General features: G+C 64.2%; 59 protein-coding genes and 1 tRNA gene (1 of these 60 cut by a window edge). 46 read left to right on the plus strand and 14 right to left on the minus strand.

The window, feature by feature from the left end:
* Positions 1–160 precede the first annotated feature (160 nt).
* Positions 161–1,117 carry an agmatinase gene (gene speB, locus D4754_RS19820; RefSeq protein WP_121067048.1) on the minus strand — a complete coding sequence of 319 codons (957 nt, stop codon included), beginning with the start codon at positions 1,115–1,117 and terminating at the stop codon, positions 161–163.
* 110 nt (positions 1,118–1,227) lie between these two features.
* Here speB and D4754_RS19825 point away from each other — a divergent pair, with 110 nt between their 5' ends.
* Positions 1,228–1,848, plus strand: a complete 621-nt coding sequence (locus D4754_RS19825) for a 2OG-Fe(II) oxygenase family protein (protein ID WP_121067051.1) — start codon at positions 1,228–1,230, stop codon at positions 1,846–1,848.
* A gap of 2 nt (positions 1,849–1,850) precedes the next feature.
* Here the strand turns inward: D4754_RS19825 and D4754_RS19830 are convergent, their stop codons facing one another.
* On the minus strand, positions 1,851–2,939 hold the full coding sequence (locus D4754_RS19830; RefSeq protein WP_121067054.1) for a transporter substrate-binding domain-containing protein: 1,089 nt from the start codon (positions 2,937–2,939) through the stop codon (positions 1,851–1,853).
* 440 nt (positions 2,940–3,379) lie between these two features.
* Here D4754_RS19830 and rpmC point away from each other — a divergent pair, with 440 nt between their 5' ends.
* From rpmC to rpmD, 11 genes are all read left to right on the plus strand, one after another.
* Entirely contained in the window at positions 3,380–3,580 is a 201-nt protein-coding gene (gene rpmC / locus D4754_RS19835) for a 50S ribosomal protein L29 (RefSeq protein ID WP_121067057.1), read from the plus strand.
* Positions 3,581–3,592: 12 nt separating this feature from the next.
* Entirely contained in the window at positions 3,593–3,823 is a 231-nt protein-coding gene (rpsQ, locus tag D4754_RS19840) for a 30S ribosomal protein S17 (RefSeq protein ID WP_121067061.1), read from the plus strand.
* 118 nt (positions 3,824–3,941) lie between these two features.
* Positions 3,942–4,310: a 50S ribosomal protein L14 gene (rplN, locus tag D4754_RS19845; protein ID WP_011567679.1), complete on the plus strand. Its 369-nt coding sequence runs from the start codon at positions 3,942–3,944 to the stop codon at positions 4,308–4,310.
* 1 nt (position 4,311) lies between these two features.
* On the plus strand, positions 4,312–4,623 hold the full coding sequence (gene rplX, locus D4754_RS19850; RefSeq protein WP_121067064.1) for a 50S ribosomal protein L24: 312 nt from the start codon (positions 4,312–4,314) through the stop codon (positions 4,621–4,623).
* Positions 4,616–5,179, plus strand: coding sequence for a 50S ribosomal protein L5 (gene rplE, locus D4754_RS19855; protein WP_121067067.1), 564 nt, complete (start codon positions 4,616–4,618; stop codon positions 5,177–5,179). The genes rplX and rplE overlap by 8 nt, the downstream gene beginning before the upstream one ends.
* Positions 5,180–5,198: 19 nt before the next feature.
* Complete coding sequence (rpsN, locus tag D4754_RS19860; protein ID WP_121067070.1) at positions 5,199–5,504, plus strand: 30S ribosomal protein S14; 306 nt, start codon at positions 5,199–5,201, stop codon at positions 5,502–5,504.
* A 13-nt stretch (positions 5,505–5,517) separates the two neighbouring features.
* Complete coding sequence (rpsH, locus tag D4754_RS19865; RefSeq protein ID WP_121067073.1) at positions 5,518–5,910, plus strand: 30S ribosomal protein S8; 393 nt, start codon at positions 5,518–5,520, stop codon at positions 5,908–5,910.
* A gap of 10 nt (positions 5,911–5,920) precedes the next feature.
* The gene (rplF, locus tag D4754_RS19870) at positions 5,921–6,454 is read left to right on the plus strand and encodes a 50S ribosomal protein L6 (protein WP_121067076.1); all 534 of its coding nucleotides are present in this window, start codon (positions 5,921–5,923) and stop codon (positions 6,452–6,454) included.
* 11 nt (positions 6,455–6,465) lie between these two features.
* Entirely contained in the window at positions 6,466–6,825 is a 360-nt protein-coding gene (gene rplR, locus D4754_RS19875) for a 50S ribosomal protein L18 (RefSeq protein ID WP_121067079.1), read from the plus strand.
* Between the two features lie 204 nt (positions 6,826–7,029).
* Positions 7,030–7,608 carry a 30S ribosomal protein S5 gene (gene rpsE / locus D4754_RS19880; protein WP_121067082.1) on the plus strand — a complete coding sequence of 193 codons (579 nt, stop codon included), beginning with the start codon at positions 7,030–7,032 and terminating at the stop codon, positions 7,606–7,608.
* Positions 7,609–7,620: 12 nt separating this feature from the next.
* Positions 7,621–7,809 (plus strand): 50S ribosomal protein L30, encoded by a 189-nt coding sequence (gene rpmD / locus D4754_RS19885; RefSeq protein WP_121067085.1) that lies wholly within the window; start codon positions 7,621–7,623, stop codon positions 7,807–7,809.
* 141 nt (positions 7,810–7,950) lie between these two features.
* On the opposite strand, the gene D4754_RS19890 is transcribed toward rpmD, so the two are convergent.
* Positions 7,951–8,337: a DUF302 domain-containing protein gene (locus D4754_RS19890; protein WP_121067088.1), complete on the minus strand. Its 387-nt coding sequence runs from the start codon at positions 8,335–8,337 to the stop codon at positions 7,951–7,953.
* 267 nt (positions 8,338–8,604) lie between these two features.
* Between D4754_RS19890 and rplO the strand changes: the two genes are divergently transcribed.
* The 17 genes from rplO to D4754_RS19975 all read left to right on the plus strand — a co-directional run bounded on the left by rplO (position 8,605) and on the right by D4754_RS19975 (position 24,630).
* Positions 8,605–9,078 carry a 50S ribosomal protein L15 gene (gene rplO, locus D4754_RS19895; RefSeq protein WP_121067091.1) on the plus strand — a complete coding sequence of 158 codons (474 nt, stop codon included), beginning with the start codon at positions 8,605–8,607 and terminating at the stop codon, positions 9,076–9,078.
* A gap of 108 nt (positions 9,079–9,186) precedes the next feature.
* Entirely contained in the window at positions 9,187–10,551 is a 1,365-nt protein-coding gene (gene secY / locus D4754_RS19900; protein WP_121067094.1) for a preprotein translocase subunit SecY, read from the plus strand.
* 36 nt (positions 10,552–10,587) lie between these two features.
* Positions 10,588–11,235 carry an adenylate kinase gene (locus D4754_RS19905; RefSeq protein WP_121067356.1) on the plus strand — a complete coding sequence of 216 codons (648 nt, stop codon included), beginning with the start codon at positions 10,588–10,590 and terminating at the stop codon, positions 11,233–11,235.
* 259 nt (positions 11,236–11,494) lie between these two features.
* On the plus strand, positions 11,495–11,863 hold the full coding sequence (gene rpsM, locus D4754_RS19910) for a 30S ribosomal protein S13 (RefSeq protein ID WP_121067097.1): 369 nt from the start codon (positions 11,495–11,497) through the stop codon (positions 11,861–11,863).
* 15 nt (positions 11,864–11,878) lie between these two features.
* Positions 11,879–12,271, plus strand: a complete 393-nt coding sequence (rpsK, locus tag D4754_RS19915) for a 30S ribosomal protein S11 (RefSeq protein ID WP_121067099.1) — start codon at positions 11,879–11,881, stop codon at positions 12,269–12,271.
* A gap of 116 nt (positions 12,272–12,387) precedes the next feature.
* On the plus strand, positions 12,388–13,404 hold the full coding sequence (locus D4754_RS19920) for a DNA-directed RNA polymerase subunit alpha (protein ID WP_121067359.1): 1,017 nt from the start codon (positions 12,388–12,390) through the stop codon (positions 13,402–13,404).
* A gap of 159 nt (positions 13,405–13,563) precedes the next feature.
* Positions 13,564–13,983: a 50S ribosomal protein L17 gene (gene rplQ, locus D4754_RS19925; protein WP_121067102.1), complete on the plus strand. Its 420-nt coding sequence runs from the start codon at positions 13,564–13,566 to the stop codon at positions 13,981–13,983.
* Between the two features lie 249 nt (positions 13,984–14,232).
* The gene (locus D4754_RS19930; RefSeq protein WP_121067105.1) at positions 14,233–15,621 is read left to right on the plus strand and encodes a trypsin-like peptidase domain-containing protein; all 1,389 of its coding nucleotides are present in this window, start codon (positions 14,233–14,235) and stop codon (positions 15,619–15,621) included.
* Between the two features lies 1 nt (position 15,622).
* Positions 15,623–16,951, plus strand: a complete 1,329-nt coding sequence (locus D4754_RS19935; RefSeq protein WP_121067108.1) for a replication-associated recombination protein A — start codon at positions 15,623–15,625, stop codon at positions 16,949–16,951.
* Positions 16,952–17,117: 166 nt separating this feature from the next.
* A complete protein-coding gene (crcB, locus tag D4754_RS19940) occupies positions 17,118–17,498 on the plus strand; it encodes a fluoride efflux transporter CrcB (RefSeq protein WP_121067111.1) in 381 nt (126 codons plus the stop codon).
* A complete protein-coding gene (locus D4754_RS19945) occupies positions 17,495–18,547 on the plus strand; it encodes an RluA family pseudouridine synthase (protein ID WP_121067114.1) in 1,053 nt (350 codons plus the stop codon). The genes crcB and D4754_RS19945 overlap by 4 nt, the downstream gene beginning before the upstream one ends.
* The gene (locus tag D4754_RS19950) at positions 18,544–19,224 is read left to right on the plus strand and encodes an HAD-IA family hydrolase (protein WP_240453952.1); all 681 of its coding nucleotides are present in this window, start codon (positions 18,544–18,546) and stop codon (positions 19,222–19,224) included. Before D4754_RS19945 ends, D4754_RS19950 begins: the two co-directional genes overlap by 4 nt.
* Positions 19,221–19,934 carry an ATP12 family chaperone protein gene (locus tag D4754_RS19955; protein WP_121067362.1) on the plus strand — a complete coding sequence of 238 codons (714 nt, stop codon included), beginning with the start codon at positions 19,221–19,223 and terminating at the stop codon, positions 19,932–19,934. Before D4754_RS19950 ends, D4754_RS19955 begins: the two co-directional genes overlap by 4 nt.
* A 217-nt stretch (positions 19,935–20,151) precedes the next feature.
* Entirely contained in the window at positions 20,152–21,168 is a 1,017-nt protein-coding gene (locus tag D4754_RS19960) for an amino acid ABC transporter substrate-binding protein (RefSeq protein WP_121067120.1), read from the plus strand.
* Positions 21,169–21,317: 149 nt separating this feature from the next.
* Positions 21,318–22,550: an amino acid ABC transporter permease gene (locus D4754_RS19965; protein WP_121067123.1), complete on the plus strand. Its 1,233-nt coding sequence runs from the start codon at positions 21,318–21,320 to the stop codon at positions 22,548–22,550.
* Between the two features lie 3 nt (positions 22,551–22,553).
* A complete protein-coding gene (locus tag D4754_RS19970; RefSeq protein ID WP_121067126.1) occupies positions 22,554–23,852 on the plus strand; it encodes an amino acid ABC transporter permease in 1,299 nt (432 codons plus the stop codon).
* A gap of 10 nt (positions 23,853–23,862) precedes the next feature.
* Positions 23,863–24,630: an amino acid ABC transporter ATP-binding protein gene (locus D4754_RS19975; RefSeq protein WP_121067130.1), complete on the plus strand. Its 768-nt coding sequence runs from the start codon at positions 23,863–23,865 to the stop codon at positions 24,628–24,630.
* A 91-nt stretch (positions 24,631–24,721) separates the two neighbouring features.
* Here D4754_RS19975 and D4754_RS19980 read toward each other — a convergent pair whose 3' ends face one another.
* From D4754_RS19980 to D4754_RS20015, 8 genes are all read right to left on the minus strand, one after another.
* Positions 24,722–25,219: a SixA phosphatase family protein gene (locus D4754_RS19980; RefSeq protein ID WP_163025997.1), complete on the minus strand. Its 498-nt coding sequence runs from the start codon at positions 25,217–25,219 to the stop codon at positions 24,722–24,724.
* Entirely contained in the window at positions 25,216–25,872 is a 657-nt protein-coding gene (locus D4754_RS19985; RefSeq protein WP_121067133.1) for a ferredoxin, read from the minus strand. Before D4754_RS19985 ends, D4754_RS19980 begins: the two co-directional genes overlap by 4 nt.
* 152 nt (positions 25,873–26,024) lie before the next feature.
* Positions 26,025–26,873 (minus strand): acetylglutamate kinase, encoded by an 849-nt coding sequence (gene argB / locus D4754_RS19990; protein ID WP_121067136.1) that lies wholly within the window; start codon positions 26,871–26,873, stop codon positions 26,025–26,027.
* 68 nt (positions 26,874–26,941) lie between these two features.
* Positions 26,942–27,595, minus strand: coding sequence for a ribosome biogenesis GTP-binding protein YihA/YsxC (gene yihA / locus D4754_RS19995; protein ID WP_121067139.1), 654 nt, complete (start codon positions 27,593–27,595; stop codon positions 26,942–26,944).
* 46 nt (positions 27,596–27,641) lie between these two features.
* Entirely contained in the window at positions 27,642–29,462 is a 1,821-nt protein-coding gene (gene yidC, locus D4754_RS20000) for a membrane protein insertase YidC (RefSeq protein WP_121067142.1), read from the minus strand.
* 238 nt (positions 29,463–29,700) lie between these two features.
* Positions 29,701–31,380, minus strand: coding sequence for a putative bifunctional diguanylate cyclase/phosphodiesterase (locus D4754_RS20005; protein WP_240453953.1), 1,680 nt, complete (start codon positions 31,378–31,380; stop codon positions 29,701–29,703).
* Between the two features lie 63 nt (positions 31,381–31,443).
* The gene (gene ttcA, locus D4754_RS20010; RefSeq protein WP_121067145.1) at positions 31,444–32,316 is read right to left on the minus strand and encodes a tRNA 2-thiocytidine(32) synthetase TtcA; all 873 of its coding nucleotides are present in this window, start codon (positions 32,314–32,316) and stop codon (positions 31,444–31,446) included.
* Between the two features lie 216 nt (positions 32,317–32,532).
* Positions 32,533–33,522, minus strand: coding sequence for a DMT family transporter (locus tag D4754_RS20015; protein WP_121067148.1), 990 nt, complete (start codon positions 33,520–33,522; stop codon positions 32,533–32,535).
* A 162-nt stretch (positions 33,523–33,684) separates the two neighbouring features.
* On the opposite strand from D4754_RS20015, the gene D4754_RS20020 reads away from it, so the two are divergent.
* The 8 genes from D4754_RS20020 to uvrC all read left to right on the plus strand — a co-directional run bounded on the left by D4754_RS20020 (position 33,685) and on the right by uvrC (position 40,982).
* Positions 33,685–34,143: an SRPBCC family protein gene (locus D4754_RS20020; RefSeq protein WP_121067151.1), complete on the plus strand. Its 459-nt coding sequence runs from the start codon at positions 33,685–33,687 to the stop codon at positions 34,141–34,143.
* An 84-nt stretch (positions 34,144–34,227) separates the two neighbouring features.
* Entirely contained in the window at positions 34,228–35,169 is a 942-nt protein-coding gene (locus D4754_RS20025) for an ABC transporter ATP-binding protein (RefSeq protein ID WP_121067154.1), read from the plus strand.
* Positions 35,166–35,927 (plus strand): ABC transporter permease, encoded by a 762-nt coding sequence (locus D4754_RS20030; protein ID WP_121067158.1) that lies wholly within the window; start codon positions 35,166–35,168, stop codon positions 35,925–35,927. Before D4754_RS20025 ends, D4754_RS20030 begins: the two co-directional genes overlap by 4 nt.
* Positions 35,928–36,029: 102 nt before the next feature.
* Positions 36,030–36,827 carry a S49 family peptidase gene (locus D4754_RS20035; RefSeq protein WP_121067161.1) on the plus strand — a complete coding sequence of 266 codons (798 nt, stop codon included), beginning with the start codon at positions 36,030–36,032 and terminating at the stop codon, positions 36,825–36,827.
* Positions 36,808–37,005 carry a hypothetical protein gene (locus D4754_RS20040; RefSeq protein WP_121067164.1) on the plus strand — a complete coding sequence of 66 codons (198 nt, stop codon included), beginning with the start codon at positions 36,808–36,810 and terminating at the stop codon, positions 37,003–37,005. Before D4754_RS20035 ends, D4754_RS20040 begins: the two co-directional genes overlap by 20 nt.
* The gene (locus D4754_RS20045) at positions 37,002–37,955 is read left to right on the plus strand and encodes a calcium/sodium antiporter (protein ID WP_121067167.1); all 954 of its coding nucleotides are present in this window, start codon (positions 37,002–37,004) and stop codon (positions 37,953–37,955) included. Before D4754_RS20040 ends, D4754_RS20045 begins: the two co-directional genes overlap by 4 nt.
* Before the next feature lie 26 nt (positions 37,956–37,981).
* On the plus strand, positions 37,982–38,782 hold the full coding sequence (locus D4754_RS20050; protein ID WP_121067171.1) for an SDR family oxidoreductase: 801 nt from the start codon (positions 37,982–37,984) through the stop codon (positions 38,780–38,782).
* Between the two features lie 292 nt (positions 38,783–39,074).
* Entirely contained in the window at positions 39,075–40,982 is a 1,908-nt protein-coding gene (gene uvrC / locus D4754_RS20055) for an excinuclease ABC subunit UvrC (protein ID WP_121067174.1), read from the plus strand.
* A 149-nt stretch (positions 40,983–41,131) separates the two neighbouring features.
* Here the strand turns inward: uvrC and putA are convergent, their stop codons facing one another.
* The gene (gene putA / locus D4754_RS20060; RefSeq protein WP_121067177.1) at positions 41,132–44,533 is read right to left on the minus strand and encodes a bifunctional proline dehydrogenase/L-glutamate gamma-semialdehyde dehydrogenase PutA; all 3,402 of its coding nucleotides are present in this window, start codon (positions 44,531–44,533) and stop codon (positions 41,132–41,134) included.
* Between the two features lie 211 nt (positions 44,534–44,744).
* Here putA and D4754_RS20065 point away from each other — a divergent pair, with 211 nt between their 5' ends.
* The 3 genes from D4754_RS20065 to D4754_RS20075 all read left to right on the plus strand — a co-directional run bounded on the left by D4754_RS20065 (position 44,745) and on the right by D4754_RS20075 (position 46,652).
* A complete protein-coding gene (locus D4754_RS20065) occupies positions 44,745–45,353 on the plus strand; it encodes a tetratricopeptide repeat protein (protein ID WP_121067180.1) in 609 nt (202 codons plus the stop codon).
* 219 nt (positions 45,354–45,572) lie between these two features.
* Positions 45,573–45,658, plus strand: a tRNA-Leu gene (locus tag D4754_RS20070).
* A 157-nt stretch (positions 45,659–45,815) separates the two neighbouring features.
* Positions 45,816–46,652 (plus strand): 3-oxoadipate:acetyl-CoA acetyltransferase, encoded by an 837-nt coding sequence (locus D4754_RS20075; protein ID WP_121067183.1) that lies wholly within the window; start codon positions 45,816–45,818, stop codon positions 46,650–46,652.
* A gap of 163 nt (positions 46,653–46,815) precedes the next feature.
* Here the strand turns inward: D4754_RS20075 and D4754_RS20080 are convergent, their stop codons facing one another.
* Complete coding sequence (locus tag D4754_RS20080) at positions 46,816–47,250, minus strand: DUF1489 family protein (RefSeq protein WP_121067186.1); 435 nt, start codon at positions 47,248–47,250, stop codon at positions 46,816–46,818.
* Between the two features lie 145 nt (positions 47,251–47,395).
* Between D4754_RS20080 and D4754_RS20085 the strand changes: the two genes are divergently transcribed.
* The 4 genes from D4754_RS20085 (at position 47,396) to D4754_RS20100 (ending at position 52,621) form a co-directional block, all read left to right on the plus strand.
* Complete coding sequence (locus tag D4754_RS20085) at positions 47,396–49,678, plus strand: adenosylcobalamin-dependent ribonucleoside-diphosphate reductase (protein WP_121067189.1); 2,283 nt, start codon at positions 47,396–47,398, stop codon at positions 49,676–49,678.
* 153 nt (positions 49,679–49,831) lie between these two features.
* Positions 49,832–50,599 carry a transporter gene (locus D4754_RS20090; RefSeq protein WP_205589679.1) on the plus strand — a complete coding sequence of 256 codons (768 nt, stop codon included), beginning with the start codon at positions 49,832–49,834 and terminating at the stop codon, positions 50,597–50,599.
* Between the two features lie 193 nt (positions 50,600–50,792).
* Positions 50,793–52,190: an MATE family efflux transporter gene (locus D4754_RS20095; protein ID WP_121067195.1), complete on the plus strand. Its 1,398-nt coding sequence runs from the start codon at positions 50,793–50,795 to the stop codon at positions 52,188–52,190.
* Positions 52,187–52,621 (plus strand): glyoxalase superfamily protein, encoded by a 435-nt coding sequence (locus D4754_RS20100; RefSeq protein WP_121067198.1) that lies wholly within the window; start codon positions 52,187–52,189, stop codon positions 52,619–52,621. Before D4754_RS20095 ends, D4754_RS20100 begins: the two co-directional genes overlap by 4 nt.
* Here D4754_RS20100 and D4754_RS20105 read toward each other — a convergent pair.
* Entirely contained in the window at positions 52,618–53,103 is a 486-nt protein-coding gene (locus D4754_RS20105; RefSeq protein WP_121067371.1) for a MarR family winged helix-turn-helix transcriptional regulator, read from the minus strand. The two genes, D4754_RS20100 and D4754_RS20105, sit on opposite strands and share 4 nt — an antisense overlap.
* Positions 53,104–53,258: 155 nt before the next feature.
* Here D4754_RS20105 and hmgA point away from each other — a divergent pair, with 155 nt between their 5' ends.
* Positions 53,259–54,614, plus strand: a complete 1,356-nt coding sequence (gene hmgA, locus D4754_RS20110; RefSeq protein ID WP_121067201.1) for a homogentisate 1,2-dioxygenase — start codon at positions 53,259–53,261, stop codon at positions 54,612–54,614.
* A gap of 75 nt (positions 54,615–54,689) precedes the next feature.
* Positions 54,690–55,036 carry the start of an MBL fold metallo-hydrolase gene (locus D4754_RS20115; protein WP_121067204.1) on the plus strand. 604 nt of this gene lie beyond the right edge of the window, so only the first 347 of its 951 coding nucleotides appear in the window; it begins with the start codon at positions 54,690–54,692; the stop codon falls past the right edge of the window.

Consider the following 55,036-nt stretch of genomic DNA (forward strand, 5'->3'; position numbering starts at 1 on the left):
ATAACCAACGCAGCGCACGCTGCGCGCCGTGCAGTCGGCGGCGCAGAACCCGTCAGGCCAGAACCGCAGCGCCGGTCAGACCCCAAACCCAGCCGACCACGCACCGCAGAAATACAACCTCAATCGTCCCAGTAATCTGAGACCCACGGCGCCGGAAGGGCTATTTCGCTTCGGCGACGGCTTCCGCCATGACGCACAGGATCTCGTACATCACCGTCGCACCGTGCATGGCAGTCAAACCGCTGACATCAAACGGCGGTGAGACCTCCACCACGTCCGCGCCGACGATGTTCAATCCTGACAATTCCCGGATCATGCGTTGCGCCTCGATCATCGTGATTCCGCCCGCTTCCGGCGTTCCGGTGCCCGGTGCGTAAACCGGATCGAGCGCGTCGATGTCGAAGGACACGTAGGTCGGCATGTCGCCAACGACTTCGCGGGCGTCTGCGATTGCGGCTGCCCAGCCCATGTCGGTGAATTCTTCCATCCGGATCACGCGCATGCCGGATTCATAGCTGAAATCCCACAAGGCCGGGTCGTTCATCGACCCCCGGATACCGATCTGGCAAACCCGTTTCGGATCCAGCAATCCCTCCAGCACCGCGTTTCGGAAGGGGGAGCCGTGGTGGAACTTCGATCCCATGTAATCGCCGCCCGTATCGGCGTGGGCGTCGATGTGGATCATGCCGACGGGGCCGTCGGCCGCCAGCGCCCGCAGGATGGGGAGCGTGATGGAATGATCGCCCCCCACGCTCAACGGCCGGGCGCCCGTCGCGTTCAGGCGTTCGTACCATTCCTGGATCTGGTGGTGGGCTTGCGTCAATTCGTAAGGTTCTTCCGCCCAGGCATCGCCCACATCCGCCACGCGGCAAAGTTCGAACGGGTTCACGCCGGTGGCCGGATTGAAGGTTCGGATCAGGGAGCTTTGGTTGCGCACCTCGCGCGGCCCGTGGCGCGCGCCCGGGCGATTGGTGACCCCGCCGTCGAAGGGCACACCGACCATCGCGATATCGACATTCGCCAGATCTTCCGCATAGGGCGCCCGCATGAACGTGGGCAGGCCCAGGTAGCGCGGGCGGAGCTGCGGGTCGGCATATTCGGGATATTTCTCGCTCATGGCGTGGTCTTTCCTGCGCGTGCCTGTTGCCGCCACCAGATACTGGGCTGCGGCAAAGATCAACGCCCGCGCCCTCTCGCCAGTGCGTCAAAGCTGCGCTATCAGGCGCCATGACCGATATCAGCTCTCTTTTTGTCACCCGCCTTTACCGCGCCGCGCTGTCGGATCTGGGCGATCCAGTCGATCCGACCGAACTTCAGGCATCGTGCTATTCCATCGCCGAGGATGACGAGGCGGGACAGGAATGGTGCGAGGCAAATGATTATGCCGGCTACACCTCCTATGCGTCGCTCACGGATCTGCCATGGCGGTTTCCGATCTTCGGCGATCTGGTGAAACTTCTCGACCGCCACGTCGCGACGTTCATCGAGGATCTGGATTTCGATCTGGATGGGCGCGAGGTGCGGCTGGAAGATATCTGGATTAACATCCTGCCCGAAGGCGGGATCCATACCTCGCACATCCATCCCCATTCGGTCATCAGCGGCACGACCTATGTTGCCGTGCCGGAAGGGGCGAGCGCCATTCGGTTCGAAGATCCGCGATCGGCAATGATGATGGCTTCACCCGTACGCCGCAAGGATGCGCGGCGGGAGCTGAAGACCTTCATCTACGAGATGCCGAAACCCGGTGATGTGCTGCTCTGGGAAAGCTGGTTGCGGCACGAGGTGCCGATGAACATGGCCGAGGAAGACAGGATCTCGATCAGCTTCAATTACAGCTGGGCTTGATCTCAGGGGCCCAGGTAGTAGGCTTGGATCTCGGCCCAGCGGTCGGTGGTCAGGAAGGACAGCAGCGCGCGGTTCAGGGTTTCGCGGGCTTCCGGCGCGCCTTCGGGCAGGACGATGCCGTAATCCTGTTCGGCAAATTGGATATCCGTCATCCGCACCGTGTGGAAGTTCTGCACGTTCCATGTCAGCACCGGCCGGTCGTGGACGAAGGCGTCGATATAGCCCTCACCCAACGCGATTAGCCCCTCTTCGACCGTGTCGAATTCAAGGGGGTTCACCCGCATGTCCCGAAGGGGTTCGCCGGAAGAGGCACCGGCAAGGCTGCCGACGCGGACACGGGTCAGGTCGGACGTATCGGTCACGGCGCTGTTGAAGGACGCGGCAGTCAGGCCGGCGGCCAGCTGGGCGGTGATCGCCGAGGTCAGAACAAGCGCAAGAAGCATCCAGAACATCGCCAGAAGCCGCCCCGCAAAAGTGATCGGGGACTTGTCGCCGTAGCCCACCGTCGTCATCGTCACCACGGCCCACCAGAACCCGGAAAAGATGCCCTTGCCGGCTTCGGGTTCGAACTGTTTTGCATTCCTGCGGCGTTCCAGCCGCCAGGCCAGTGCGCCGACCACGAACAAAAGCCCGCCAAGGGCGCCCAACGTGGACAGAAGGGTTGGGTTTGTCATCGCGACAAAAAGCGTGCGAAATCCGCCCCGGTGTGATTCCGCGACGGCCACGCCCAGCCCGGTCCGGTAGTAGGGGTGCGAGAAGTCGACGATCTTTTCCCGTTGAAGCGTGATCGTCATTGCCGCGATGGAGCCATCGAGCGAGCCGCTGGCGACATTGTCGATCATCCCGCTCAGCGAGGTTTCGACCAGCCTGTATTCGAAATCGAGCGTCTCGGCGAGTTCGTCCAGCAGATCGATCGCCATGCCGTGCCATTCGCCCGAAGCATTCTGCATCGCGAAGGGCGGCGCGTCGCGGGTGCCGATCCGCAATGACCGATCGAGGTCCTGGGCAGCCGCGTAAAGTGGCGCGATCGTCAGCAGCAATGTCAGGAAAAGCACTGCGGTGCGCCGGAGGCTGCGGGCGAAAACGGTCATCTGGGCCTCGTACTCGGAAAATTCCGCGTCGGTCGAACGTAATAATCCTGCGGTTCTAGGGCAGGGGGCGCTAAAAGAAAACACTGGCCGGAGAGAGCCCCGGCCGGTGTGATACGGATGTTTCAGGTGTTTACTGGTTCACGTTCGGCTGGGTCTTCTTTTCCGGTAAGGGCGAAATCGGCGATTGGCGGGGCCGGGTGGCTCGTCCCCACCACGCGATGCTGCTATGATGCCTTCCTTGGCCTACCGGCCGCGCCTCATACTGGCCCGGGCATCAAGAACGCATGGTCGCAGCAGATGTTCGGCGCGGACATGATCAAAGGGCTTGCGTTCCCGGCCCCGGCGGAGTATCCGGCCACCTCATCCACGACCTCCACTGGAATCAGGGTGACCCGGACATTCCGGGGCTCGCCAGTGATGTTGATAGAAGGAACAGGCGAATGAACGCCACCGAGCTGCGGGACAAGTCCGTAGATCAGCTCCGCGAGGATCTGGTCACTCTCAAGAAAGAAGCCTTCAACCTGCGATTCCAGCAGGCGACGGGCGCCAACGAAAATTCGGCACGTATCCGTGTCGTGCGCCGCAATGTGGCGCGCGTCATGACCGTCCTGAATGAAAAAGCCAATTCGGCAGCCGAATAAGGAGCGCCCGAGATGCCCAAACGTATCCTCAACGGCGTTGTCACTTCGGACGCCAATGCACAGACCGTGACGGTTTCCGTCGAACGCCGCTTCACGCACCCGGTTCTGAAAAAGACCGTGCGTAAATCCAAGAAGTACCGCGCGCACGACGAGAAGAACACCTTCAAGGTCGGCGACAAGGTCCGCATCATCGAATGCGCGCCCAAGTCGAAAACCAAACGCTGGGAGGTGGTTGACGCCTGATCCGGCTGAAGCGCGCCCCGAGGGGCGCGTTTTGTGTCGGCAGACCGGAAATCACTTCCTGGTTTGATCGAAACCCTGGGGCCGAAAGAACAGGTCCTCAAAGGTCGGGAGAAACCTCATGATCCAGATGCAGACGAATCTGGATGTAGCTGACAACAGCGGCGCTCGCCGTGTTCAGTGCATCAAGGTTCTTGGCGGATCCAAGCGGAAATATGCTTCTGTCGGCGACATCATCGTGGTGTCGGTGAAAGAAGCCATTCCGCGTGGCCGCGTGAAAAAGGGCGACGTGCGTAAAGCAGTCGTCGTGCGCACCGCCAAGGAAGTCCGCCGCGAAGACGGCACCGCGATCCGCTTCGATCGCAACGCCGCCGTCATTCTCAACAACAACAACGAGCCGATCGGCACCCGGATCTTTGGCCCGGTCGTCCGTGAGCTGCGCGCGAAGAACTTCATGAAGATCATTTCGCTCGCCCCGGAGGTGCTGTGAGATGGCTGCTAAACTGAAGAAGGGCGACGCGGTTGTCGTGATCGCCGGCAAGGACAAGGGCAAGGAAGGCACGATCCAGTCTGTCGACCCCAAGTCCGGCAAGGCCGTGGTCGAAGGCATCAACATCGCCATCCGCCACACCCGCCAAAGCCAGAACAGCCAGGGCGGCAAGATCCCGAAAGCTCTTCCCATCGAGCTGTCGAACCTTGCCTTCAAAGATGCCAACGGCAAACCCTCCCGCGTCGGCTTCAAGATCGAAGACGGCAAGAAGGTGCGTTTCGCCAAGACCACGGGGGACGTGATCGATGCTTGATGCTGCCGATTATGCACCGCGTCTGCGGACAGTATACCGCGAGACGATCCGCGCCGCTCTGAAAGAAGAGTTCGGCTACAAGAACGAGATGATGATCCCCAAGCTGGACAAGATCGTTCTGAACATCGGCTGTGGCGCCGAGGCGGTCCGGGATTCCAAGAAAGCCAAGTCGGCCCAGGAAGACCTGACCACCATCGCTGGCCAGAAAGCCCTGACCACCGTGGCGAAGAAATCGATCGCCGGTTTCCGTGTTCGTGAAGAAATGCCGCTGGGCGCCAAGGTCACGCTGCGTGGCGACCGGATGTATGAATTCCTCGACCGCCTGATCACCGTGGCGATGCCCCGTATCCGCGACTTCCGCGGCGTGTCGGGCAAGAGCTTCGATGGTCGTGGCAATTATGCCATGGGCATCAAGGAACACATCGTTTTCCCCGAGATCGACTTCGACAAGGTCGACGAGAACTGGGGGATGGACGTCATCATCGCCACCACGGCGAAGACCGACGCCGAAGCCAAGGCGCTGTTGAAGCATTTCAACATGCCCTTCAACTCGTAAGCGCGGGAAGGAACACCACATGGCCAAGAAATCCATGATCGAACGCGAAAAGAAGCGCGAGAAGCTGGTGGCCCGCTACGCTGCCAAGCGTGCCGAGCTGAAGGCAATCGCGAATGACGACAGCCGCCCGATGGAAGAGCGGTTCAAGGCACGGCTGGAGCTGGCAAAGCTGCCGCGCAACAGCTCGCCCACGCGGCTGCACAACCGCTGCCAGCTGACGGGTCGTCCGCACGCGTATTATCGCAAACTGAAAGTCAGCCGGATTGCACTGCGGGAGCTTGGCTCCAACGGTCAGATCCCCGGTCTGGTGAAATCGAGCTGGTAAGGGAGGGCAATAGATGAACGATCCTATCGGCGATATGCTCACCCGGATCCGCAACGCGCAGATGCGCCGGCGGTCCACGGTTATCACACCGGCCTCGAAAGTCCGGGCCTGGGTTCTCGATGTGCTTGCGGACGAAGGTTACATCCGCGGCTATGAAAAGGTGACCGGTGAAAACGGCCACCCGGCGCTCGAGATCAGCCTGAAGTACTACGAAGGCGCTCCCGTGATCCGCGAACTCAAGCGCGTGTCGACCCCCGGTCGTCGCGTATATGCAGGCGTCAAGGATCTGCCCGAAGTGCGGCAGGGTCTTGGTGTCTCGATTGTCTCCACGCCGCGCGGCGTGATGTCGGATGCAAACGCTCGTAGCCAGAATATTGGCGGCGAAGTGCTTTGCACTGTCTTCTAAGGAGGGCGTGATGTCTCGGATTGGTAAGAAACCGGTCGAGCTTCCGGGTGGTGTGTCCGCCTCGGTCTCCGGCCAGAAGATCGAAGTGAAGGGGCCTAAAGGCACCCGCAGCTTCACCGCGACCGACGATGTTAATATTGCCGTTAACGACAATATCATCACCGTCACGCCGCGGGGCAAGTCCAAGCGCGCGCGCCAGCAGTGGGGCATGAGCCGCACCATGGTGCAGAACCTCGTCACCGGGGTGTCCACCGGTTTCAAGAAAGATCTTGAAATCAGCGGTGTGGGCTATCGTGCGCAGGTTCAGGGCAATGTCCTGAAGCTGAACCTGGGCTACAGTCACGATGTGAACTTCGCCATCCCCGACGGGGTGACGATCACGTCGGCGAAACCGACCGAAGTCTCTGTCGAAGGTTCCGACGAGCAGCTGGTTGGCCAGGTCGCCGCGAACATCCGCGCCTGGCGTGCGCCCGAGCCCTACAAGGGCAAGGGCATCAAGTACGCGGGCGAGTATATCTTCCGCAAGGAAGGCAAGAAGAAGTAAAGGCACGCAAAATGGCAAACAGCAAACGTACGCTGTTTCTGAAGCGCCGTATGCGCGTCAGAAGCAAGCTTCGCAAAGTCAACGCCGGTCGTCTCCGGCTTTCGGTCCACCGTTCGAACAAGAACATCTCGGTCCAGCTGATCGACGATATCGCGGGGCGCACCGTCGCCGCGGCATCGACGTTGGAAAAGGACCTGGGCGTTGTCGGCAAGAAGAACGTCGAAGCGGCAACCAAGGTTGGCACGGCAATCGCCGAACGCGCCAAGGCGGCCGGGGTGGAAGAAGCCTATTTCGACCGTGGCGGCTTCCTGTTCCACGGGAAGATCAAGGCACTGGCCGATGCAGCCCGCGAAGGCGGTCTGAAGATCTGATCGTGGCGGTGCGTGGGAAACCACGCACCCTACGGACGGCACCGGGCGGTTTGCCCGGCATGACAAAGCAGGGTGCGTGGTCTCCGCGCACCTTTCGTGTAGGCGGACACGTCCGCCTCGATGATCGAGGGCTCTGCGGTTTCGGCTGCAGACCACTGTGATCGAACAGACAGGCGCACGGGCGCCAGGAAGAAGGAATGCCGAATGGCAGAACGTGACAACCGCCGGGGCAACCGCCGCGACCGCGACGAGAACCCCGAATTTTCCGACCGCCTGGTCGCGATCAACCGTGTGTCGAAGACCGTCAAGGGCGGCAAGCGCTTCGGTTTCGCGGCGCTCGTCGTCGTGGGCGACCAGAAGGGCCGTGTCGGCTTCGGCAAGGGCAAGGCCAAGGAAGTCCCCGAGGCGATACGCAAGGCGACCGAGCAGGCGAAGCGCAAGATGATCCGCGTGCCGCTGCGCGAGGGCCGGACCCTGCACCACGACATGGAAGGCCGCTGGGGCGCTGGCAAGGTCGTCATGCGCACCGCGCCGGAAGGGACGGGGATCATCGCCGGTGGTCCGATGCGTGCCGTGTTCGAGATGCTGGGCATCAAGGACGTCGTGTCGAAGTCGCTGGGCTCGCAGAACCCCTACAACATGATCCGCGCCACCCTGGACGGCCTGCAGAAAGAGCAGAGCCCCCGCCTGGTGGCCCAGCGTCGTGGCAAGAAAGTGGCGGACATCCTGTCCAAGGGCGACGCGCCGGCCAAGCAGGCCGAAGCCGAGCCGGCAGAGGCGTAAGGAGAGCGATCAATGGCAAAGACAATCGTCGTCAAGCAGATCGGCTCGCCGATCCGTCGCCCCGCAGAACAGCGTCGTACGCTGATCGGCCTGGGCCTGAACAAGATGCACAAGACGCGCGAACTGGAAGACACGCCCTCGATCCGTGGCATGGTCTCGAAGATCCCGCACCTGGTGGAAATCGTCGAAGAGCGCGACTGACGTCGCGTGCGGTGCGTGAGAACCAAGCATCCTACGGCAAGTAACGAAGCGCCCCGCCTTGTGCGGGGCGCTTTGCGTTTGGGGGGGGCCGGAGGCGGTCCGTGGGAACCACCCGCCCCCGCGGCGCCTGCCCGTGTGCTGTCAGATCGCGTCGATCGCGTCGGCCAGCATCTGACGGACCTGCTCGGCGACGGCATGCAGCTCGTCGTTGGGGATGGCCATCATCGAGGCGACCGGATCGATGGCGCTGACCTCCACGCCGCCCCTGGTCTGGCGCAGGATAACGTTGCAGGGCAGCATGGCGCCGACGCGGGGCTCCATCCGGATGGCTTCCCACGCCATGGTCGGGCTGCAGGCGCCCAGGATCCGGTAGGCGCTCATATCCTTGTCGATCTTCTTTTTCATCGTTGCCTGCACGTCGATTTCGGTCAGGATGCCGAAGCCCTTGTCGGCAAGGGCCGCACGCGTGCGGGCGTCGATGTCGTCGAGTTTGGCATCGGGAAACAGGCGGTCGATCGTGTAGGTCATAGGGAAATCTCCAATATATGCATTAAATCATATATGTTGCGTCCGGGCCGCCATGTCAAACGGGATCGTGTCGCCACCGGCAGGGACGGTGTCCGCAAGGCATTCCGAGCGCTACCGCGCGCCGGGCCCGCGCAGCGGTTCTTGCAATATCCGCACGTGGCCCCTATACGCTCCCGGTGGTTCGTTCCGAGCCATGGAATCAACATCAAGAAACGCCGTGTTCGTCCCATATCGCTTCGAGGGGCGCTTCCGGTAAGGAGAAGCGACATGAAACTGAATGAATTGCACGACAATCCCGGCGCCACCAAGAAGGCACGCCGCGTCGGTCGCGGCCCGGGTTCGTCCAAGGGCAAGACCGCCGGCCGCGGGATCAAGGGTCAGAAATCCCGTTCGGGCGTGGCCATCAAGGGATACGAGGGCGGCCAGATGCCGCTCTACCAGCGTCTTCCCAAGCGCGGCTTTACCAAGCCGAACCGCAAGGAATATTCCGTCGTCAACCTGGGCCTGATCCAGAAGTTCATCGACGCAGGCAAGATCGATGCCGGCAAGCCGGTGGACGAAGATGTTCTGGTGGCCTCGGGCCTCGTCCGTCGCAAGCGCGATGGCGTGCGGGTTCTGGCCAAGGGCGACGTGACCTCGGCCCTGACGCTGACCGTCACAGGCGCTTCCGCCTCTGCCGTAGAGGCAGTTGAAAAAGCCGGTGGCACGCTCACCGTTGCGGCGCCTGCCGCGACGGCCTGACGGGTTGTGGGCCGCGTCCGCGCGGCCTATCTACCCATATAGTTTTCCATAACGCCGCCCCGCCGGAAAACGGCTTCCGGGCGGCGTTTTCGCAAAAGAGACCGATCCATGGTATCAGCCGCTGAACAGATGGCCGCAAACACCAGCTGGGCCGCGCTGGGTAAAGCGACCGACCTGCGGAACCGCATCCTCTTCACGCTTGGCCTGCTGATCGTGTACCGGCTGGGGACATTCATTCCCGTTCCCGGCATCGACGCGATCGCGCTGCGCCAGTTCATGGAGCAGGCGGGGCAGGGCATCGGCGGCATGGTTTCCATGTTCACCGGCGGCGCGCTTGGCCGGATGGGGATTTTCGCGCTGGGGATCATGCCCTATATCTCGGCCTCGATCATCGTGCAGCTTCTCACGGCCATGGTGCCGTCGCTGGAGCAGCTGAAGAAAGAGGGCGAACAGGGTCGCAAAAAGATCAACCAGTACACGCGCTACGGCACGGTGCTGCTGGCGACGGTGCAGGCCTACGGACTGGCCGTTTCGCTGCAATCCGGTGATCTGGCGACGGCGCCGGGCTTCTACTTCCTGGCCTCGACCATCATCACGCTGGTTGGCGGCACGATGTTCCTGATGTGGCTGGGTGAACAGATCACCGCGCGCGGCGTCGGCAACGGTATCTCGCTGATCATCTTCGTTGGCATCATCGCGGAAATTCCCGCGGCCCTGGCGCAGTTCTTTTCGTCCGGCCGGTCGGGGGCCATCAGCCCGGCCGTGATCATCGGAGTGATCGTCCTTGTGATCGCCATGATCACCTTCGTGGTGTTCATGGAACGCGCGCTGCGCAAGATCCATATCCAGTATCCGCGCCGGCAGGTGGGGATGAAGGTCTATGACGGCGGGTCCTCGCACCTGCCGGTCAAGGTGAACCCGGCAGGCGTCATCCCGGCGATCTTCGCCTCGTCCCTGCTGCTGCTGCCGACCACGATCTCGACCTTCTCCACCGGAACGGCGACCGGTCCGGTGATGTCGACGCTGATGGCCTATTTCGGGCCGGGCCAGCCGCTGTACCTGCTGTTCTTCATTGGCATGATCGTGTTCTTCACCTATTTCTACACGTTCAACGTTTCCTTCAAACCCGATGACGTGGCCGACAACCTGAAGAAACAGAACGGCTTCATCCCGGGTATCCGTCCCGGCAAGCGCACGGCCGAGTATATCGAGTTCGTCGTCAACCGCGTGCTGGTCCTGGGTTCGGCGTACTTGGCGGCGGTCTGCGTGTTCCCGGAGATCCTGCGCAACCAGTTTGCTGTGCCGTTCTATTTCGGCGGTACTTCTGTGCTGATTGTCGTTTCGGTGACCATGGACACGATCCAGCAGGTGCAAAGCCACCTTTTGGCGCACCAGTACGAAGGCCTGATTGAAAAGTCGCAACTGCGCGGTAAAAGCAAGAAGCGAACGAAGCGAGGCCCCGTGCGGCGCTGACAGGTGCCCGTGACAGGCGGGGAGTTGGGGACGATCATGAATATCATCTTGTTGGGCCCGCCGGGTGCGGGCAAGGGGACGCAAGCGCGTCACCTCGTAGAGAAACGCGGAATGGTGCAACTGTCAACTGGTGACATGCTGCGCGACGCCCGCACCAGCGGGACCGAGATGGGCAAGATCGTTGCCGATGTCATGGACCGCGGGGAGCTTGTGACCGACGAGATCGTGATCGGCCTGATCCGCGAGAAGCTGGAAACGACCTCTGCCAACGGCTTCATCTTCGACGGCTTCCCCCGCACGCTGGGGCAGGCAGATGCGCTGGGTGAATTGCTGGCCGAAGAAGGCCAAGAACTGGGCGCCGCCATCGCCATGGAAGTCGACGACGAGGCACTGGTGGAACGCATCACCGCCCGGTCGACCTGCGCGTCCTGCGGCGAGGTCTACAACGACAAGACCAAGCCGATCCCGGCCGATGGCAAATGCTCCAACTGCGGCAGCACGGAATTCAAGCGCCGGGCCGACGACAACGAGGAAAGCCTGAAGACGCGGCTGATGGAATACTACAAGAAGACGTCGCCGCTGATCGGTTACTACTATGCCAAGGGCAAGCTTTCGACTGTCGACGGGCTGGCGGATATCGCGAAGGTCCAGGCGTCGATCGCGAAGATCGTGGACGAAGCGTAGGATCTGTTTCCTGCGACGCTCCACGCCTGTTCGACATCGATACGGATTTCCCGTATCGGGCGGCCATCGAATGTCGGCTGCCCTTGACGACAGGTTGCAATACTCCTAAGAGCCGGTGTCTCGCATCAGAATCAGGTCCTGGCACCGTTGGTGATCGGCCTGTTCGATTCGTTTCAATCCATATGCTAGGGTAACCCCCCCGGCGTTGTGAAAAAAGGTTCTGGGGCTACGGAACCGCAACGAAAAAGGAAAGTACCACGTGGCACGTATTGCCGGCGTTAACATCCCGACTGCAAAGCGGGTTCCCATTGCGCTCACCTACATCACCGGAATCGGCCCGAGCTCGGCCAAAACCATCTGCGAAGCGGTCGGCATCGACCAGGCCCGCCGGGTGAACGAGCTGAGCGATTCCGAAGTTCTGCAGATCCGCGAACATATCGACGCCAACTTCACTGTCGAAGGCGACCTGCGCCGCGAAGTGCAGATGAACGTCAAGCGTCTGATGGACCTCGGCTGCTACCGCGGTCTGCGTCATCGCCGCAACCTCCCCGTGCGCGGTCAGCGTACGCACACCAACGCTCGTACCCGCAAGGGCCCGGCGAAGCCGATCGCCGGCAAGAAGAAGTAAGGGAGGCTCATACCAATGGCACGCGATACACGCCGCGCTGGCAAGAAAAAGGTCTCCAAGAACATCGCCACTGGCGTTGCTCATGTGAACTCGACCTTCAACAACACCAAGATCCTGATCTCGGACGTGCAGGGCAATGCAATTGCCTGGTCGTCGGCGGGCACCATGGGCTTCAAAGGCTCGCGGAAGTCGACCCCCTACGCCGCCCAGATGGCCGCCGAGGATGTCGGCCGCAAGGCACAGGAACATGGCGTAAAGACGCTGGACGTCGAAGTTCAGGGCCCCGGTTCGGGCCGGGAAAGCGCCCTGCGCGCCCTGGCAGCCGCCGGTTTCAACATCAATTCGATCCGCGATGTCACGCCGATTGCGCATAACGGGTGCCGTCCGCCGAAGCGCCGCCGCGTCTGACCTCGCAACAGATTTTCAAGGGCCGCGCCGGGAGCGCGGCCTTTGGCCGTCATATTATTTACCTCGGGCGCCCGTCTCTATCCGGTCATGGGAGACGGTCAGGAATGGAGGGAAACATGATCCACAAGAACTGGGCTGAACTTATCAAGCCGACCCAGCTGGACGTGCGTCCGGGTAACGACCCGGCACGGCAGGCAACCGTCGTGGCAGAACCGCTGGAGCGTGGCTTCGGCCTGACGCTCGGCAACGCGCTGCGCCGCATCCTGCTGTCTTCGCTTCAGGGCGCGGCCATCACGTCGGTGCAGATCGACAACGTCCTGCACGAGTTCTCGTCCGTCGCTGGCGTGCGCGAAGATGTGACAGATATCATTCTGAACCTCAAGGCCGTCGCTCTCCGCATGGAGGTCGAAGGGCCCAAGCGCTTGTCGGTCTCGGCCCGCGGCCCGAAGGTCGTGACGGCTGGTGACATTTCGGACAGCGCCGGGATCGAGATCCTGAACCGCGATCACGTGATCTGCCACCTGGATGACGGTGCGGACCTGTACATGGAACTGACGGTGAACACCGGCAAGGGCTATGTGTCGGCCGACAAGAACAAGCCGGAAGATGCCCCGATCGGCCTGATCCCGATCGATGCGATCTATTCGCCGGTCAAGCGCGTGTCGTATGACGTGCAGCCCACCCGCGAGGGCCAGGTGCTGGATTACGACAAGCTGACGATGAAGATCGACACCGACGGTTCGATCACGCCGGACGATGCCGTGGCCTATGCCGCGCGGATCCTGCAGGATCAGCTTTCGGTCTTCGTGAACTTCGACGAGCCGGAATCGGCTGGCCGCCAGGACGATGACGACGGGCTGGAATTCAACCCGTTGCTTCTGAAGAAGGTCGACGAGCTCGAGCTTTCGGTCCGTTCGGCAAACTGCCTGAAGAACGACAACATCGTCTATATCGGCGACCTGATCCAGAAGACGGAAGCCGAAATGCTGCGGACGCCCAACTTCGGGCGGAAGTCGCTGAACGAGATCAAGGAAGTCCTGTCGGGCATGGGCCTGCACCTGGGCATGGATGTCGAGGACTGGCCGCCCGACAATATCGAGGATCTCGCCAAGAAATTCGACGACGCATTTTAAGGTGGCGGTGCGTGGGAAACCACGCACCCTACCGCGCCGCCGACCGTAGGGTGCGTGGTCTCCACGCACCGCTACCACGACCCGGGCACCTGCCCCAAGGAGAGCGGACCGCTCGCATGGTTCGCCGGACAAAGCAAAACACGTAGTAAGGATAGAAACATGCGCCACGCTCGCGGATACCGCCGCCTCAACCGTACACATGAACACCGCAAGGCTCTCTGGGCCAACATGGCCGGCTCGCTGATCGAGCACGAGCAGATCAAGACGACCCTGCCCAAGGCGAAGGAACTTCGCCCGGTGGTCGAAAAGCTGATCACGCTCGCCAAGAAGGGTGACCTGCACTCCCGCCGCATCGCGGCCTCGCGCCTGAAGGAAGACAAGGACGTCGCCAAGCTGTTCGACGTTCTGGGCCCGCGTTATGCCGAGCGTCCGGGTGGCTACATCCGGATCCTGAAAGCCGGCTTCCGCTATGGTGACATGGCGCCGATGGCGATCATCGAACTGGTCGACCGCGATCCTGATGCGAAAGGTGCGGCCGACAAGGCCCGCGTCGCAGAAGAAGAAGCGGCTGAAGAATAAGACTTTCGCCCGTATCGTTCGGGTCAGCGCCCCTGCCGGTCCGGCGGGGGCGCTTTTTTTGTGTCGGGCGGTCCAGGCCGCACCCCGGATCGCCCCCGGGGCGCACGGGCCCGCCCGCCCCCGTCGGATCGCTGGTGCGATCCTCCTTGCCCGCGCGCCCCGGGCGCGATCCTTTGCTTCCGCCGCGTTCCGTTTCTTGCATCCCGGCGCCGGGGCCAGCATATCCATTGAAAGACTGCGAGGGTGGCAATGATCCGATACATTCTTCTGTGCATCACGATGGTTCTGGCCGTGCCGGCCGCGGCCCAGACGCAGGTGCCCGCCAGCCAGGGACAGATCGCGCTGTCCTTCGCGCCGGTCGTCAAGCGTGCGGCCCCGGCCGTCGTCAACATCTACGCCAAGCGGATGACCGAAGCACGGCCCAGCCCGTTTGCAGGCGATCCGTTCTTCGAGGATTTCTTCCGCGGGTTCGGCCGCCCGCAGCCGCGGGTGCAGAACAGCCTCGGCTCGGGCGTGATCCTTGATGAAAGCGGGATCGTGATGTCGAACTACCACGTCGTCGGCGGCGCGACGGATATCCGAGTGGTCTTGGCCGACCGGCGGGAATTCCAGGCGCATGTACTGCTGGCCGACGAGATGGCCGACCTTGCCGTGTTGCAGATCGACGATGCCGAAGATCTGCCAGCGCTGTCCCTGCGCGACAGCGACGCGGTCGAAGTGGGTGAACTGGTGCTGGCCATCGGCAACCCGTTCGGCGTGGGGCAGACAGTTACCAGCGGCATCATTTCGGGGCTGGCCCGGGCCGGCGTGATCCGCGGCAATGCGCGCAGCTACTTCCTGCAGACCGATGCGCCGATCAATCCGGGCAATTCCGGTGGCGCGCTGGTCGACGTGAACGGCGACCTGATCGGCATCAACACCGCGATCCTGTCGCGGTCGGGGGGATCGAACGGGATCGGCTTCGCGATCCCGGCAAATCTGGTGCGCGCCTTCCTGGAGCAGGCAAAGGACGGGCACGACCAATTCCAGCGCCCGTGGGCCGGCATGTCGGGGCAGGAGGTCGATGGCGACTTGGCCGACAGCCTTGGTCTTGGCGTGCCCGGCGGTATCCTGATTGCAGAGATGCACAGGGCGAGCCCCTTCCGCGCTGCGGGGTTCGAGGTGGGCGACCTGATCACCCATGTCGGGGGGCTGGATGTGAACTCCCCCGCCGAGATGGTGTTTCGCATGACCATTGCGGGTCTTGGCGGTACGGCGACGGTGACCCGGGTCCGTGGGGGCGTGGCCGAGGATATCGAGGTCGCGATGATCGATCCGCCCGACGATCCCCCGGCCGAGGAAACCGTGCTGGACGAGAACAGCGCCCTGCCGGGCCTGACGGTCGCGCGGATCAACCCGGCCGTCATCCTGCGCCATCAGTTGGGACTGCGCGACGACGGGGTTGCGGTGCTGGAGCCGGGCCGCGTCGGTGCCTGGGCCGGGCTGCAGCGGGGCGATATTCTGCTGGAAGTAAACGGTCGGGCCATCGAGCGGAGCGGTGACGTGGTGGACGCGCTGTCCCGTCAGCGGGGCCGCGTGGAGATCGAGATCGAGATCGAGCGCGGCGGGCGGCGGTATTCGCTGGCCTTCCGGACCTGACATGGCGGATCTGTTCGACAGCGGGCCGGGAACCGAACCGGACAAGGCAGGGGAGGGCAAGGCACCGTTGCGCCCGCTGGCCGACAGGCTGCGGCCGGCGGCCATTGGCGAGGTGATCGGGCAGGCGCAGGTTCTGGGGCCTGAGGCGCCGTTGGGGTCGATGCTGGCATCCGGTCACTTGTCGAGCCTGATCTTCTGGGGGCCGCCCGGCGTGGGCAAGACCACCGTCGCGCGGTTGCTCGCGGCCGAGACGGACATGCATTTCGTCCAGATCAGCGCGATTTTCACCGGTGTGGCGGATCTGAAGAAGGTCTTCGAAGGCGCGAAGATGCGGCGGGCCAATGGCAAGGGCACGCTGCTGTTCGTCGACGAGATCCACCGGTTCAACAAGGCGCAGCAGGACGGGTTCCTGCCGCATATGGAGGACGGGACGATCCTTCTGGTGGGCGCCACGACCGAGAACCCATCATTTGAACTGAACGCCGCGCTTCTGAGCCGGGCGCAGGTGCTGGTGCTGGAGCGGCTGTCGGAAACGGACATGGAGGCGCTGGCGCAGCGGGCCGAGGCCGAACTGGGGTTCGAACTGCCATTGGTGCCCGGGGCGCGGGCGGCCTTGTTCGAGATGGCGGATGGTGACGGCCGCGCGCTTTTGAACCTGATCGAGCAGGTGGCGGGCTGGGGGCTCAAGGACCCCATCGACCGGGCCGGGCTGTCGGCGCGGCTGACGCGGCGGGCGACGAAATACGACAAGACGGGGGACGAGCATTACAACCTGATCTCGGCGCTCCACAAATCGGTGCGGGGGTCGGATCCGGATGCGGCGCTCTACTGGTTTGCAAGGATGCTGAAAGGTGGGGAGGATCCACGGTTCCTGGCCCGGCGGATCGCCCGGATGGCGGTCGAGGATATCGGGCTGGCCGATCCGCAGGCGCAAGGGATCTGCCTGGAGGCGTGGGAGAGTTACGAGCGGCTGGGCTCCCCGGAAGGGGAACTGGCGTTGGGGCAGGCGGTTCTGTACCTGGCGCTGGCGCCGAAATCGAACGCGGGTTACGTGGCGTTCAAGGCCGCGATGGCGCTGGCCGAAAAGACCGGGAGCGTCACGCCGCCCAAGCATATCCTGAACGCGCCGACACGATTGATGCGGGAGCAGGGCTACGGGAAGGGCTACGCCTACGATCACGATGCCGAGGACGGGTTTTCCGGGCAGGATTACTTTCCGGACGACATGGCGCGTGCCGAGCTGTACCAGCCGGTGGAACGGGGCTTCGAGAGGGATCTGAAGAAGCGGCTTGAATATTTCGCGCGGTTGCGTGCCGAGCGGGGAGAGTAGGTGCAGCGTGACCCGGTCCACCGCGGCCCCGCGCCCTTGCGGGCCCGCCCACCCGCCCCGGCGCAGGCCTTAGGCCTGCACCGGCCCGCGTCGGGCGCGGGTCCGGGCATCGTGGGGCGGGAGGGGTGCCTTGACAGTTTCAAGACGAGGCGCGAGAGACGGGGCCATGATTGCCACGTTGATACAGGTTGCAGCGGGCGGGGCCACGGGCGCGATGTGCCGGTACCTGCTGGGGCTGGGCGTCGTGCACGCGCTGGGGCGGGAGCCCTTCCCGATGGGCGTGCTGGTCGCCAATATCCTGGGATCCTTCCTGATGGGCGTCCTTTTCGTGACCTTCGCCCATCGTGGGCTGACCCATCTTGGCCCGCTGGTCCTGACCGGGTTCCTGGGCGGGTTCACGACGTTTTCGTCATTCTCGCTGGAAACGGTCGATCTGATTGACCGGGGCGAGTTCGGATGGGCGGCGGCCTATGTGGCGTTGTCGGTTGGTGTCTCCGTGCTGGCGCTGATCCTTGGCATGACACTGGCACGAGGGGTGACACAATGAGCGGCGTACAGACAGTGACCGTGGGCGCCGACGAAGGCGATCAGCGGATCGATCGGTGGCTGCGGCGCAAGTTCCCGCATGTCAGCCAGGGCCGGATCGAGAAGATGTGCCGGAAGGGTGAATTGCGGGTCGATGGCGGACGGGTGAAGGCCAACACACGGCTGGAAACCGGTCAGCAGGTGCGCATCCCGCCGATCCCGGAAGACGTGGAGCAGGCGCCGGCACCGAAGGCTGCGGCCCGGATCTCGAATGCCGACGAGAAGATGATCCAGGCCACGGTGCTCTACCGCGACGACTACGTGATCGCGATCAACAAGCCCGCGGGCTTGCCGACGCAGGGCGGCAGCGGTCAGACGCGGCACGTGGATGGACTGGCCGAGGCGCTGCGCTTCGGGATGGAGGACAAGCCGCGGCTGGTCCACCGGCTGGACAAGGATACCTCGGGCGTGCTGCTGCTGGCGCGGACGCGGGCGGTGGCGCAGGGCCTGACGGCCGCGATCCGCCACCGCGAGACCCGCAAGATCTACTGGGCGCTCGTTGCAGGCGTGCCGGTCCCCTACCTGGGCGAGATCCGCTACGGTCTGGTCAAGGCGCCGGGCCACGGGAAGGCCGGCGAGAACGAGAAGATGCGCTGCGTTCACCCGCGCGACATGAACGACACGCCGGGCGCGAAGCGGGCGCATACGCTTTATGCCTCGCTCTACCGCGTGGCGGGGCGGGCGGCCTGGGTCGCGCTGGAGCCGATCACCGGGCGCACGCATCAGCTGCGCGCGCACATGGCCGAGATCGGGCACCCGATCATCGGCGATGGCAAGTACGGCGGATCGGGCCAGGAAAACCAGGGCGACGGTTGGGGCGCGCAGCTGGGGGGCATCATCTCGCGCAAGCTGCACCTGCATGCGCGGTCGATGACCTTCCTGCATCCGGTGACGCAGAAGCCTGTCACAGTGACGGCCCCGCTGCCGCCGCACATGGCCGAAACATGGGAGACGCTGGGCTGGACCGAGGACCTTGCCGCCGACGATCCGTTCGCGGAGGGCCTGAAGTGACGCCGTTGCGGCTGGTCATCTTCGACGTCGATGGCACGCTTGTCGACAGCCAGGGCAGCATTGTCGGCGCGATGACGGCGGCGCTGGTGGAGGAAGGGCTGGTCGTGCCCACGCGGGCCGAGATCCTGTCGATCGTGGGCCTGTCGCTGGACCACGCGGTCGCGCGGTTGATGCCAGACATCGACACGGCGCAGCGGGGCAAGGTTGTCGCGGGTTACAAGGACGCCTACCACGCCGCGCGGGTCGCCGGCGGGGTTGCCATCGAATCGCCGCTCTATCCCGGCATCCGGGAGATGCTGGTGGACCTGTCGCGCGATTCCGAGGTGCTGCTGGGCGTCGCCACGGGGAAATCGCGCCGGGGTCTGGATGCGCTGATCGAAGGCCACGAACTAGGCCAATTTTTCGTCACGCAGCAATGCGCGGACGATCATCCGTCGAAACCGCACCCGTCGATGCTGACGACGGCGCTGTATGAGACCGGGGTCGAGGCCGCGGATGCAGTGATGGTCGGCGACACGAGTTACGACATGGACATGGCGGCGGCCGCAGGCGTGGCCGGACTGGGTGTCAGCTGGGGCTATCACCGGCCGGACGCACTGACCGCGGCGCGGCGTGTGGTGAATTCCGCCGCCGAGGTGCCCGCCGCCATCGCGGAGATGTGGGAGACGACGGCGTGAGTGAATGGGCCCCGAAACGGTTCTGGACCGAGGCTGCAGTAAAGGCAGATCCGGACGGCTATGGCGTGATGCTGGACGGCAAGCCGGTGCGGACGCCCGGGAAAAACCCGCTGACCATGCCCACGCGGGCCATGGCCGAGAAAGTGGCGGCCGAATGGGACGCGGTTGAAAAAACAATCGATCCGCGAACGATGCCTGTCACGCGAGCCGCCAATTCGGCGATTGAAAAAGTGGCACCGCAGAAGGCGGCCGTGATCGAAATGCTGGCCGCCTATGGCGACACGGATCTGTTGTGCTATCGCGCGGACCACCCGGAAGGATTGGTCGCGCGGCAGGCGAAACTTTGGGACCCGGCGCTGGACTGGGCGGCCGAAACCTTGGGTGCGCGGCTGGAACCACGGACCGGGCTGATGCCGGTGCCACAATCGCCCGAGGCGCTGGCAAAGCTGAACGCAGAGCTGCACAAATTCGATGAATTTCAACTGACAGCGGTCCATGATCTGGTGATGCTGACCAGCTCCCTGGTGCTGGGATTGGCAGCCACGCGCGGCTGGCAGACGCCCGAATACATCTGGTCGCTGTCGCGCGTGGACGAAGACTGGCAGGAAGCCCAGTGGGGTGAGGACGACGAGGCGCAGGCTGCCGCTGCGGCACGCAAGGAAGGCTTCCTGAACGCGGTTCTGTTTTTTGAGCTTTGCAGCGCTGAATAGCCCGGCAGTTGCGCTAAAAAACAGGCAAACAGCAAGGTAAAGCGCTGCATAGTGCGGCGCTGACCACTGATCCGACCCTTGACGACACTTAATGAATCCCTTCACACTCTACTATGCAGACAGGGGGGAGTTGCCTCCCTGTGTGGTCTTTCGTTCCGACACGATCACAGTCGGTCAACCGCCCGGTTTTGAGGCGGACAATCAGGAAGAGGTAGACATGAAAAAATCCATTCTTTTCGGCGCACTTACAGTGGCCGGGCTGGCAGCGGGGGGAGCCGCCGCCGCAACGCTCGACGACGTGAAGGCGCGCGGCAAGCTGAACTGCGGTGTGACCACCGGTCTTGTGGGCTTTGCCGCCCCCGATGCGAACGGTGAATGGAAAGGCTTTGACGTTGCGGTATGCCGCGCTGTTGCAGCCGCCGTTCTGGGTGACCCGACCGCGGTCGAGTTCGTGCCGACCACCGGCAAGACCCGCTTCACTGCCCTGGCGTCGGGCGAAATCGACATGCTGGCCCGGAACACCACCTGGACCTTCTCGCGCGATGTCGACCTGAAGTTCGAATTCACCGGCATCAACTACTATGACGGTCAGGGCTTTATGGTTCCCAAGGAACTGGGCGTGACCTCGGCGAAAGAGCTGAACGGCGCGACCGTCTGCATCCAGACCGGCACCACGACCGAGCTCAACCTGGCCGACTTCTTCCGCGCCAACAACATGGAATACGAGCCGGTTCCGATCGAAACCAACGCCGAAGCGCAGCAGCAGTTCCTGGCAGGCGCCTGTGACGTCTACACGACGGACGCCTCCGGTCTCGCGGCAACGCGTGCCACGTTCGAAGATCCGACCGCCTATGTCATCCTGCCCGAAATCGTCTCGAAAGAGCCGCTGGGCCCGCTCGTCCGTCATGGCGATCCGGAATGGGGCGACATCGTGCGCTGGACTCTCTACGCGCTGATCACGGCTGAAGAACTGGGCGTGACGTCGACCAACGCGGCCGAACTGGCCAGCGGCACCAACAATCCGGAAGTGAACCGCCTGCTGGGCACCGAAGGTGACCTGGGCGCCATGTTCAACCTGGATGCCGACTGGGCCCTGAAGGCGATTTCGTCCGAAGGCAACTATGGCGAAATCTTCGCCAAGAACATCGGCGTCGACACGCCGGTCGGTCTGGCCCGGGGCCTGAACGCACAGTGGACCGAAGGTGGTCTGCTCTACGCACCGCCGTTCCGCTAAGACGGCATAGGGGCGCAGGAGAAATCCTGCGCCCCAACCGTTTTATCAAAGTACATCGCTGATCCACACCGAGCCAGGGCCGGCGAGCAGGGAAGAACCTTGCCGCTATTGGGAAGTTCTGTGCCGCGCAACAGGGGGCGAATGCCACAATGACAATACTAACAGATCCGCCAAGGGGGCAGTTCAGACTGTCGATGCTCCTTAGCGATACGCGGTATCGGTCCTTGACCTTTCAGGGGATTGCCCTGCTTCTGCTGATCTTCGCGATCGCCTATCTTGCCAGCAACCTGATGACGAACCTTGCGCAAGCCGGGCTGAGCATCAGCTACAGTTTCCTGGCCAGCCCGTCGGGCTACGACATCAACCAGACACTGATCCCCTACAACAGCCAGTCGACGAACATGCGCGCGGCTCTGGTGGGCATCCTGAACACGCTTCTCGTGTCGGGGCTGGCCTGCGTGACCGCGACGATCTTCGGCGTCACGGCCGGTGTGCTGCGCCTGTCGAAGAACTGGCTCGTCCGCAAGATGATGGCCTTCTATGTCGAGATCTTCCGGAACATCCCGGTGCTGATCTGGATCATCATCATCTTCACCATCATGACCGCCGTCATGCCGGCGCCCAGCGCCTTCCGCGGGGACGATCCGGATTCGACGATGGTTCTGGGCGGCATCGCCTTCACCAACCGCGGCGTCTACGTTCCCGGCCCGCTGCTGGCCAACCCGATCTTTTCGGCCACCGTTCTGAACTGGGTGCTGGTGCTTCTTTTCCTTGTCGGATCGTGGTTCGGCGCCCGCGCGGTGCGCACTTGGGCCACCGCGAAACAGGAAGCGACCGGTCTGCGTCCGACCACTTGGTATTGGATCCTTGCGATCTGGATCGTACCCGTCGGCATCCTGCTGGCGATCATGGGCCTGCACTGGCAGATCCCGGAGCTGAAGGGCTTCAACTTTGCCGGCGGCATCAAGATCGGCGGCCCGCTGATCGCGCTGTGGTTCGCCCTGTCGATCTATACCGGCGCGTTCATCGCGGAAAACGTCCGCGCAGGCATTCAGGCGATCTCCAAAGGCCAGACCGAAGCGGCCTCGTCGCTGGGGCTGCGCCCGGGACGGGTCATGAACCTGGTCGTGCTGCCACAGGCACTGCGGGTCATCATCCCGCCACTGATCTCGCAATATCTCAACATCACCAAGAACAGCTCTCTCGCCATCGCGGTGGGCTATGCCGATGTCACGGCGACACTGGGCGGCATCACGCTGAATCAGACCGGCCGGGCCATCGAATGCGTGCTGCTCCTGATGCTGTTCTATCTCACCATCTCGCTGTCGATCTCGGCGGTGATGAACATCTACAACAATTCCGTCAAGCTGAAGGAGCGCTGAGACATGGCCGATACGCATGCACATAGCGTCGCCTTCGTGCGCAAGGACGTGATCCCGGAAAGCCCGCCGCCCGCGCGGCAGACCGGGGTGCCCAAATGGCTGCGGGAGAACCTGTTTTCCAGCTGGGCCAACACGGCGCTGACCATCGCGGCGGCCTGGGCGATCTACATGGTCCTGTCGTCGTTCCTGCCGTGGATCCTGAACGGGGTCTGGGACGCGTCCAGCCTGTCGCAATGCCGCGAGATCCTCGCCGGCAAGACCGGTGCCTGTTTCGCGGTCCTGACCGAACGCTGGCATCAACTTCTGTTCGGCTTCACCTATCCCAGCGAACTGTACTGGCGGCCGGTCCTGGCCTTCATCATCATGCTCGTCGCCTTCGCGCCGGTGCTGTTCTTCGACCTGCCGCGCCAGATGCTGGTCGTGACCGTGCTGTTCCCCTTCATCGCCTTCTACCTGATCTGGGGCGGCCCGCTGCTGACCCCGATCATCGCGTTCCTGGGGTGCGTTGCAGGCTACCTGGTGTTCAGCCACTACGGTAAGGCCAACTTTGCCACCGGGTTCTTCGGCGGGATCGCCGCGGCCTTTATCGTATGGTCTATCGGCGGCCTCCTGGTCGATCTGGTACGCCCGGAGGAGCCGTGGATGACCCCGGTGCCAAGCCGGGATCTGGGCGGCTTCATGCTGAACATGATGCTGGGCGTGACCTGCGTATCGCTGTCGGTGCCGCTGGGCATCGTGCTGGCGCTGGGGCGGCAATCGGACATGCCGCTGATCAAGGCGGTCTGCGTGATCTTCATCGAGTTCATTCGTGGCGTGCCGCTGATCACGCTGCTGTTCGTTGCCTCGGTGATGCTGGCTTATTTCTTCCCGCCTGAAAGCACCGTCGACCTGTTCCTGCGGGTGGTCATCATGATCACCATGTTCTCGTCGGCCTATATCGCCGAGGTGATCCGCGGGGGCCTCGCCGCCCTGCCCAAGGGCCAGTACGAGGCGGCCGACAGCCTTGGCCTGGATTACCCGCAGGCGATGCGGCTGATCATCCTGCCTCAGGCGCTGAAGATCTCGATCCCCGGCATCGTCAACGTGGCGGTGGGGCTGTTCAAGGATACGACGCTCGTCTCGGTCATTTCCATGTTCGACCTGATCGGCATGATCCGCGGCCCGATCCTTGCCTCGACGGAATGGAGCGGGGTCTACTGGGAACTGTTCGGCTTTGCCGCCCTGCTGTTCTTCGTCGTCTGCTACGGCATTTCTCAATATTCCCAGTGGTTGGAGCGTCGTCTCGCCACGGATCACCGGTAAGGATACGACCATGGCTGAAGCACAGAAGCTGGAGATCTCGGACGAGATCGCAATCGACATCCGGAACATGAACAAGTGGTTCGGCAGCTTCCACGTCCTGCGCGACATCGATCTGCAGGTTCGCCGCGGCGAACGGATCGTGATCGCTGGGCCGTCGGGGTCCGGCAAGTCGACCATGATCCGCTGCATCAACGCGCTGGAGGAACATCAGCAGGGCTCGATCGAGGTGGACGGGACGCTCTTGTCGTCGGATCTGAAGAACATCGACAAGATCCGATCAGAGGTCGGGATGGTGTTCCAGCACTTCAACCTGTTCCCGCACCTGACGATCCTTGAAAACTGCACGTTGGCGCCGATCTGGGTGCGCAAGATCCCGAAGAAGGATGCCGAAGCCACGGCGATGCATTTCCTTGAAAAGGTGAAGATCCCCGAGCAGGCCAACAAGTACCCGGGCCAGCTCTCGGGCGGTCAGCAGCAGCGGGTGGCGATCGCCCGGTCGCTTTGCATGCGGCCGCGGATCATGCTGTTCGACGAACCGACCTCGGCGCTCGATCCCGAGATGATCAAGGAGGTGCTCGACACCATGGTGTCGCTGGCCGAGGAAGGCATGACGATGCTTTGCGTCACGCACGAGATGGGCTTTGCCCGTCAGGTGGCGAACCGGGTGATCTTCATGGATGCGGGCCAGATCGTGGAACAGAACGAACCGGAAGAGTTCTTCAACAACCCGCAGAACGAACGGACCAAGTTGTTCCTGAGCCAGATCCTGGGGCACTGACGCGTCACGGTTGGGATCGCGCCCGTCGCGCGGCCCGCCCACCCACCCGGCGGATCCCCGCGGGATCCGCCACCGCGCCGCGGTGTGCGTGTCAGCCGTCGGTCAGTTCCCGGGGGATGACGAAGCCGGCCGCCGCGCCGGTGCCCGGTTCCAGCGCCGTCCAAACCTCTATGTCGAAACGCGCCACCAGTGTCGCACCGGTCGGGTAGTCTTCGAAACGGTCGTGTTGGGGCGGGTTTGCCACCAGCTGCTGTGCGAAATCGGCGATGCCGGGATTGTGGCCGATCAGCAGAACCGTTTGCCCGGTTGCATCTCGCAAAGCCGCCAGCATATCGGCCGGGTCCGCATGGTAGAGGTCGGGGCGCAGGCTCGGCTGCACACCGATGCCAAGCCCCTTGAACGTGTGCTGAGTACGGGTCGCCGTCGAACACAGTACCTGATCGGGCACGAAACCTTCCCGCGCGAGCCACGCCCCCAGAGCCACCGCGGACCTGCGGCCACGATTGTTCAGCGGTCGGTCATGATCGTCGAGCCCGGGGTCGCCCCAGCTCGATTTCGCGTGGCGCATCAGGATCAGGGTTCTGGTCATGTCGGGTGGAAGGCCTTCATGTGATATGCAGACTGGGCGTCACTTCGGTCGGCACCCTGGCTGACTGGACAGGAACGGCGCACGGTACAGCCGCGCGTCATGCAGGAGGCCTGCCCGGCTTCGGTCGCCAGATAATCGTGGCAGGCAGGGACGTCATAGGCATGGTCCGGGCCAAGCGCGCCCACTGGGCAGGCCGCAAGGCAGGGGCGGCGACAGTCATCGCAGGGCGACGCCGCAAGAGGCGTCGGGACATCCGCAAGCGGCCGGTCGAAGACCAGCGCACCTCGGTAGGAAATCATCAGGCCGACCGTGTCATGGACCAACATGCCGGTCGGGCTGCTCCACGCGCGGCCGGATCTCAGGGCCCAGTCGATGAAAGGCTCGTAAGGCGGGCCACCGAAGGGAAAGCGTGGCGCGGCGCCAAGCTCGCCCGCCAGGTTCGCGATCACGCGGAGCGACCAGCGGTCGACAGGATCGGGCGCGCCATCTGTCCCTTCCTCCGAGGACCGGAGCCCATCCCAGAACCCGGGGCCAGCACCCAGCAGCACGATGGGCTGCGGATCCGGCACGACGCCCATGACCAGAAGCCCCTCCGCCGAGGCGCGGTCCGAAACCTGGGTATAGGTGGGAACAGAAATTGCTGCGTCGCTCATGGCCGCACTCTATCCGGCTCTCCGGCCACAGCAAGGACCGCGGCGCCGACAGGCGGCGCATCGCGCCCGAAGTGTCCGGTCGGATCCTGCAGGGATCCGACCGGGTGAGGCGGGTGGGGACGCTGAGGGCGCGATCCTCTGACCGGAAAACGTCAGCCCAGGCGGATCAGGGTCCCGGCGCCGTGTTCGGTGAACAGTTCCAGCAGGCAGGCATGAGGGGCACGGCCGTCGAGGATCACCGCCGCACGGACACCCTGCCGCAGGGCATCGAGCGCCGTTTCGGTCTTGGGGATCATGCCCCCGGCAATGATGCCGTCGGCCGTCATCTTCTCGATATCGGCGGCGGTCATCTCGGTCAGCAGGGTGCCGCTGCCGTCCTTCACGCCCGACACGTCTGTCAGCAGCATCAGCCGATCCGCCTTCAGCGCGCCGGCGATCGCACCCGCGGCCGTGTCACCGTTGATATTGTAGGTCTGGCCTGCCTCGTCCGAGCCCAGGGGCGCGATCACCGGGATCAGCTCGGCCTCTCCCAGAGTGCGCAGAACGAACGGGTCGACCTTCGTCGGCGTGCCGACAAAGCCCAACCTGGTGTCTGTCGCTTCGCACCGGATCAGGTTCGCGTCCTTGCCCGACAGCCCCACGGCCCGACCGCCCTGACGGTTGATCGCTTGCACGATGCGCTTGTTCACAAGGCCCGACAGCACCATTTCGACCACGTCTATCGTGGCCGCATCGGTCACCCGCTTGCCGTTCACGAAATTCGACGCGATTCCCAGCTTGGTCAGCATCTCGGTGATCATCGGACCGCCGCCATGCACGATCACGGGGTTCAGGCCGACCTGCTGCATCAGCACCATGTCGCGGGCGAAATCGTCCATCGCGTCGTCGCTGCCCATGGCATGGCCGCCAAGCTTGATCACGACGGTCGCGTTGTCATAGCGCTGAAGGTAGGGAAGCGCGCGCGCCAGCGTGTTGGCAGTGGCAATCCAGTCGCGGTTCATGGCGGGTCCCTCTCGCATCGGTCCCGCAGGCCCTTACGGGCAAGCACGGACAACCGCAAGAGCGTCCGCTACCCGATGCCCGCAATGATCGCGCGCAATGTGGCGATCCCGTCGCCTTTTTCCGACGAGGTCAGGATGATCTCCGGATAGGCGGCCGGGTGCTTCGACAGCGCCTTGCGGACTTGGTCCAGAACCTTTTCGCGGTCGGACAGTTTCACCTTGTCCGCTTTCGTTAGCACCGCCTGGAAGGTCACGGCCGCCCGGTCCAGCAGTTCGAGGATTTCTTCATCGACCTTCTTCACGCCGTGCCGCGCATCGATCAGCACGAAGGCCCGGCGCAGGGACGTCCGCCCCGACAGGTAGGCCTTCAGCAGACGCTGCCATTTTTCGACCACGGCCACCGGCGCATTGGCAAAGCCATAGCCGGGCAGATCGACAAGGTAAAGATCGGGGCCTTGCAGGAAGAAGTTGATCTCCTGCGTCCGGCCCGGGGTGTTCGACGCCCGCGCCAGCCCCTTGGTGCCGGTCAGCGCGTTGATCAGGGACGACTTTCCCACGTTGGACCGCCCGGCGAAACAGACCTCGACCCGGTCGGCATCGGGCAGCCCGTCCATGGCGACGACGCCCTTGAGGAATTCGGATTCCCGGGCAAACAGCTTCCGGCCCGCCTCGCGCGTGGCGTCGTCGGGCTCCTCGGCCAGGGGGAAGGGGAGCGCGCTCATGCCGTGAGCCCGTGGTGACCCAAGGTCTTCAGCATGAACGCGGCCGTCATTTGCTTTCCGGCTTCTTGCGCTTGAAGCTTGACTTGATGTTGCCAAACACGTCGGGCTTGTACCCCTGACTGCGCATGATGATGTACTGCTGGGTGAAGGTGATCGTGTTGTTGGAAATCCAGTAGATCACCAGACCGCTGGCGAACGAGCCCAGCATGAACATGAAGACCCACGGCATCCAGGCGAAGATCATCTGCTGTGTCGGGTCGGCCGGGGCCGGGTTCAGCTTCTGCTGCAGCCACATCGAGATGCCAAGCAGGAGCGGCAGGATTCCGATAAAGATCGTCGCCATGATCGTGTCAGGGGCGGGGCCGGCAAAGGGCAGAAGCCCGAACAGGTTCATGATAGACGTCGGATCGGGCATCGACAGATCCTGGAACGGGCCGAACCACGGGGCCTGGCGGAGTTCCAGCGTGACGAAGATCACCTTGTAGAGCGAGAAGAAGATCGGGATCTGCAGAAGGATCGGCAGACAGCCCGCGGCGGGGTTCACCCGTTCCTTCTTGTAGAGTTCCATCATGCCCTGCTGCATCTTCTGGCGGTCGTCGCCGGCCTTTTCCTTCAGCGCTTCCATCTGCGGCTGAAGTTCCTTCATCTTTGCCATCGAGACGTAGGACTTGTAGGCCAGCGGGAACAGGATCGCCTTCAGCACCAGCGTCAGCGCGATGATCGACCAGCCCATGTTGCCGATGAAGATGTTCATCTGGTGCAGCAGCCAGAAGATCGGCTTGGTCAGGAAGAAGAACCAGCCCCAATCGATCGAGTCGATGAACTTGATCACGCCCTGTTGCTGGTATTCGCGGATCGTGGCCCATTCCTTGGCCCCGGCAAACAGACGTGACGACACGGTCACGCGCTCGCCCGCGCCGATGGTCTCGGTCGCCAGGCGGGTCTGGGTTTCGTAGACGTCGCGGTTTTCGTAGTACTTGGCGACCTGGGTGTAGGGCGTGCCGTCGTCGGGGATCAGCATCGTCATCCAGTAATGGTCGGTGAAGCCGGTCCAGCCCGCGTTTCCGACGCTGACGACTTCGGCCGGCGCGCCTTCGCGCGGGACGTTGTCCAGGTTGCGGAGCGCTTTGTACTTGAACTCCTCCAGAGTGCCGTCGTTCATCATCATCGCGCCTTCGAAGAGGATGAAGAAGTTCTTCAAATCCGCCGGTTCGCCATGGCGCGAAATGATGCCGTAGGGCTGCATCGTGACGCTGTCGGTGCCGGTGTTCTCGACGCTCTGGTCGATGGTGAACATGTAATTGTCATCGACCGAGATCTCGCGGCGGAAGATCAGGCCGTTGTCGTTGTCCCAGCGCAGGGTAACAGGGGTGTCGGGGGTCAGCGTTTCGCCGTCCTCGACGGTCCAGATCGTGTCCGCACCCGGCACGTCCTCGAAGCCCAGCCCGCCGCCGGGGGCCCAGCCATACAGGGCATAATAGGCATTCGGCGCGCCGGTGGGCTTCAGAAGATGGACGATGGGCGAATCCGGTGCCAGCGTTTCGCGGTAGTCTTTCAGCGAAAGCTCGTCGAACCGGCCGCCGGCCAGCGACAGCGTCCCGCTCAGCCGCGGGGTGTCGATCGGCACGCGGGCGGCGGTGGCCGTGCTGGCGTCGGCATCCGCGGCCGCGCCACCGGGCGTGTTCGCGGCGGGCAGGCCTTGCGTGGATTCCGCTGTCGGAACAGAACCTTGGGTGCCTACCTCTTCGGTCGCGGCGATCTCTTCCGGGGTGGGCCCTTCCGGTGGTGGAAAGAGCAGGAACCAGCCCAGGATCACGGCGAAGCTTAGCGCTGTGGCCAGAATGAGGTTCTTGTTCTGATCGTCCATGCGGAACACCACACCTGTCGGGCAATGAAAGTCAGCCCGCGTTCAACAGGGGAAGGGTGGCGAGGTCAAGCGGTTTCCCCCGTGATGTGCCGGGCCGGGCGAAGTCAGGCCTGCCCTGACGCGCCCTACTTCCGGTTCTGAAGGGCTTGAATGGCGTGCGGTATCGTCCGGTTCGAACGGCGTTTCGCGTCGAAATGCCCCTGGACGAGCCGTGCCCGGCGACCGGACGGGGATATCTTCAGCCCACGCCGCGCCCGATGGTCGGTGCATCCTGCAGCTTGGCATTGTGCCGCGCGACCCATGTCAGCGTTTCGCCGAAGGGCATGGGCCGACCGATGCCGTAGCCCTGAACGTGATGGCAACCCAGCTGCGCCAGCAACGCGTGTTCGCCCACCGTTTCCACCCCTTCGGCCAGGGTCTCCAGCTCCAGCCGTTCGGCCATGGTCAGGATCGCGGTGATCATGCGCTGCTGTTCGGGATCGCGGTCGGCCCGGGTAACGAAGCTCCGGTCGATCTTGATCCGCGAGACATCGAACCGCCGGATCGACGCGATCGACGAATGCCCGGTTCCGAAATCGTCAAGGTCGATCCGGCAGCCCATGGCCGCGAGACCCGAGATGTTGCGCGCGATGGTGTCGTCCGGGAGCTCCGAGACCACGGTTTCAAGGACTTCGACATAAAGCCTTTCGGGCGCGATGCCGAACCGGTCCAGCTCCCAGCGGACACGGTCCAGCAGGCCGGTGCTTCGCAACTCGTCGCCGGCAAAGTTCACGCCGACGCCCGGCACTTCCATACCGGCGCGGTCCCAGTCCGACAGGGCCGACAACGCCTGGAACAGCATTACCTGTCCCAGCCGTTCGGTCCGCCCGGCCGCGGACAGTGCCGGCAGGAACCGGGCAGGGGCCAGAACGCCCTGTTCGGGATGTTCCCATCGCGCAAGCGCCTCGAACCCGGTGACGCGGCCCGTTTCGGTCGAGATCTGGGGCTGGAACCACGCAAGGATCTGGCCGTTCTCCAGCGCGGTTTCGGCGTCCGCGCGCAGCGACGAGCGGGCCCGCGTGCGCCGGTGCAGTTCTTTCGTGTAGGCCCGGATCGACGATGGCCCGGCAAGCCTTGCCTCGGTCAGCGCGGCGTCGGCGGCGGAAAGCCATGCCGTGGCACCGGGCACTTTCCTGCCGCGGCCGGATAGCCGGGGCATCCGCGTGGCATGTGCGCGGCTTGCGGGATCATGTTCTGTCACCGCGAGCAGGGGACCGTCCGGCCCGGGAACCCGGCTGCGCAGGCAGAAACCGATGGCACAGGCCAGGTGGATCGTCGCCCCCTGGATGGAAAACCCGTCCTCGAGCGTGGTCTGAAGGCGGCCGGCGATCTGGATGCAGACCTCAAGATCCGAATCGCTGTTGGGGGCAAGGCAGATTCCGAACCGGTTTTCGCTCAGCCGGGCGGCGATATCGTCCTTTCGAAGCACGGCGCCGATCCGTTCGCCGATTTGCAACAGCAGTTCATCGGCGGCGTCGGGGCCATGATGTTCGGCAACCTCGGACAAGCCGGTGAAATCCAGCATGAAGCAGGCCGACCGAAGGTCGGAATTGGCGGTTTCCAGGTAGATGTCGGCGGTCACGTCCTCGAACCCGGTGCGCATCATCAGTCCGCTGGCGTCATCGCGCGCGGGCGGACGGCGCACCTCTGCCCCGAAGCCACCGGCGAACGCGATGCAAAGCGGCACGCCCAGCGCCGTGATCACCAGCGCGGCTTCCCCGCCCAGCCAGAAGGCGCCCAGAACCAGCGCCGGAAGAAAAGCCAGCCCGGCCGGCCCGACGAACCAGGACACGACCCTGACCAGCAGGTCGCCGATCTTGCGCGGCAGCCCGGGCCGGAACGCGCCTGGGCGGTGCCGGCCGGAAAAAGGCATATGCATGGGGTGGCCCTTCGCTTCGCCGACGTTCGGGCATCACGTTATCGTCAGGACCTGAGCGCTCCGTTAACGGAGACGCGGAATTTCCGAAGAATCTGCTTTCGCCGGGTCACCAGCGTCGCGGGTCAGCCCGGCGAAATCGAACAGGTTCGGGTCCAGCAGGTGCGATGGCCGTGCGTTCATCAGTGCCCGGAACATCACCTGCCGCCGCCCGGGGCTGCGTGCCTCCCAGCCGTCGAGGATCTGCTTCACCTGCTGGCGCTGCAGCCTGTCCTGCGAGCCGCACAGATCGCACGGAATGATCGGATAGTTCATGGCGCGGGCGAAGGCGTCGCAATCCTCCTCGGCCACGTGGGCCAGCGGGCGGTAGACGAACAGGTCGCCTTCATCGTTGACGAGCTTTGGCGGCATCGTTGCAAGACGCCCGCCGTGGAAGAGGTTCATGAAGAAGGTTTCAAGGATGTCGTCGCGGTGATGGCCAAGAACGACGGCGGAACAGCCTTCCTCGCGCGCGACGCGGTACAGGTTGCCCCGGCGCAGGCGCGAACACAGCGCGCAGAAGGTCCGGCCTTCGGGCACCTTTTCGGTGACGATGGAATAGGTGTCCTGGTATTCGATCCGGTGGGGGACGCCCATGTCCTCAAGGAATTTCGGCAGCACGGTGGCGGGAAAGCCCGGCTGCCCCTGATCGAGATTACAGGCCAGGATGTCGACAGGCAGCAGCCCGCGCCATTGCAGTTCGTGCAGGATCGCGAGCAGGGTGTAGCTGTCCTTGCCGCCCGACAGGCACACCAGCCAGCGCGCGCCGCGTTCGATCATGCCGTATTGATCCACGGCTTCGCGCACGTGGCGTACAAGCCGCTTGCGCAGCTTGCGGAACTGCGTCGACTTTGGCGCGCCGTGAAACAGCGGATGGATATCGGTGTCGTCGTCGAGCATGGGCCTGCGGTACCTTGTTGGCCCGCTCTACCGCATGCGGGGAGCCTCGGGAAGGGGGCTCTGCCCCCGTCGCGCGCTGCGCGACTCCCCCGGAGTACCTGGAAAAGAGAAGAAAGGACTTTTCCCGGGATCGGCGCCTGTCTTCTTTGGTCTTCAAATACCTCAGGGGTGTGGGGACAGCTTTCCCACTCTGACAGGACGGGCAGGCGCCGCCCGTCAGTATCGTCCCTTGGCCGGGCCACGGGCAGGGCGGCGGGTGCGGATGCGTTCGCGCAGGAAGACGACAAGACCCGAGCCCGCGATCAGCGCCATGCCGAGCCAGACCTCGATCACCGGGAGGTCGCCCCAGATGTACCAGCCCCAGAACACGGCGAGGGGGAGGGCGGCGTATTCGAAGGGCGCGACGGTCGCCGCGTCGGACAGGCGGTAGGCCTGGCTGAGCGCATAGCCGATGATGGCGGAACAGAAGCCAAGGCCCAGGAGCGTCAGCCAGTCGTGAGACGGCGGCCAGACCCAGGCGCGCAGCAGGAATTGAAGGCTGGCGCCCGAGTTTTCGTCAACGAAACGCCCGTCGCCGGCGACCAGCCCGAACCCCAGCGAGACCACGATGAAGATCGCCTGAATATAGACCGCCATGGCGGACGCCTTGCTTTCGGCGCCGATCTTGCGGGTGATGATCTGCATCAGCGCGTAGGCAAAGGCCGCGAAGACGGGGAGCAACATGACAAGGCGGCTGGCGCCCAGCACTTCGCTGCTGGCCCAGGGGCGCTGCATCAGGATCACCCCGGCGAGGCCCACAAGCACGGCGCCGATCCGCCACGGCCCCACGGTTTCGCCCAGAACCGGGATCGACAGGAGCGTGATCAGAAGCGGCGCGACGAAGAACAGCGCCGTCGCATCGGCCAGCGGCAGGACGGCGAGCGCGAGGAAATAGGTCATGTTGGCGGACACGATCAGGGCGCCGCGCAGCAGGTGCAGCCATGGCCTTCGCGTGCGCAGGACCGACCAGCCGCCTTCGGCCTGCACGATAGCCAGGCTGAAGCAGACCCCGATCAGCGACCGGATCAGGACCAGCTGATGCAAGGGGTAATCGCCGGACAGTGCCTTCATCAGCATGTCGTTGATGGAAATCATCACCGTCCCGCCAAGAAGGAACGCGACCCCGGCCATGCCGGCTGAAATGGGTGTGGCGGAAGTGTTGGTCATCCGTGGCTCCGGGCGGGGTACCTCCGGGCTAGTCAATTGTGCCCGACCGCACAATGGGGCCGTCGCGTCTGCAGAACGTTCGCGGGCGGATCGCTCTTGGCCCGCGGTCTGCCGTAAGCTAGAAAGCGCGGCAACGCCCAGCACACCGAAGGAGGCCGGCCCATGCAGATGAGCGATCAGCGCGAGATCAAGGCAGATCCGGCCACCGTCTATGCGGCCCTGCTGGACCCGGAGGTCCTGAAGGCCTGTGTGCCCGGTACGCAGGAACTGACCGGCTCGCCCGAGGAAGGGTACGAGGCGGTCGTCGTCCAGAAGGTCGGCCCCGTGAAAGCGACGTTCAAGGGACAGGTCACCATGACCGACATGGTTCCGAACGAGAAGCTGACCATCAGTGGCGAAGGCAAGGGCGGCGCCGCCGGGTTCGCCAAGGGCGGCGCGGTTGTCACGCTGGAACCGACCGAGGCGGGCACGCTTCTGTCCTATGACGTTGAAGCCAAGGTCGGCGGCAAGCTGGCGCAGCTGGGCGGCCGTCTGATCGACGGCTTTGCCAAGAAGATGGCCGACAACTTCTTCCAGGCGCTGCAGGACAAGCTGGAAGGCCCGGCCGACACGGCCGAGTAGCGGCCGTCGCGCCGCGACAGACACAGAAACCACGTTTGGCGCTTCGGCGCCCACGCAGAACGCAACACTGCGAACAGGCTGATAATGTCTCCAATTCTGACCGTGCGCGATGTGCGCAAGACCTATGACGGCGGCTTCGAGGCGCTGAAGGGGATCGACCTCGAGATCGAGGAGGGCGAGATCCTGGCCCTTCTGGGCCCAAACGGTGCCGGCAAGACGACGCTGATTTCCACCATCTGCGGCATCACCGTACCGACCTCGGGCTCGATCACCGTGGGCGGCTACGACATCCGCACCGATTTCCGGCAGACGCGGTCGCTGATCGGGCTTGTCCCGCAGGAAATCGCGCTGGAGCATTTCGAAACGGTTTTCCGCACGGTCTCCTTCTCGCGTGGGTTGTTCGGAAAACCCCGCAACGATGCCTATATCGAGGACGTGCTGAAGAAGCTTTCGCTCTGGGACAAGAAGGACGCCCAGATGAAGGAGCTTTCGGGCGGCATGAAGCGGCGCGTGCTGATCGCCAAGGCCTTGAGCCACGAACCCAAGGTGCTGTTCCTGGACGAACCCACCGCGGGCGTCGACGTGGCGCTGCGCAAGGACATGTGGCAGGTGGTCGACGAGTTGCGCGCCAGCGGCGTGACGATCATCCTGACAACCCACTACATCGAAGAGGCAGAGGCCATCGCCGACCGGATCGGCGTAATCAATGGCGGGCAGATCCTGCTGGTCGAAGACAAGGCCGCCCTGATGGCGCGGATGGGCAAGAAGCAGCTCGACGTGATCCTGACCGACCCGATTGCCGCCATGCCCGACAGCTTGAAGCGCGACGGGCTGGAGCTGGGCGCCGATGGCGACCGGCTGATCTATACCTACGATACGCGGGCCGAGCGCACCGGGATAACCCGGCTTTTGCAGGATGTTGCGGATGCCGGGCTGGTGCTGCGCGACGTGCAGACACGGCAATCGAGCCTCGAGGACATTTTCGTTGGCCTTGTCCACCAGGACAGCGCGGGAGACACGCCATGAACTGGAGAGCCATCGCCGCGATCTTCAAGTACGAGATGAACCGTTTCGTGCGCACGTGGAAACAGAGCCTCGTGTCGCCGGTCATCTCGACCTCGCTTTATTTCGTCGTCTTCGGATCGGCCATCGGATCGCGCATCGACCAGGTCGAAGGTGTCAGCTATGGCGCGTTCATCGTGCCCGGTCTGATCATGCTGACGGTGATCATCCAGTCGATCATGAACGCCTCCTTCGGGATCCACTTCCCGAAATTCATGGGCACCATCTTCGAACTGCTGTCGGCCCCCGTCAGCTATGTCGAGATCGTGCTGGGCTATGTGGGTGCCGCGGCGATGAAATCGCTGCTGATCGGGCTGGTGATCCTTGGCACGTCGTACTTCTTCGTCGATCTGACCATCGCGCACCCGCTGGCGATGATCGCCTTCCTGCTGCTGACCTGCATCAGCTTCTCGCTGTTCGGGTTCATCGTGGGGATCTGGGCCAAGAACTTCGAACAGATGCAGATCATCCCGATGATGGTGGTCACGCCGCTGATCTTCCTTGGCGGGTCGTTCTATTCCATCTCGATGCTGCCGCCCTTCTGGCAGACGGTGACGCTGTTCAACCCGGTGGTCTACCTTGTGTCGGGCTTCCGCTGGGCGTTCTACGACACCGCGGATGTCCCCATAGGGTTGAGCCTGATCGCGATCTGCATCTTTACCGGGATCTGCCTGTTCATCGTGTCGTGGATCTTCCGGACGGGTTGGCGAATCCGCGATTGACGCTACGCCACAGGCGGATCGCGGCGTCATTCGGGCGCGCCGCCCATAATGTCTTCGGGTCGCATCTTGTGCCGTGCCGGGTGGCCATCTACATGAGTCTGCATGGGGATACGCATACCATTCATTGACCGGTCGCCGGTCGTATCCGTTGTCCGTCTTGCCGGCACGATCGGGTCATCGGGGCGAGGTGCGATCAACGACAGGTCGATTGCCCCGCTTCTGGAAAAAGCATTCAAGCGCGGCAAGCCGAAGGCCGTCGTGCTGGAAATCAATTCCCCCGGCGGATCGGCGGTCCAGTCATCGCTGATCGCAGCACGGGTGCGGGCGCTGTCGGCCGAACACAACGTGCCCGTGCTCGCCTTTGTCGAAGACGTCGCCGCTTCGGGCGGGTACTGGCTGGCCACTGCGGCCGATGAAATCTACGCCGACGAGAATTCGATGTTGGGCTCCATCGGGGTGATCGCCGCCTCCTTCGGCGCACATATCTTCCTGGCCCGGCAAGGCGTCGAACGGCGCGTTCACACGGCCGGCCAAAGCAAGAGCTTCCTCGATCCGTTCGTGCCGGAAGACGAAAAGGATGTCGCCCGGCTGAAGGATCTGCTCGACACGATCCACGACAATTTCAAGGCCCATGTGTCGGACCGGCGCGGTTCGAAACTGTCCAGCGAACAGGACCTGTTCACGGGCGAGGTCTGGCTGGCGCGCCGCGCGGTGGAACTGGGGCTGATCGACGGGATCGGTCACTTGCGATCCACTGTGCGCGAACGGTTCGGCAAGGACGTGAAGATCCGCCGGTTCGAAATGCGCCGGCCGTTCTGGACGCGCTTCGGCACGTCGCTGGCGCAAGACGCCATCGCGGGCATCGAGGAGCGCGCGGCCTATGCGCGTTTTGGTCTCTGACGTGATCGTAAAGGCCGTTTCCCTGTTTCTGATCGCGATGGTTGTGCTGGCCATGTTCGGACGCCTGCGCGTTCCCGGATCGAAGAAGATCGGCGCCGCCTTGAAATGCCCGTCGTGCGGCAGCTACCGCATTGGCCGGGGGCCGTGCACCTGTGGCGGCGGGGGAGATCGCAAATGATGCCATGGATCTTGGCGGGCGTGGGGCTTGTTGTCCTGCTGCTGGCCGGCGACATCCTTGTGCGCGGCGCGGTCAACCTGAGCCTGCGGCTTGGCGTGCCCGCCCTGATCGTGAGCCTGACCATCGTGGCCTTCGGGACCTCGGCGCCCGAGCTTCTGATCTCGATCGACGCGGTGCTGGACGATGCCGACGGGATCGCCATCGGCAATGTCGTGGGATCCAACATCGCAAACGTGCTGATGGTTCTGGGCATTCCGGCCATCATCCGCCCCCTGCACACGTCCGAATGTGAAACCCGGCGCAATTTCGTCACCATGTTGCTGGCTACGGGGCTGTTCATCGGGCTGTCGATGACGGGCGTACTGACCTGGATTTCCGGGCTTATCCTGCTGGCCGGTCTTGCAATCATGCTGGCCGATGCCTTCCGGACCGCGCTGGCCCACAAGCGCGCGGGCGAGGTTGTACCCGAAATCGAAGATGCGATGGAAGAGGCCGACCCGGACATGCCGGGCTGGCGCATCGGCCTTTACCTTGTCATCGGTCTGATCGGTCTGCCCTGTGGCGCGGGCCTGCTGGTCGAAAACGCGTCGATCATCGCGCGAACCTATGGCGTATCCGAAGCCGCGATCGGGTTGACGCTGGTGGCCATCGGTACCTCGCTGCCCGAACTTGCGACTACGGTCATGGCCACGATCCGTCGGCAGGCCGACGTGGCGCTGGGCAACGTCATCGGGTCGAACATGTTCAACCTGCTGGCCATCGGCGGCATCGCGTCCCTGTTCGGGGATATCGATGTCGATGCCGAGTTCCTGCACTATGACCTGTGGGTCATGCTGGCCGCATCGCTGGTGCTGGTGCCCTTCGTCTTCTTGGGCCGCGACATTACCCGGTTCTGGGGGATTGTGCTGGCAACGCTATATGCGGTCTACCTCGTCACGGTCCTGATCTGACGGGACCCGGCCACAGGAATCACGGAATGAGCCCACCGGACCCCTTGCACCCCCGTGCGCTGGTCACCGGCGCAGGCCTGCGCCTTGGCCGCGAGATGGCGCTGTACCTTGCAAGCCGCGGCTTCGACGTGGCGGTCCACTATCGTTCCTCTGCCGACGCCGCCGAAGAGGTCGCGGCCGAGATCCGGGCGATGGGCCGCCAGGCCGTGACGCTTCAGGCCGACCTCATGGTAGAGGACGAGGCACAGGCCCTCCTGCCCGCTGCGGCCCGGGCCTTGGGCGGCCCGGTGACCTGCCTAGTCAACAACGCCTCGACCTTCGAGCATGACGACTTTGACACCGCCACGCGGGAAAGCTGGGACAGGCACCTTGAAAGCAACCTGCGCGCTCCCTTTGTTCTGATGCAGGCGATGGCGTCGCAGGATCTGTCGCCCGACCGTGACGCGAACGGCGAAGCGCGGGCCACCGGCCTTGTCGTGAACATGATCGACCAGCGGGTGTTGAAGCCGACCCCGCATTTCATGAGCTATACGGTCTCGAAAATGGCGCTGTGGGCGCTGACGCGAACGGCGGCGCAGGCGCTGGCGCCACGGATCCGCGTGAACGCGATCGGGCCGGGGCCGACCTTGCAGGGCGCGCACCAGGACGGCGACATCTTTGCCCGGCAACGCAAGGCCACCATCCTTGAACGCGGCGCCGATGGAGCCGACATCACGGCGGCGCTGGGTTACTTTCTGGAGGCGCCCGCGGTCACCGGGCAGTTGATTTGCCCCGATGGGGGGCAGCATCTGGCATGGGAAACGCCAGACATATTCGGAACGGAATGAGCGGATGTTATGAATAGATGTCCACCGGGTTCATGATTGTTACTTTTCCGTTACGAAAAGCGCTTTAAATTCATCGCCTTGTGAAGGCCCTCGAAAATCTTTCCTTTAAAAACAACGGCCTGAAAAGTTGCCTAATTATTAACCAAATCGATGAAGGTATCGAAAACGCAGCAAAAAATCGGACAACCTGAAACTTATCTCCAGTGTTATCCACAGATTCCGTGGATTTGTTTCGGGTTGATTTCGCCCGCTACCACTTGCAGCCAATGAGGGAATCAATCCGCTATACGTCATGAGCGCAGAATCCGACCAAACCCACCAGGCCGATCCCGGATCGGAACCCGCTGACGAGCGGCCGACGGGCTATGCCTGCATTCAGGGCTACCTGCGCACGCTCGACAATTCGCCGGGCGTGTACCGGATGCTCGATGCCCAGGCGCGGGTGCTTTACGTCGGCAAGGCGCGGAACCTGAAGGCGCGGGTGTCGAACTATTCCCGGCCCCATGGTCATTCCGGGCGGATCGACCGGATGATCCGCGAAACCGCTTCGATGATGTTCCTGACGACGCGGACGGAAACAGAAGCGCTGCTGCTGGAACAGAACCTGATCAAGCAGCTGAAGCCCAAGTACAACGTGCTGCTGCGCGACGACAAAAGCTTCCCGAACATTCTTGTGCCCAACGATCATCCCTTCCCGATGATCAAGAAGCATCGCGGCGCGAAGAAGGAGAAGGGCACCTATTTCGGCCCCTTCGCCAGCGCCGGCGCCGTGAACCGGACGCTGAACCAGCTTCAGAAGGCGTTCCTGCTGCGCAACTGTACCGACAGTACCTTCGATGCGCGGACGCGACCCTGCCTGCTCTACCAGATCAAGCGGTGCTCCGGGCCGTGCGTCGGCCTGATCTCGGAAGCGGACTATGCCCAGTCGGTCGCCGATGCCGAACGCTTCCTGTCGGGCAAGTCGACCCGCGTGCAGGAAGAACTGGCGGTCGAGATGCAGAAGGCCTCGGACGAGATGGAGTTCGAACGCGCCGCCGCGCTGCGCGACCGGATCCGGGCGCTGACCCATGTGCAGGGCACGCAGGGCATCAACCCGAAGGGCGTGAGCGAGGCCGATATCGTCGCGCTTCACATGGAGGGCGGGCAGGCCTGCGTGCAGGTGTTCTTCATCCGGTCGGGCCAGAACTGGGGCAACCGCGATTTCTACCCGCGCGCGGGTACCGAAGTGTCGGCGGCCGAGGTGATGGAGGCCTTCCTGGGCCAGTTCTACGACAACAAGGAACCGCCGCGGCAACTGATCCTGTCCGATGGAATCGAGAACGTGGACCTGATGACCGACGCCCTGACAGAGAAGGCTGGTCGCAAGGTAGAAATCCTTGTCCCCCAGCGCGGCGAGAAAGCGGAGCTGGTGGCAGGCGCGCAGCGCAACGCGGCTGAATCGCTCGCCCGACGGATGGCGGAGAGCGCCACGCAGACCAAGCTGTTGAAGGGGCTGGCCGAGGCGTTCGGGCTGGAGGCGCCGCCAAACCGGATCGAGGTCTACGACAACTCGCACATCATGGGCACCAACGCCGTGGGCGGGATGATCGTGGCAGGGCCGGACGGCTTCATGAAGAACGCCTACCGCAAGTTCAACATCAAGGGCGACGACCTGACCCCGGGCGACGATTTCGGCATGATGAAGGAGGTCCTGTCGCGCCGGATCACCCGGTTGCAGAAGGAAGACCCGGACCGCACCAAGGGCCATTGGCCCGACCTGCTGCTGATCGACGGCGGCGCGGGGCAGGTGAACGCCGTGGCCGAGATCCTGACCGAGAACGGGGTCGAGGATCTGGCGGTGATCGGCGTCGCCAAGGGCGTCGACCGCGATCACGGCAAGGAAGAATTCCACCGCCCCGGAGCGATTCGCCCCTTCGCGCTGCGCCACAACGATCCGGTGCTCTACTTCGTGCAACGCCTGCGGGACGAGGCGCACCGCTTTGCCATCGGCACCCACCGTGCCAAGCGGGCAAAGGCCGTCGGCGCAACGCCCCTCGAGGAAGTGCCCGGCGTGGGTGCGTCCAGAAAGCGGGCGCTGCTGGCGCATTTCGGGTCGGCCAAGGCGGTCGGTCGCGCCGATCTGGCGGATCTGAAGGCGGTCGACGGGATCTCGGCCTCGCTGGCGCAGAAGATCTACGATTTCTTCCACGAACGCGGGTAGCGGGCCGGGGTGGGGGCTCTGCCCCCGTCCGCTGGCGCGGACTCCCCCGAGGTATTTTGGCACCAAAGAAGTCCGGGCGCGTGTCTTCTTTGGTCTTAAAATACCTCCGCCGGAGGCACCCGACTGCAAGGCCGGGTGCTGCCGTTCTGTTATTCCATTCCGCCCAGCAGCGCGGTGTTGCCGCCGGCGGCGGTGGTGTCGACGCAGACATGGCGTTCGGCCAGAACACGGTCGGGACTGGGGATGCCGGGGATCAGCGGCAGGATCGGGCCGTCGCGGGTGGCCAGCGCCTGATCGTAGGCGCGGGCCGAGGCCTCGTCACCCCACCAGATCACGCCGGAGATGTCCGGAACCTTCGCCACGGCGTCGGGCGTCATGGTGCCGTCCACGCGGATGGACTGGCCGCCCGCCTTTGTGACCGCGCGAACCTGTTCTTCGACCGCCTCCGCCCCGGGGCCAAGGCACAGGAGCGGCGCGCGGGGGATGGCGGTCAGGCGGTTCGATTCGCCGGTGGGGCCCGGCATGATCTGCGCCTCCTGGATGCCGGTCGCGCCGACGGGGGCCGGGAGCTTGCCCGCGGCAGTGGTGAATTGGCCGGACGCCTCCTGCCGGTCGGGCGCAAGAAAGCGGCCCATGTAGAGCGGCCCACCTGCCTTGGGGCCAGTACCGGACAGGCCCTCGCCGCCGAAGGGTTGGGAGCCCACGATCGCGCCGATCTGGTTGCGGTTGACGTAGATATTGCCGGCGTGGATCGCCTCGGTGATCTCCTGCACGCGGTCGTCGATGCGGGTCTGCAGACCGAAGGTCAGCCCGTAGCCCGTGGCGTTGATGTCGGCGATCACGCGGGGCAGGTCCGAGGACTTGAACCGAACGACGTGCAGCACGGGGCCGAAGATCTCACGCTCCATCGCCGCGATGCCGGGGATGCCGATCATCGTGGGCGGGATGAAGGTGCCGATCCGGGGGGCGGTGACCTGTTTCAGCAGGCGGCCTTCGATCCGGGCGGTTTCGATGTGGGCGGCGATACCGTCCCACGCGGCCTGATCAATGACGGGGCCGGAATCGGTGGACAGGGGCCAGGGGTTCGCGAGCTCCAGTTCGTCCATCGCGCCGGTGAGCATTTCCAGCACCGTGTCGGCAATGTCGTCCTGCAGATACAGGCACCGCAGGGCCGAACACCGCTGGCCCGCCGACTGGAAGGCGCTTTCGACGATGGCCTGCACGGCCTGTTCCGGCAGGGCGGTGCTGTCGACGATCATGGCGTTCAGACCGCCGGTTTCCGCGATCAGCGGCGCGCCGGGTTCCATGTGATCGGCCATGGCGCTGCGGATGCGCTTCGCCGTGGCGGTGGAGCCGGTGAAGGCCACGCCCGACACGCGCGGATCGGAGGTCAGCAACGCGCCGACCTCTCCGCCGCCGGGCAGGAGTTGCAGGGCACTGGCGGGCACGCCGGCCTCGTGCATCAGCGACACGGCCAGATCGGCGATCAGCGGCGTCTGTTCGGCGGGTTTGGCCAGCACGGCGTTGCCGGTGGCCAGCGCCGCCGCGATCTGGCCGGTGAAGATCGCCATCGGGAAGTTCCAGGGCGAGATGCAGGTGAAGATGCCTGCCGGATCGCCTTCGGGGATGTTCTCGGCGTAGTAGCGCAGGAAATCGACGGCTTCGCGCAGTTCGGCCACGGCGTCGGGGATGGTCTTGCCGGCCTCGCGGGCGAGGATCGCGAAGGCTTCGCCGAAGCGTTCCTCGTAGAGGTCGGCGACCTTGTTCAGGATCGCCGTGCGTTCCGCGGCCGGGGCGTTCCATGGCTGCGCGGCGGACAGCGCCGTTTCCACGTCGGTCTTGCTGGCGTGGGCCACGGTCCCCGGGCTGTCGGACGGATCGGCCGGGTTGGTGACCGGGACGGCCGCTTCGGGCGCCGACGGTCCGGCAAGGCGGGGTTCGGCGGCCCATTGATGCGCGCGGTACGGCTCCCGCGCCGCGTCGATCTTGGCCAGCGTCGGTCGGTGCGTCAGGTCGAACCCGCGGGCGTTCGGGCGTTCCGGCATGAACAGCTCAGGACCCGTGGGAATGTCCTGTCCCGGTTCCCCGATCGTGACGAAGGGATCGGCGGCGACGGTTTCGGGTGGCACCGTCTCGTCGACGATCTGGTTCACGAAGGACGAGTTGGCACCGTTTTCCAGCAGCCGCCGCACAAGGTAGGCCAGCAGGTCGCGATGGGCGCCCACGGGGGCGTAGATCCGGCAGCGGGTGGAATTCTTCTTCTTGACGATGTCGTGAAGCGCCTCGCCCATCCCGTGCAGGCGCTGGAATTCGTACTTCCCTTCGGCGTCCATCTCGTCCGCCATGTGCAGGACGGCGGACACCGTGTGCGCGTTGTGCGTGGCGAACTGCGGGTAGATCCTGTCGGTCATGCCCAGCAGCTTGCGGGCATTGGCGATATAGGAGACGTCGGTCGCCGCCTTCTGCGTGAAAAGCGGGAAGCCTGCCACGCCCTTGACCTGTGCAAGCTTGATCTCGGTATCCCAGTAGGCGCCCTTGACGAGGCGGACCATCAGCTTGCGGTCATGTCTCTCTGCCATTTCATGAAGTGTGTCCAGCACCGCGCCGGCCCGTAGACCGTAGGCCTGGACCACGACGCCGAACCCGTCCCACCCGGCCAGCGAGGGTTCGGACAGCGCAGCCTCGATCACTTGCAGCGAAAGCGACAGGCGATCGGCCTCTTCCGCGTCGACGTTCAGGCCCATGCCGGCGGATTTCGCCAGCAGCGCCAGCGAGCGGAGGCGGGGGACAAGCTCTGCCATGACGCGGGCTTCCTTGGCGACCTCGTACCGGGGATGCAGGGCCGACAGCTTGACTGAGATACCGGGGTTGTCGCGGATGTCGTCGTGCTTGCACGCGTTGGCGATGGCGGCGATGGCCTGGGCATAGGACAGGTGATAGCGCTTGGCGTCGGTTTCGGTGCGCGCGGCCTCGCCCAGCATGTCGTAGGAATAGGTGTAGCCCTTGGCCTCCATCCCCGCGGCGCGGGTCATGGCGCTGCCGATGGTCTCGCCCAGCACGAACTGGCGGCCCATCTCGCGCATGGCGCGGCCCACGGCCGTGCGGATCACCGGTTCGCCCAGCCGTTTCACCGCGCTGCGGAGCGACTTGGCAGGGCTTGTGCTTTCATCGTCGAGCACCTTCCCGGTGAGCATCAGTGCCCATGTCGAGGCGTTGACGAGTACCGATGTCGAATGGCCAAGGTGCTTGCCCCAGTCGGACGGCGCGATCTTGTCTTCGATCAAGGCGTCGATAGTGTCGGCATCGGGGACGCGCAGGAGTGCTTCGGCGAGGCACATCAGCGCCACGCCTTCCTCGGTCGACAGGCCGTATTCTGCGAGGAATGTTTCCATCAGGCCGGGGGCGGAGTGGCTGCGGATCGACCGGACCAGATCCGCACCGGCGCCGGTGATCTTCGTACGGTCACCGGGTGTCAGGCTGGCGGTTTGGACCAGGCTGTCGAGCACGGCATCAGGGTCGGCGTAGGTCAGATCGTCCAGGGAAGCGTGCATCGATCACTCGCAGTTGTTTACTGAATGGAAAGCCCCACCGGTGGCGGCTGGGGCGACTTGAACAATTTCTGCCGGCCACGGCAAGCCGTTCGGCCGGAAGTGGACAAGTTTGAGGCGTCCGGGCCCGCTGCAGGGGTGTTTCCGGGCAGGGCAGCTTCGGAACATGGAGAAAATCACTTGACCGGGACGCGGACTGCATCACTTTTTCATCATGCCCGTGATCACCATATTGGCGGCCCTGACCTTCGGGTTCGCGCCGGTGCCCGGTCTGGATCGGCCGGATGCGGCTCCCCCGGGCCTTCGAAAAGCTGAAAGTACCTGCCCGCCCGCGCCGGATCACACGGCCGAACTGGAGGACCTGATCGCCGAGGTTCAGGCGGCGCCGAACGAGGGCGCGGCGCGTGCGATTTCGAACCGGATGTGGGCGCTTTGGGCCGATGCGCCGGACGAGCCGGCGCAGGCCATTCTCGACCGGGGCATGACGCAGCGACGGTCCTTCGATCTTCTGGGGGCCCAGCGTGCGTTTGACCGGCTGATCGACTACTGCCCGGACTATGCCGAAGGTTACAACCAGCGCGCCTTCGTGGCCTTCCTGCGGCAGGACTATGCCGCGGCCCTGCCCGACCTGGACCGGGCGCTGGAGATTTCCCCGCGCCATGTCGCGGCGATGAGCGGGCGGGCGCTTTCCCTGATCGGTCTGGGCCGGCTGGCCGAGGCACGTGTGGCCCTGTCGCAGGCGCTGGAGCTGAATCCGTGGCTGCCCGAGCGGCGCCTGATCGCGCCCGGCGGGGCGCTGGCGGATGTGGGCCGGGATCTCTGAACGACGCGCCGCGCCTTGCGCCCGGCAAGCGGCCCGCCCGCCCACCCCCGTCGGATCCCTTGCGGGATCCTCCTTCCCGCTTGCCGGGCGCAAGGCGCATGTTTCGGGGCGGATGTCGCGACGCTGCGGCCACGGATCTGGCGTTGTCCTGCCGTGGTGTCACAGAGCGCTTGCGCCCGCATGCCCGGATCGGCAGAAAGCGTGAACATCCGGGCGCGCGCGGGCGTGATGGAATGGTAGACATATCGGACTTAAAATCCGAAGGGCTTTGTCCCGTGTGGGTTCGAGTCCCACCGCCCGCACCACCCGCCCGGATTGCCGGTCCGGTTGCTGCGCGCGCGCCCCACGTTCGGGACGACCCTTGACGGAGGCCGGGACGCGCAGGTGCGTTGACATCCGGCCCGCGATGGCAACACTGCGCCCCGCCGCGGTGGCCTGCCGCGTAGACCGGAGGAAATTCACATGTCGTCCCCCTGCATCATCTGCGTCGCGATCACCGGCTCTCTGCCGACCAAGGAAAACAACCCGGCGGTGCCGATTTCCATCGAGGAACAGGTGGAAAGCACGCAGGAGGCTTTCGAGGCGGGCGCCACGATCTGCCACGCCCATGTCCGCAACCCCGATCAGACGCCGACCTCGGACCCCGAGAAATTCGCGCGCCTGAAGGAGGGGCTGGAGACGCACTGCCCGGGCATGGTGATCCAGTTCTCGACCGGCGGCCGGTCGGGCGCGGGGCGCGAGCGGGGCGGGATGCTGCCGCTGAAGCCCGACATGGCAAGCCTGTCGGTAGGCTCGAACAACTTTCCCACGCGCGTCTACGAGAACAGCCCGGACCTGGTAGCTTGGCTGGCGGACGAGATGAAAACCCATGGCGTGAAACCCGAGATCGAGGCGTTCGACCTGAGCCACATCTTCAAGGCGGCGGAAATGCACGCGGCAGGCGCGATCCCGGAGACGCCCTACGTGCAGTTCGTGATGGGCGTGAAGAACGCGATGCCGGTCGACCGGGAGGTGTTCGATTTCTATGTCCACACCGTGAACCGCTTCTTCCCCGGTGCGCCGTGGTGTGCGGCGGGGATCGGTCCGAACCAGATCGTCCTGAACGACTGGGCGATCTCGTCGGGCGGTCACGCGCGGACGGGGATGGAGGACAACGTCCGCCTCGATCGCGACCGGCTGGCGCCGTCGAACGCGGCGCTGGTGACCCGGGCGGCAGAGCTTTGCGAGAAGTACGAGCGTCCGGTGGCGACATTTGCCCAGACGCGCGAGATTCTGGGCCTGCGTCCCCACGCGGCGTAGGCCGCCAAACCCCGAGTGATCCGATAACGGGCTGGCCCCGGCGCATCGCGCCGGATCGCGCCCGATGCGGCCCGGCGGGAGCGCATCGCGCGACTGCCGGGGTGGGCGGGCGGGGCCGTTGAGGGCGCGATTTCTGCGCTCAGCCCCGTTTGCACCGGTGACTTCAGAGAACGCCGATCTCGGCCAGCGCGCGGTTCAGGTCCGCGGGCAGGACATCGTCGTTCTTGCGGTTGGCTGCACCCGCCGACAGGTCCGGCGGCGCGTCGGTTTCGGCCAGGTAGCGCCAGCCCTGGAACGGCCGGCGCGGCGCGCCTGCGGTGCGGTGGATTTCGGGGTCCAGCACAAGGGCGCAGCGGCGGGTTCCGTCCTCGGCCGTGACCTCGTCGAGCCGCAGGACCTTCTGGCGGCACTGGATCATGCCGCGGATCACCCAGTACAGGGATCCGCCATCCACCAGCTCGGCCTCGCGCTTGGGCCACATCCGGGTGACGTGGCGCGGCAGGCCGTCCGGCAGTTCCGCACGGCGGCGGATCTGCCAGGTTTCCAGATCCTGGATATCGTCAGCCCCGACACAGAGCTTCACCAGATGGACACTCATGTTCCCATCGCCCCCAAAACGTCATCCCATCATCATATTGTAGGCTGCCGCCACGATTCTTCAACCGATAGCGTCTGCGGCGTTGAGGTGCGGGGCCTCTTCCTGTAGTCTGAATATCCTCCACACCAACCCGGGATTCGCACAGATGAGCCGTTTTGCAGCCCCGATCGCCGAGCAGATCTGGGACATGAAATACCGCTTCAAGGCGGCCGACGGAACGCCCGAGGACCTGACGGTCGAAGACACGTGGCGCCGAATCGCCCGCGACCTGGCGCAGGTCGAAAAGGACCCGGACCATTGGGAAGAGGAGTTCTACACCGCGCTGGAAGACTTCAAGTACCTGCCCGCCGGGCGCATCACCGCCGGAGCCGGCACGGCGCGACGGGTGACGCTGTTCAACTGCTTCGTCATGGGCACGGTCCCCGACAGCATGGCCGGTATCTTCGACATGCTGAAGGAAGCCGCGCTGACGATGCAGCAGGGTGGCGGGATCGGCTACGATTTCTCGACCATCCGGCCCAAGGGCGCCGACGTGCTGGGCGTGGCCGCCGATGCATCGGGACCGCTTTCTTTCATGGATGTCTGGGATGCGATGTGCCGGACGATCATGTCCGCAGGTTCGCGCCGTGGTGCGATGATGGCGACGATGCGCTGCGATCACCCGGATATCGAGAGCTTCGTCGCCGCCAAGTCCGATGCCGCGCGGCTGCGGATGTTCAACCTGTCTGTCCTCGTGACCGATGACTTCATGGACGCCGTCGACAAGGATGCCTCGTGGGATCTGAAATTCGGCGAAAAGGTCTACCACACCGTTCAGGCGCGGGATCTCTGGAACAAGATCATGCGGGCGACCTACGATTACGCCGAACCCGGCGTGATTTTCATCGACCGCATCAATGCCGAGAACAACCTGAACTATTGCGAGACGATCGCCGCCACCAACCCGTGCGGCGAACAGCCCCTGCCGCCCTATGGCGCCTGCCTTCTGGGCTCGATCAACCTTGCCCGGCTGGTGACCGATCCCTTCGGCGACACCGCCTCGGTGGACGAAGACGCGCTGTCCGAACTCGTCGCCACTGCCGTGCGGATGATGGACAATGTCGTCGACATCTCGAACTTCCCGCTGCCCGAACAAGCGGCCGAGGCGCAGGCCAAGCGCCGCATCGGGCTGGGCGTCACCGGGCTGGCCGACGCGCTGCTGATGACCGGGCTGGAATACGGCACGGACGAAGCCGCGGCCCAGACGGAAGCCTGGCTGAAGGCCATCGCGCGGGCGTCGTACCTGGCCTCCGTCGAACTGGCGAAGGAGAAGGGCGCCTTCCCGCTCTTCGATGCGGAGCCCTACCTCGCCTCCGGCACCATGCAGCGGATGGACGATGACGTGCGCGACGCGATCCGCGAGCATGGTGTGCGCAATGCGCTGGTGACCTCCATCGCGCCGACAGGGACGATCAGCCTGTATGCCGGCAACGTGTCGTCGGGGATCGAGCCCGTCTTCGCCTATGCCTACAAGCGCAAGGTGCTGCTGCGCGATGGCGGCCGGACGGAAGAGGAAGTCGTCGACTACGCCGTCCAGATGTGGCGCGACCGTATGGGCGATGCCCCGTTCCCGGACTATTTCGTCAACGCCCAGACGCTGAGCCCCAAGGCCCATGTGAAGATGCAGGCGGCAGCGCAGAAATGGGTCGATTCGTCGATCTCGAAGACGATCAACTGCCCGGAAGACATCTCGTTCGAGGAGTTCAAGGACGTCTACCTTGAGGCCTGGGCCACCGGCTGCAAGGGCTGCACCACCTACCGCCCGAACGAAGTCACGGGCAGCGTGCTGAGCGTCAGCGAAGCCAAGCCGCAGGAAGAACAGACCACGGCCGCCGAACAGAACGCCGAAGCGGGGGGAGAGGTCGTCTACATGTCCGACCCGCTCGACCGCCCGAAGGGGCTGGAGGGCCGGACCTACAAGCTGAAATGGCCCGACAGCCCGCACGCGATCTACCTGACCGTGAACGACATCGTCATAAACGGCCACCGCCGCCCGTTCGAGGTGTTCATCAACTCGAAGAACATGGAGCATTTCGCCTGGACCGTCGCGCTGACGCGGATGATCTCGGCCGTGTTCCGGCGCGGGGGGGATGTGTCCTTCGTGGTCGAGGAACTGAAAGCCGTCTTCGACCCGCGCGGCGGCTTCTGGATGGAGGGTAAGTACATCCCGTCGATCCTCGCGGCCATCGGCGGCGCAATCGAACAGCACTTGATCTCGACCGGGTTCATCGAAACCGAAGGCTCGGGCCTGAAAATGGATCCGACGATGCAGATGGGAAGCGGCACAAAGCCCACGGCAAAAGCCTGCCCAAGCTGCGGCGAATTCGAGATGCGGATGCTGGAAGGCTGCATGACCTGCGCAAGTTGCGGCCATTCGAAATGTGCCTGATCGGTATTTACCGGGAGACTTGAGGAGTCTGCGCTGATTTGGGTGTTTGCTGCGATTTGGATTCACGTTATGGTGGATCCGAGCGCGGTTGATAGGGCACCCGGCGCGGTATCTTAACAAGGTCTCGTCATGAACGTCCTTCGAACCCTTGCAATGGCTTCAGGGATTGTGTGCGCGCTGCCAGCCGTGGCGCGGGCCGATACGGATCTGGCCAAACAGCTTCAGAACCCTGTTGCCTCGCTCATCAGCGTGCCGTTCCAGCTGAACTACGACCAGGGCATCGGTGCGTCTGGCGATGGCAACAAGTACACGATGAACCTGCAGCCGGTGGTTCCGATTTCGCTGTCGCCCAGCCTGAACCTGATTTCACGGACGATCATTCCGCTGGCAGTCCAGAATGACGTGACGCCGGGCACGACGCAGTCGGGTGTCGGCGACGTGCTGCAATCGTTCTTCTTCTCGCCCAAGGAACCCACCGCCGGGGGCCTGATCTGGGGGGTTGGGCCGGCCTTCCTGCTGCCGTCGAACCAGACCGGCCTGTCCGCCGACCAGTTCGCCGCTGGCGTCACCGGCGTGGCGTTGAAGCAGTCGGGGCCCTGGACCTATGGCATACTGGCCAACCAGCTTTGGGATGTGGGCGGCGGGGCCGGCGCGACCGAGATCAACGCGACCTACGTCCAGCCGTTCCTGAGCTATACCACGGCCAAGTCCGTCAGCTTCACGCTGAATTCGGAATCCACCTTCGATCATGTCGCCGGGACCCAGCAGGTGCCGGTCAACTTCATGGTCTCGAAGGTGACGAAGATCGGCAGCCAGCCCGTCAGCATCGGCGGCGGCGCGCGATATTACGCGGATTCGACGCCCAACGGCCCGGACGGCTGGGGCGCGCGGTTTATCGTGACGTTCCTGTACCCGAAATAGGCCCGGAATCATTTGTCTTGACCGACGTGCAGGCTGCGCCTATTGCCCCGCAAAGGTGCCGGGCACCTGCCGCCTGCAGACTTAGGTCACGGTGAAGCCTGGAGAATTCGACGTCCCTCGCCCTCGAAGCAATTCGTTGGTGGGCAATGCAGGCCCCCATCAGTCGCGAATTGCCTTACCCGAGGAGTGAAGGATGTCTGTTCCGGACACCCAGGATAACCGCTTGCTGACCGCCCCCGTGGCGCGTGTATTCATGGCGCAGGCCGTGCCCTTGGTGCTGGTCATGCTGATGAGCGGATTGCAAAACATCGTCGACGCGATGTTTCTTGGCCATTTCATAGGCACCGACGCGCTGGCCGCCGTCAGTGTCATTTTCCCTGTTCTCATGACGATCATCGCGCTGTCGGTGCTGGTCAGCGGCGGCATGTCGAGCCTTCTGGCCCGTCACCTTGGCGCAAGCGACGATGCGGCGGCGGGCGCGGTCTTTGCCGGCGCGCACGGGCTGGCGCTGTGCATCGCACTGATCCTGAACCTGGCCTTCGCCGTGTTCGGCAGCATGGGCATCAGCCACTTGTCAGGCGGTCAGGCCGGTATCGCGGAAATGGCGCGCACCTACCTTGCGATCACCATTCTGGCAACGCCGGTGCAGTTCCTGCTGGGCCTGCACGGTGACGCCTGGCGCAACGAAGGCCGCGCGGGCCTGATGGCCGTGCTGACGGTGGGCGTGACCCTCGCCAATATCGTGCTGAACTACGTCCTGATCGTGATGCTGGATCTTGGCGTTGCCGGATCGGCCTGGGGCACGGCGCTGGCGCAGGGGCTTGGCCTTGCGCTGCTTGTAGGCCTGCGGTTGCGGGGTGGCGGTCAGCTTTCGCTAGGGGCTTCGCTGCGGCAATCCTGGGTCAGGTTCTGGCCGCGGATCCTGTCGCTGGGGGCGCCGGTCAGCCTTGGCTTCTTCGGGATCGGCGTGGTGTCGGCGACGATCGTGGCGACCTTGCCCGTGGCCGCCGGGGATGCCTTTGCCGAAACCGTGGCGGGCTACGGCGTTGTCACGCGGATCCTGTCCTTCACCTACCTGCCGTTCATGGCCGTCGCGCTGGCGATGCAGGCGGTTGTCGGCAACAACGTGGGTGCCCGGCTTTATGTCCGGTCGGACGCGGTGCTGCGGCTCGCCGCCGGGGTGGGCTTGATCTACGGGCTGGGGATGGAGATCCTGCTGATTGGCTTCAGCCCTTGGATCGGGGGCCTGTTTGCCGACGATCCGCGCGTGGTGGCACAGGTGGGCGATATCCTGCGGCCCATGGTGTGGCTGTACCCGCTCTCGGGGCCGATCCTTGTCCTGTCGATCTACTTTCAGGCGGTCGGGCAGCCCCTGCGGACGGCGATCCTGTCCCTGTTGAAGCCGTTCCTGCTCAGCCCCGTTCTGGTGCTGTTCCTGGGCACGCGCTTTGGCACTCCGACGATGTGGTACGCCGCCCCGCTGGCCGAGGCCATTCTGGCGGTCGTGGCCATCTTCATCGTCGTCGCCAGCCTGAAACAGCGGACGACCGGCCCGGGCTTTGGTCTGGCCAAGCAGGAGGGCATGGCATGAGCATCGAGACACTGGGCGATGCCAAGGCGCAGGCGAAAGCCCTGCGTGTGGCGCTGGGGGAGAACGGGACCGTGATCAGCCATGCGCAAGCGCTGGAACTCGTCGCCCGCCAGAACGGCGCGAAGGACTGGAACGTGCTTCATGCGCGGCTGGCGGCGGTGGAGCCCGAGACCTTCGGCCTTGGGCAGGAGGTGCGCGGGTCGTACCTCGGACAGGCCTTCACGGGACGGATCATCGCGCTGGCTCGGCCGGCCGGGCAGTTCCGCCTGACGATCCAGTTCGACACGCCGGTGGATACGGTGCGGTTCGAAGGTTTTTCGAACCTCCGCCGTCGCGTCAGCGGGACCGTCGGCCCGGACGGGCGATCCGTGCGCAAGACGTCGGACGGTGTGCCCCAGCTGATCGTGGAAATCCCGCAACGCCCCGGTTAACCCCGGGGCGCCTGCTTCTCGGTCGAGAACGGCTCGATGTCTTCCAGCAGCTTTTCCAGCCCGGTTTCCAGCTGCTCGAAGGCGTCGCCCAGCCGCGCTTCCAGCGCTTCCTGGTGGGCGCGGGCGATGGGCAGAAGTTCCGCCATCATCAGCCGCCCCTTTGCCGTCAGCGCCAGATCCACCAGCCGCCGGTCGGTCTGATGGGCGCGCTTTTCGATCAGCCCGGCTTCTTCCAGCCGCTTGGCAGCGCGCGAGACCTCGTATTTCTCCATCGCCACCCGTGCCTCGATATCGCGGACGGAAACGTTGCCCGCATAGGCCAGATGCACCAGCACCCGCCATTCCGGGATCGAGATGCCGAAGCGTGACCGGTACTGTTTCGCCAATGCCTCGCTCGTGCGCTTGGCGGCGACGGCCAGACGGTAGGGCGTGAAGCCCAAGAGGTCGAACTCGGGCAGGGGAGGGGGGCTTTGGTCGGTCATGCTGCGCCCCATCTCACCCGCAGGCCCGTGTCAGTTCAAGCGATTTCATTGCATCCGCTATGAAATCTTGACATCATTGCAATTGCTACATTTATATTTGAATAGCGAATCCGCGGTGCATCAATGCTGCGCGCGCCAATCCGGGAGGATCAGCGATGACGAAACATGAACTGCCCCAGGGCATGGTCCGCGCCGCCGGCGGGACTGGCGTGAACGAAGGCTACATGCCGGGCTGGGCCAACGATTTCGAAACCGAAGCGCTGCCCGATGCGCTGCCGCAGGGCATGAATTCGCCCCAGAAGTGCAATTACGGCCTTTATGGCGAACAACTGTCCGGCACTGCCTTCACCGCCAACCCGCCGGAGCGGACGTGGACCTATCGCATCCGGCCATCCGTCAAGCATTCGGCCCGCTACACGAAGATCGATCTGCCCTACTGGAAATCGGCGCCGAACGTCGATCCGGACGTGACCAGCCTGGGCCAGTACCGCTGGGACCCGGTGCCGCCGTCGGAGGATGCGCTGACGTGGCTCACGGGCATGCGCACGATGACGACCGCCGGCGACGTGAACACACAGGTCGGGATGGCCGCGCACATCTACCTTGTGAATACGTCGATGCAGGACGAATATTTCTACTCGGCCGACAGCGAATTGCTGGTCGTCCCGCAGGAAGGCCGGCTGCGCTTTGCCACCGAACTGGGCATCATCGACGTGGAACCGAAGGAGATCGCGATCCTGCCCCGCGGCCTCGTCTACCGCGTCGAGGTTCTGGAAGGCCCGTGCCGCGGGTTCGTGTGCGAGAACTACGGCCAGAAGTTCGAGCTTCCTGGCCGCGGGCCCATCGGCGCCAACTGCCTTGCCAATCCGCGCGACTTCAAGGCGCCGGTGGCGGCGTTCGAGGATCGCGAGGTCCCGTCGACCCTGACCATCAAGTGGTGCGGCCAGTTTCACGAGACGAAGATCCCGCAAAGCCCGCTGGATGTCGTGGCGTGGCACGGCAATTACGCGCCCTACAAGTACGACCTGCGGAACTACTGCCCCGTCGGCGCGATCCTCTTCGATCACCCCGATCCGTCGATATTCACCGTGCTGACCGCGCCGTCGGGCGTGCCGGGCACGGCGAACATCGATTTCGTGCTGTTTCGCGAACGCTGGCTGGTGGCCGAAGATACCTTCCGCCCGCCGTGGTACCACAAGAACATCATGTCCGAGCTGATGGGCAACATCTACGGCCAGTACGATGCCAAGCCGCATGGCTTCGTCCCCGGCGGCATGAGCCTGCACAACATGATGCTGCCGCATGGCCCGGACCGCGACGCGTTCGAGAAGGCATCGAACGCCAACCTCGGGCCGGACAAGCTGGAGAACACGATGTCCTTCATGTTCGAAACCCGCTTCCCGCAGCACCTGACCGCCTTCGCGGGCAAGGAAGCACCGCTGCAGGACAATTACATCGACTGCTGGGACAGTCTTGAGAAGAAATTCGACGGCAAGCCCGGCAAGAAATAGGGCGCACCCGCGTCTGACGGTCCCGGCAGTTCGGCCGGGGCCAACCCATTCACGACAGAACGACAGGACCTGACGATGGCCAAGGCATTCGCGTCGCAAGGCGACATGAGCGAGAAGAACATCTCCTTCACCGAAGTGGGCGAAGGGCTTTACGCCTTCACCGCCGAAGGCGATCCGAACACGGGCGTGATCATCGGCGACGACAGCGTGATGATCGTCGAGGCGCAGGCCACCCCGCGGCTGGCCCGCAAGGTGATGGAATGCGTGCGCTCGGTCACCGACAAGCCGATCAGCCACCTTGTGATGACGCATTACCACGCCGTCCGCGTGCTGGGCGCCTCGGCCTACGGTGCGCGAGAGGTCATCATGTCCGACGTCGCCCGCGCCATGGTCGCCGAACGCGGGCAGGAGGACTGGGACAG

The sequence above is a fragment of the Chachezhania antarctica genome, from assembly GCF_003646465.1.
Taxonomy (GTDB): domain Bacteria; phylum Pseudomonadota; class Alphaproteobacteria; order Rhodobacterales; family Rhodobacteraceae; genus Chachezhania; species Chachezhania antarctica.

Bases quoted from the DNA above. Each gene is read 5' to 3' on its own strand.
- speB (WP_121067048.1), bottom strand. From the start codon at position 1,117: ATGAGCGAGAAATATCCCGAATATGCCGACCCGCAGCTCCGCCCGCGC.
- D4754_RS19825 (WP_121067051.1), top strand. From the start codon at position 1,228: ATGACCGATATCAGCTCTCTTTTTGTCACCCGCCTTTACCGCGCCGCG.
- D4754_RS19830 (WP_121067054.1), bottom strand. From the start codon at position 2,939: ATGACCGTTTTCGCCCGCAGCCTCCGGCGCACCGCAGTGCTTTTCCTG.
- rpmC (WP_121067057.1), top strand. From the start codon at position 3,380: ATGAACGCCACCGAGCTGCGGGACAAGTCCGTAGATCAGCTCCGCGAG.
- rpsQ (WP_121067061.1), top strand. From the start codon at position 3,593: ATGCCCAAACGTATCCTCAACGGCGTTGTCACTTCGGACGCCAATGCA.
- rplN (WP_011567679.1), top strand. From the start codon at position 3,942: ATGATCCAGATGCAGACGAATCTGGATGTAGCTGACAACAGCGGCGCT.
- rplX (WP_121067064.1), top strand. From the start codon at position 4,312: ATGGCTGCTAAACTGAAGAAGGGCGACGCGGTTGTCGTGATCGCCGGC.
- rplE (WP_121067067.1), top strand. From the start codon at position 4,616: ATGCTTGATGCTGCCGATTATGCACCGCGTCTGCGGACAGTATACCGC.
- rpsN (WP_121067070.1), top strand. From the start codon at position 5,199: ATGGCCAAGAAATCCATGATCGAACGCGAAAAGAAGCGCGAGAAGCTG.
- rpsH (WP_121067073.1), top strand. From the start codon at position 5,518: ATGAACGATCCTATCGGCGATATGCTCACCCGGATCCGCAACGCGCAG.
- rplF (WP_121067076.1), top strand. From the start codon at position 5,921: ATGTCTCGGATTGGTAAGAAACCGGTCGAGCTTCCGGGTGGTGTGTCC.
- rplR (WP_121067079.1), top strand. From the start codon at position 6,466: ATGGCAAACAGCAAACGTACGCTGTTTCTGAAGCGCCGTATGCGCGTC.
- rpsE (WP_121067082.1), top strand. From the start codon at position 7,030: ATGGCAGAACGTGACAACCGCCGGGGCAACCGCCGCGACCGCGACGAG.
- rpmD (WP_121067085.1), top strand. From the start codon at position 7,621: ATGGCAAAGACAATCGTCGTCAAGCAGATCGGCTCGCCGATCCGTCGC.
- D4754_RS19890 (WP_121067088.1), bottom strand. From the start codon at position 8,337: ATGACCTACACGATCGACCGCCTGTTTCCCGATGCCAAACTCGACGAC.
- rplO (WP_121067091.1), top strand. From the start codon at position 8,605: ATGAAACTGAATGAATTGCACGACAATCCCGGCGCCACCAAGAAGGCA.
- secY (WP_121067094.1), top strand. From the start codon at position 9,187: ATGGTATCAGCCGCTGAACAGATGGCCGCAAACACCAGCTGGGCCGCG.
- D4754_RS19905 (WP_121067356.1), top strand. From the start codon at position 10,588: ATGAATATCATCTTGTTGGGCCCGCCGGGTGCGGGCAAGGGGACGCAA.
- rpsK (WP_121067099.1), top strand. From the start codon at position 11,879: ATGGCACGCGATACACGCCGCGCTGGCAAGAAAAAGGTCTCCAAGAAC.
- D4754_RS19920 (WP_121067359.1), top strand. From the start codon at position 12,388: ATGATCCACAAGAACTGGGCTGAACTTATCAAGCCGACCCAGCTGGAC.
- rplQ (WP_121067102.1), top strand. From the start codon at position 13,564: ATGCGCCACGCTCGCGGATACCGCCGCCTCAACCGTACACATGAACAC.
- D4754_RS19930 (WP_121067105.1), top strand. From the start codon at position 14,233: ATGATCCGATACATTCTTCTGTGCATCACGATGGTTCTGGCCGTGCCG.
- D4754_RS19935 (WP_121067108.1), top strand. From the start codon at position 15,623: ATGGCGGATCTGTTCGACAGCGGGCCGGGAACCGAACCGGACAAGGCA.
- crcB (WP_121067111.1), top strand. From the start codon at position 17,118: ATGATTGCCACGTTGATACAGGTTGCAGCGGGCGGGGCCACGGGCGCG.
- D4754_RS19945 (WP_121067114.1), top strand. From the start codon at position 17,495: ATGAGCGGCGTACAGACAGTGACCGTGGGCGCCGACGAAGGCGATCAG.
- D4754_RS19960 (WP_121067120.1), top strand. From the start codon at position 20,152: ATGAAAAAATCCATTCTTTTCGGCGCACTTACAGTGGCCGGGCTGGCA.
- D4754_RS19965 (WP_121067123.1), top strand. From the start codon at position 21,318: ATGACAATACTAACAGATCCGCCAAGGGGGCAGTTCAGACTGTCGATG.
- D4754_RS19970 (WP_121067126.1), top strand. From the start codon at position 22,554: ATGGCCGATACGCATGCACATAGCGTCGCCTTCGTGCGCAAGGACGTG.
- D4754_RS19975 (WP_121067130.1), top strand. From the start codon at position 23,863: ATGGCTGAAGCACAGAAGCTGGAGATCTCGGACGAGATCGCAATCGAC.
- D4754_RS19980 (WP_163025997.1), bottom strand. From the start codon at position 25,219: ATGACCAGAACCCTGATCCTGATGCGCCACGCGAAATCGAGCTGGGGC.
- D4754_RS19985 (WP_121067133.1), bottom strand. From the start codon at position 25,872: ATGAGCGACGCAGCAATTTCTGTTCCCACCTATACCCAGGTTTCGGAC.
- argB (WP_121067136.1), bottom strand. From the start codon at position 26,873: ATGAACCGCGACTGGATTGCCACTGCCAACACGCTGGCGCGCGCGCTT.
- yihA (WP_121067139.1), bottom strand. From the start codon at position 27,595: ATGAGCGCGCTCCCCTTCCCCCTGGCCGAGGAGCCCGACGACGCCACG.
- yidC (WP_121067142.1), bottom strand. From the start codon at position 29,462: ATGGACGATCAGAACAAGAACCTCATTCTGGCCACAGCGCTAAGCTTC.
- D4754_RS20005 (WP_240453953.1), bottom strand. From the start codon at position 31,380: ATGCATATGCCTTTTTCCGGCCGGCACCGCCCAGGCGCGTTCCGGCCC.
- ttcA (WP_121067145.1), bottom strand. From the start codon at position 32,316: ATGCTCGACGACGACACCGATATCCATCCGCTGTTTCACGGCGCGCCA.
- D4754_RS20015 (WP_121067148.1), bottom strand. From the start codon at position 33,522: ATGACCAACACTTCCGCCACACCCATTTCAGCCGGCATGGCCGGGGTC.
- D4754_RS20020 (WP_121067151.1), top strand. From the start codon at position 33,685: ATGCAGATGAGCGATCAGCGCGAGATCAAGGCAGATCCGGCCACCGTC.
- D4754_RS20025 (WP_121067154.1), top strand. From the start codon at position 34,228: ATGTCTCCAATTCTGACCGTGCGCGATGTGCGCAAGACCTATGACGGC.
- D4754_RS20030 (WP_121067158.1), top strand. From the start codon at position 35,166: ATGAACTGGAGAGCCATCGCCGCGATCTTCAAGTACGAGATGAACCGT.
- D4754_RS20035 (WP_121067161.1), top strand. From the start codon at position 36,030: ATGGGGATACGCATACCATTCATTGACCGGTCGCCGGTCGTATCCGTT.
- D4754_RS20040 (WP_121067164.1), top strand. From the start codon at position 36,808: ATGCGCGTTTTGGTCTCTGACGTGATCGTAAAGGCCGTTTCCCTGTTT.
- D4754_RS20045 (WP_121067167.1), top strand. From the start codon at position 37,002: ATGATGCCATGGATCTTGGCGGGCGTGGGGCTTGTTGTCCTGCTGCTG.
- D4754_RS20050 (WP_121067171.1), top strand. From the start codon at position 37,982: ATGAGCCCACCGGACCCCTTGCACCCCCGTGCGCTGGTCACCGGCGCA.
- uvrC (WP_121067174.1), top strand. From the start codon at position 39,075: ATGAGCGCAGAATCCGACCAAACCCACCAGGCCGATCCCGGATCGGAA.
- putA (WP_121067177.1), bottom strand. From the start codon at position 44,533: ATGCACGCTTCCCTGGACGATCTGACCTACGCCGACCCTGATGCCGTG.
- D4754_RS20065 (WP_121067180.1), top strand. From the start codon at position 44,745: ATGCCCGTGATCACCATATTGGCGGCCCTGACCTTCGGGTTCGCGCCG.
- D4754_RS20075 (WP_121067183.1), top strand. From the start codon at position 45,816: ATGTCGTCCCCCTGCATCATCTGCGTCGCGATCACCGGCTCTCTGCCG.
- D4754_RS20080 (WP_121067186.1), bottom strand. From the start codon at position 47,250: ATGAGTGTCCATCTGGTGAAGCTCTGTGTCGGGGCTGACGATATCCAG.
- D4754_RS20085 (WP_121067189.1), top strand. From the start codon at position 47,396: ATGAGCCGTTTTGCAGCCCCGATCGCCGAGCAGATCTGGGACATGAAA.
- D4754_RS20090 (WP_205589679.1), top strand. From the start codon at position 49,832: ATGGCTTCAGGGATTGTGTGCGCGCTGCCAGCCGTGGCGCGGGCCGAT.
- D4754_RS20095 (WP_121067195.1), top strand. From the start codon at position 50,793: ATGTCTGTTCCGGACACCCAGGATAACCGCTTGCTGACCGCCCCCGTG.
- D4754_RS20100 (WP_121067198.1), top strand. From the start codon at position 52,187: ATGAGCATCGAGACACTGGGCGATGCCAAGGCGCAGGCGAAAGCCCTG.
- D4754_RS20105 (WP_121067371.1), bottom strand. From the start codon at position 53,103: ATGACCGACCAAAGCCCCCCTCCCCTGCCCGAGTTCGACCTCTTGGGC.
- hmgA (WP_121067201.1), top strand. From the start codon at position 53,259: ATGACGAAACATGAACTGCCCCAGGGCATGGTCCGCGCCGCCGGCGGG.